This window comes from Actinoplanes sp. NPDC023714, assembly GCF_040639855.1.
In the GTDB taxonomy this organism is placed as follows: domain Bacteria; phylum Actinomycetota; class Actinomycetes; order Mycobacteriales; family Micromonosporaceae; genus Actinoplanes.
Map to the genome: position 1 here is coordinate 1 of NZ_JBFAAR010000002.1, position 57267 is coordinate 57267.

General features: G+C 70.9%; 49 protein-coding genes (1 of these 49 only partly in view). 25 read left to right on the plus strand and 24 right to left on the minus strand.

Annotation, left to right across the window (positions count from 1 at the left end):
• Positions 1 to 209 precede the first annotated feature (209 nt).
• A complete protein-coding gene (locus AB0G10_RS07800; protein WP_360917990.1) occupies positions 210 to 845 on the minus strand; it encodes a TetR family transcriptional regulator in 636 nt (211 codons plus the stop codon).
• Positions 846 to 929: 84 nt separating this feature from the next.
• Between AB0G10_RS07800 and AB0G10_RS07805 the strand changes: the two genes are divergently transcribed.
• From AB0G10_RS07805 to AB0G10_RS07825, 5 genes are all read left to right on the plus strand, one after another.
• Positions 930 to 2078 (plus strand): acyl-CoA dehydrogenase family protein, encoded by a 1149-nt coding sequence (locus AB0G10_RS07805; RefSeq protein ID WP_360917991.1) that lies wholly within the window; start codon positions 930 to 932, stop codon positions 2076 to 2078.
• Positions 2079 to 2088: 10 nt separating this feature from the next.
• Complete coding sequence (gene fabG, locus AB0G10_RS07810) at positions 2089 to 2832, plus strand: 3-oxoacyl-ACP reductase FabG (RefSeq protein ID WP_360917992.1); 744 nt, start codon at positions 2089 to 2091, stop codon at positions 2830 to 2832.
• A 36-nt stretch (positions 2833 to 2868) separates the two neighbouring features.
• Positions 2869 to 4026 carry an acyl-CoA dehydrogenase family protein gene (locus AB0G10_RS07815; protein ID WP_360917993.1) on the plus strand — a complete coding sequence of 386 codons (1158 nt, stop codon included), beginning with the start codon at positions 2869 to 2871 and terminating at the stop codon, positions 4024 to 4026.
• 196 nt (positions 4027 to 4222) lie between these two features.
• The gene (locus AB0G10_RS07820) at positions 4223 to 4939 is read left to right on the plus strand and encodes a trypsin-like serine protease (RefSeq protein WP_360920638.1); all 717 of its coding nucleotides are present in this window, start codon (positions 4223 to 4225) and stop codon (positions 4937 to 4939) included.
• Positions 4940 to 5003: 64 nt separating this feature from the next.
• Positions 5004 to 5618 (plus strand): hypothetical protein, encoded by a 615-nt coding sequence (locus tag AB0G10_RS07825; protein WP_360917994.1) that lies wholly within the window; start codon positions 5004 to 5006, stop codon positions 5616 to 5618.
• Here the strand turns inward: AB0G10_RS07825 and AB0G10_RS07830 are convergent.
• A complete protein-coding gene (locus tag AB0G10_RS07830; protein ID WP_360917995.1) occupies positions 5557 to 6270 on the minus strand; it encodes a response regulator transcription factor in 714 nt (237 codons plus the stop codon). The genes AB0G10_RS07825 and AB0G10_RS07830 overlap by 62 nt on opposite strands.
• Positions 6267 to 7547 (minus strand): histidine kinase, encoded by a 1281-nt coding sequence (locus tag AB0G10_RS07835; protein WP_360917996.1) that lies wholly within the window; start codon positions 7545 to 7547, stop codon positions 6267 to 6269. The genes AB0G10_RS07830 and AB0G10_RS07835 overlap by 4 nt, the downstream gene beginning before the upstream one ends.
• Before the next feature lie 131 nt (positions 7548 to 7678).
• Between AB0G10_RS07835 and AB0G10_RS07840 the strand changes: the two genes are divergently transcribed.
• The gene (locus AB0G10_RS07840) at positions 7679 to 8239 is read left to right on the plus strand and encodes a hypothetical protein (protein WP_360917997.1); all 561 of its coding nucleotides are present in this window, start codon (positions 7679 to 7681) and stop codon (positions 8237 to 8239) included.
• A gap of 10 nt (positions 8240 to 8249) precedes the next feature.
• Here the strand turns inward: AB0G10_RS07840 and fxsT are convergent, their stop codons facing one another.
• Positions 8250 to 10931: an FxSxx-COOH system tetratricopeptide repeat protein gene (gene fxsT, locus AB0G10_RS07845; protein WP_360917998.1), complete on the minus strand. Its 2682-nt coding sequence runs from the start codon at positions 10929 to 10931 to the stop codon at positions 8250 to 8252.
• A gap of 128 nt (positions 10932 to 11059) precedes the next feature.
• The gene (locus AB0G10_RS07850; RefSeq protein WP_360917999.1) at positions 11060 to 12466 is read right to left on the minus strand and encodes an FAD-dependent oxidoreductase; all 1407 of its coding nucleotides are present in this window, start codon (positions 12464 to 12466) and stop codon (positions 11060 to 11062) included.
• 208 nt (positions 12467 to 12674) lie between these two features.
• Between AB0G10_RS07850 and AB0G10_RS07855 the strand changes: the two genes are divergently transcribed.
• From AB0G10_RS07855 to AB0G10_RS07885, 7 genes are all read left to right on the plus strand, one after another.
• Positions 12675 to 15584 carry a glycoside hydrolase family 3 C-terminal domain-containing protein gene (locus tag AB0G10_RS07855; RefSeq protein ID WP_360918000.1) on the plus strand — a complete coding sequence of 970 codons (2910 nt, stop codon included), beginning with the start codon at positions 12675 to 12677 and terminating at the stop codon, positions 15582 to 15584.
• Between the two features lie 289 nt (positions 15585 to 15873).
• Positions 15874 to 16890, plus strand: coding sequence for a LacI family DNA-binding transcriptional regulator (locus AB0G10_RS07860; RefSeq protein WP_360918001.1), 1017 nt, complete (start codon positions 15874 to 15876; stop codon positions 16888 to 16890).
• A gap of 149 nt (positions 16891 to 17039) precedes the next feature.
• Positions 17040 to 18338, plus strand: coding sequence for an extracellular solute-binding protein (locus tag AB0G10_RS07865; protein WP_360918002.1), 1299 nt, complete (start codon positions 17040 to 17042; stop codon positions 18336 to 18338).
• A 51-nt stretch (positions 18339 to 18389) separates the two neighbouring features.
• A complete protein-coding gene (locus AB0G10_RS07870) occupies positions 18390 to 19277 on the plus strand; it encodes a sugar ABC transporter permease (RefSeq protein WP_360918003.1) in 888 nt (295 codons plus the stop codon).
• Positions 19278 to 19315: 38 nt separating this feature from the next.
• Positions 19316 to 20161: a carbohydrate ABC transporter permease gene (locus tag AB0G10_RS07875; RefSeq protein ID WP_360920641.1), complete on the plus strand. Its 846-nt coding sequence runs from the start codon at positions 19316 to 19318 to the stop codon at positions 20159 to 20161.
• Between the two features lie 9 nt (positions 20162 to 20170).
• Positions 20171 to 22420: an alpha-xylosidase gene (gene yicI, locus AB0G10_RS07880; protein WP_360918004.1), complete on the plus strand. Its 2250-nt coding sequence runs from the start codon at positions 20171 to 20173 to the stop codon at positions 22418 to 22420.
• Positions 22421 to 22532: 112 nt separating this feature from the next.
• Positions 22533 to 23201, plus strand: coding sequence for an enoyl-CoA hydratase-related protein (locus tag AB0G10_RS07885; RefSeq protein ID WP_360918005.1), 669 nt, complete (start codon positions 22533 to 22535; stop codon positions 23199 to 23201).
• On the opposite strand, the gene AB0G10_RS07890 is transcribed toward AB0G10_RS07885, so the two are convergent.
• Both AB0G10_RS07890 and AB0G10_RS07895 read right to left on the minus strand, forming a co-directional pair.
• A complete protein-coding gene (locus AB0G10_RS07890; RefSeq protein WP_360918006.1) occupies positions 23137 to 26049 on the minus strand; it encodes a hypothetical protein in 2913 nt (970 codons plus the stop codon). The genes AB0G10_RS07885 and AB0G10_RS07890 overlap by 65 nt on opposite strands.
• Positions 26050 to 26067: 18 nt before the next feature.
• Positions 26068 to 27198, minus strand: a complete 1131-nt coding sequence (locus AB0G10_RS07895; protein ID WP_360918007.1) for an FAD-dependent monooxygenase — start codon at positions 27196 to 27198, stop codon at positions 26068 to 26070.
• 254 nt (positions 27199 to 27452) lie between these two features.
• Between AB0G10_RS07895 and AB0G10_RS07900 the strand changes: the two genes are divergently transcribed.
• The 3 genes from AB0G10_RS07900 to AB0G10_RS07910 all read left to right on the plus strand — a co-directional run bounded on the left by AB0G10_RS07900 (position 27453) and on the right by AB0G10_RS07910 (position 31382).
• The gene (locus tag AB0G10_RS07900) at positions 27453 to 29882 is read left to right on the plus strand and encodes a phosphoketolase family protein (protein WP_360918008.1); all 2430 of its coding nucleotides are present in this window, start codon (positions 27453 to 27455) and stop codon (positions 29880 to 29882) included.
• A gap of 118 nt (positions 29883 to 30000) precedes the next feature.
• Entirely contained in the window at positions 30001 to 30417 is a 417-nt protein-coding gene (locus AB0G10_RS07905) for a peptidoglycan-binding protein (protein ID WP_360918009.1), read from the plus strand.
• Between the two features lie 437 nt (positions 30418 to 30854).
• Positions 30855 to 31382 (plus strand): CAP domain-containing protein, encoded by a 528-nt coding sequence (locus AB0G10_RS07910; protein WP_360918010.1) that lies wholly within the window; start codon positions 30855 to 30857, stop codon positions 31380 to 31382.
• 61 nt (positions 31383 to 31443) lie between these two features.
• On the opposite strand, the gene AB0G10_RS07915 is transcribed toward AB0G10_RS07910, so the two are convergent.
• The 6 genes from AB0G10_RS07915 to AB0G10_RS07940 form a co-directional block, all read right to left on the minus strand.
• Positions 31444 to 32211 carry an ABC transporter ATP-binding protein gene (locus tag AB0G10_RS07915; protein ID WP_360918011.1) on the minus strand — a complete coding sequence of 256 codons (768 nt, stop codon included), beginning with the start codon at positions 32209 to 32211 and terminating at the stop codon, positions 31444 to 31446.
• 5 nt (positions 32212 to 32216) lie between these two features.
• Entirely contained in the window at positions 32217 to 32969 is a 753-nt protein-coding gene (cbiQ, locus tag AB0G10_RS07920) for a cobalt ECF transporter T component CbiQ (RefSeq protein WP_360918012.1), read from the minus strand.
• Positions 32966 to 33307 carry a PDGLE domain-containing protein gene (locus AB0G10_RS07925; protein ID WP_360918013.1) on the minus strand — a complete coding sequence of 114 codons (342 nt, stop codon included), beginning with the start codon at positions 33305 to 33307 and terminating at the stop codon, positions 32966 to 32968. Before AB0G10_RS07925 ends, cbiQ begins: the two co-directional genes overlap by 4 nt.
• On the minus strand, positions 33304 to 33990 hold the full coding sequence (locus AB0G10_RS07930; protein ID WP_360918014.1) for an energy-coupling factor ABC transporter permease: 687 nt from the start codon (positions 33988 to 33990) through the stop codon (positions 33304 to 33306). The genes AB0G10_RS07925 and AB0G10_RS07930 overlap by 4 nt, the downstream gene beginning before the upstream one ends.
• 64 nt (positions 33991 to 34054) lie before the next feature.
• Positions 34055 to 35008 carry a nitroreductase family protein gene (locus AB0G10_RS07935; protein ID WP_360918015.1) on the minus strand — a complete coding sequence of 318 codons (954 nt, stop codon included), beginning with the start codon at positions 35006 to 35008 and terminating at the stop codon, positions 34055 to 34057.
• A gap of 48 nt (positions 35009 to 35056) precedes the next feature.
• Entirely contained in the window at positions 35057 to 36646 is a 1590-nt protein-coding gene (locus AB0G10_RS07940) for a GAF domain-containing sensor histidine kinase (RefSeq protein ID WP_360920643.1), read from the minus strand.
• Between the two features lie 160 nt (positions 36647 to 36806).
• Here AB0G10_RS07940 and AB0G10_RS07945 point away from each other — a divergent pair, with 160 nt between their 5' ends.
• From AB0G10_RS07945 to AB0G10_RS07955, 3 genes are all read left to right on the plus strand, one after another.
• Complete coding sequence (locus AB0G10_RS07945) at positions 36807 to 37451, plus strand: response regulator transcription factor (protein WP_360918016.1); 645 nt, start codon at positions 36807 to 36809, stop codon at positions 37449 to 37451.
• Positions 37452 to 37515: 64 nt separating this feature from the next.
• Positions 37516 to 37917 (plus strand): ATP-binding protein, encoded by a 402-nt coding sequence (locus tag AB0G10_RS07950; RefSeq protein ID WP_360918017.1) that lies wholly within the window; start codon positions 37516 to 37518, stop codon positions 37915 to 37917.
• Positions 37914 to 38264 carry an STAS domain-containing protein gene (locus tag AB0G10_RS07955; protein ID WP_360918018.1) on the plus strand — a complete coding sequence of 117 codons (351 nt, stop codon included), beginning with the start codon at positions 37914 to 37916 and terminating at the stop codon, positions 38262 to 38264. Before AB0G10_RS07950 ends, AB0G10_RS07955 begins: the two co-directional genes overlap by 4 nt.
• On the opposite strand, the gene AB0G10_RS07960 is transcribed toward AB0G10_RS07955, so the two are convergent.
• Positions 38213 to 39817, minus strand: coding sequence for a methyl-accepting chemotaxis protein (locus tag AB0G10_RS07960; RefSeq protein WP_360918019.1), 1605 nt, complete (start codon positions 39815 to 39817; stop codon positions 38213 to 38215). The two genes, AB0G10_RS07955 and AB0G10_RS07960, sit on opposite strands and share 52 nt — an antisense overlap.
• 84 nt (positions 39818 to 39901) lie before the next feature.
• Positions 39902 to 41086: a GAF domain-containing sensor histidine kinase gene (locus AB0G10_RS07965; RefSeq protein WP_360918020.1), complete on the minus strand. Its 1185-nt coding sequence runs from the start codon at positions 41084 to 41086 to the stop codon at positions 39902 to 39904.
• A 173-nt stretch (positions 41087 to 41259) separates the two neighbouring features.
• Between AB0G10_RS07965 and AB0G10_RS07970 the strand changes: the two genes are divergently transcribed.
• Positions 41260 to 42456, plus strand: a complete 1197-nt coding sequence (locus tag AB0G10_RS07970) for a response regulator (protein ID WP_360918021.1) — start codon at positions 41260 to 41262, stop codon at positions 42454 to 42456.
• On the opposite strand, the gene AB0G10_RS07975 is transcribed toward AB0G10_RS07970, so the two are convergent.
• The 6 genes from AB0G10_RS07975 to AB0G10_RS08000 are packed head-to-tail and all read right to left on the minus strand — an operon-like array spanning position 42444 to position 48625.
• A complete protein-coding gene (locus AB0G10_RS07975) occupies positions 42444 to 42839 on the minus strand; it encodes an Hpt domain-containing protein (protein WP_360918022.1) in 396 nt (131 codons plus the stop codon). The genes AB0G10_RS07970 and AB0G10_RS07975 overlap by 13 nt on opposite strands.
• Before the next feature lie 40 nt (positions 42840 to 42879).
• Positions 42880 to 44031, minus strand: coding sequence for an L-rhamnose isomerase (gene rhaI / locus AB0G10_RS07980; RefSeq protein WP_360918023.1), 1152 nt, complete (start codon positions 44029 to 44031; stop codon positions 42880 to 42882).
• On the minus strand, positions 44028 to 45098 hold the full coding sequence (locus tag AB0G10_RS07985; RefSeq protein ID WP_360918024.1) for an ABC transporter permease: 1071 nt from the start codon (positions 45096 to 45098) through the stop codon (positions 44028 to 44030). Before AB0G10_RS07985 ends, rhaI begins: the two co-directional genes overlap by 4 nt.
• Positions 45095 to 46087, minus strand: coding sequence for an ABC transporter permease (locus tag AB0G10_RS07990; RefSeq protein WP_360918025.1), 993 nt, complete (start codon positions 46085 to 46087; stop codon positions 45095 to 45097). Before AB0G10_RS07990 ends, AB0G10_RS07985 begins: the two co-directional genes overlap by 4 nt.
• Positions 46084 to 47589 (minus strand): sugar ABC transporter ATP-binding protein, encoded by a 1506-nt coding sequence (locus AB0G10_RS07995; protein ID WP_360918026.1) that lies wholly within the window; start codon positions 47587 to 47589, stop codon positions 46084 to 46086. Before AB0G10_RS07995 ends, AB0G10_RS07990 begins: the two co-directional genes overlap by 4 nt.
• Before the next feature lie 4 nt (positions 47590 to 47593).
• Entirely contained in the window at positions 47594 to 48625 is a 1032-nt protein-coding gene (locus AB0G10_RS08000; RefSeq protein ID WP_360918027.1) for an autoinducer 2 ABC transporter substrate-binding protein, read from the minus strand.
• A 303-nt stretch (positions 48626 to 48928) separates the two neighbouring features.
• On the opposite strand from AB0G10_RS08000, the gene AB0G10_RS08005 reads away from it, so the two are divergent.
• Positions 48929 to 49348: a phage holin family protein gene (locus AB0G10_RS08005; protein WP_360918028.1), complete on the plus strand. Its 420-nt coding sequence runs from the start codon at positions 48929 to 48931 to the stop codon at positions 49346 to 49348.
• Positions 49349 to 50037: 689 nt separating this feature from the next.
• Positions 50038 to 50637: a DUF3618 domain-containing protein gene (locus AB0G10_RS08010; protein WP_360918029.1), complete on the plus strand. Its 600-nt coding sequence runs from the start codon at positions 50038 to 50040 to the stop codon at positions 50635 to 50637.
• Between the two features lie 132 nt (positions 50638 to 50769).
• On the opposite strand, the gene AB0G10_RS08015 is transcribed toward AB0G10_RS08010, so the two are convergent.
• On the minus strand, positions 50770 to 51570 hold the full coding sequence (locus AB0G10_RS08015; RefSeq protein ID WP_360918030.1) for an inositol monophosphatase family protein: 801 nt from the start codon (positions 51568 to 51570) through the stop codon (positions 50770 to 50772).
• Between the two features lie 148 nt (positions 51571 to 51718).
• Here AB0G10_RS08015 and AB0G10_RS08020 point away from each other — a divergent pair, with 148 nt between their 5' ends.
• The gene (locus AB0G10_RS08020) at positions 51719 to 53332 is read left to right on the plus strand and encodes a serine/threonine-protein kinase (protein WP_360918031.1); all 1614 of its coding nucleotides are present in this window, start codon (positions 51719 to 51721) and stop codon (positions 53330 to 53332) included.
• Between the two features lie 16 nt (positions 53333 to 53348).
• Here AB0G10_RS08020 and AB0G10_RS08025 read toward each other — a convergent pair whose 3' ends face one another.
• A complete protein-coding gene (locus AB0G10_RS08025) occupies positions 53349 to 53915 on the minus strand; it encodes a Uma2 family endonuclease (RefSeq protein ID WP_360918032.1) in 567 nt (188 codons plus the stop codon).
• A 57-nt stretch (positions 53916 to 53972) separates the two neighbouring features.
• Positions 53973 to 55304: an aminotransferase class I/II-fold pyridoxal phosphate-dependent enzyme gene (locus tag AB0G10_RS08030; RefSeq protein ID WP_360918033.1), complete on the minus strand. Its 1332-nt coding sequence runs from the start codon at positions 55302 to 55304 to the stop codon at positions 53973 to 53975.
• 59 nt (positions 55305 to 55363) lie between these two features.
• On the opposite strand from AB0G10_RS08030, the gene AB0G10_RS08035 reads away from it, so the two are divergent.
• Together AB0G10_RS08035 and AB0G10_RS08040 are read left to right on the plus strand one after the other, a co-directional pair.
• Positions 55364 to 56851: a CoA-acylating methylmalonate-semialdehyde dehydrogenase gene (locus AB0G10_RS08035; protein WP_360918034.1), complete on the plus strand. Its 1488-nt coding sequence runs from the start codon at positions 55364 to 55366 to the stop codon at positions 56849 to 56851.
• 11 nt (positions 56852 to 56862) lie between these two features.
• Positions 56863 to 57267: the start of an aspartate aminotransferase family protein gene (locus tag AB0G10_RS08040; protein WP_360918035.1), read on the plus strand. 933 nt of this gene lie beyond the right edge of the window; only the first 405 of its 1338 coding nucleotides appear in the window; its start codon is at positions 56863 to 56865; the stop codon falls past the right edge of the window.

The window sequence follows — 57267 nt, forward strand, 5'->3', positions numbered from 1 at the left end:
CCACCAACCCACCAAGGACTACATCGCCCGCCGCACCGCCGAAGGCCGCACCCCACGCGAGGTCACCCGCAGTCTCAAACGCTACATAACCCGCCAAATCTGGCGCATCCTCGAAGCCACCGCTTGACACCAAACCTCACAGATCTTGTGACTCCGCGCAGGAGTCCGCGATCTTGTGAATTGGGGCGGGGGCGGGTGTGTGCGGATCATCAAGATCGGGGCGGGGTGGAGCTGTGGAGGCGGGCGGCCAGGCCGTCCACGAACATTGTGAGGGCGAACTCGAAGCTGTCGCGGTCGACCGCGTCGGCGTGCTCGCGCAGCCGGTGCGCGTCGCCGAGTGCGGGATAGCGGTCGAGGTAGACCTGCACGTCGTCGACGAAGCCGCGTGAGAACGAGCCCATCGCGGCGCCGACGACCAGGTATTTCGTCGAGGCGCCGATCATCGTGGCCTCGCGGGCCGGCCATCCGGCGGCGACCAGGCCGCCGTGGACCGCGTCGGCCCGGCGCAGCGACGCGTCGCGCTGCCCGGGGCCCTGCGCCAGGAACGGCACGATGTTCGGGTGCTCGGCGAGCGCCGCCCGGTAGGAGCGCGCCCACGCGAGGAGGCCCTCGCGCCAGCCGTCCTGGAAGGCGCTGACATCCACCTTCTCCATGATCTCGCCGGCCACGTCGTCGAGGAGCTGCTCCTTGGTCGGGTAGTGGAAGTACAGCGCCGGCGCGCTCACCCCGAGCGCCGCCGCCAGCTTGCGCATGCTGAACCCGCCGAGCCCGTCCCGATCGATGATCTCCAGCGTGGCGGACCGGATGCCGGCCTGACTCAGCAGCGGGGTGGTCGGCCGTGGCATGGCTCGCTCCTGCCGTTGTTTTATCTAACGCTGTTAAGTTAGCATCCGACGTGAAACCTGACAGCGTTAGTTTTAGGAGTGTCCGTGGATCTCGGCCTGAGCCAGGAGCAGGAACAACTCCGCGACCTCGCCCGTGACTGGGTGGAACGGGAGGTCGTCCCGCACGTGACCGAATGGGATCGCGCCGAGCAGGTCGACCTGAAGATCGTCGGCAAGCTCGCCGAGCTGGGCTTTCTCGGTCTCGGCATCGCCGAGGAGTTCGGCGGCTCGGGCGGCGACTTCCTCTCCTACATCCTGATGATGGAGGAGCTCGGCCGCGGCGACACCTCGGTGCGCGGCATCGTGTCGGTCTCGCTCGGCCTGGTCGCGAAGAGCATTCAGGCGTACGGGACGGACGCGCAGAAGCGGCAGTGGCTGCCCGGCATGTGCGCCGGCGAGACCCTGGGCTGTTTCGGTCTCACCGAGCCGGGGACCGGCTCCGACGCGGGCTCGCTGACCACCCGGGCGGTGCGCGACGGCGACGACTGGCTGATCACCGGCGAGAAGATCTTCATCACCAACGGCACGTGGGCGGGCGTGGTGCTCGTCTTCGCCCGTACCGGAGGCCCGGGTCCGAAAGGGATCACCGCCTTCCTGGTGCCCGCCGACGCGCCGGGCCTCACCCGGCGCGAGATCAAGGGGAAACTCGGGCTGCGTGGTCAGGCGACGGCTGAGATGACCTTCGAGGGTGTACGGGTCAGCGACGCGAACCGTCTCGGCCGGGAGGGCGGCGGCTTCAAGATCGCGATGTCGGCCCTGGACAAGGGGCGGATCGCGGTGGCGTCCGGGTCGGTCGGGCTGGCCCGCGGCTGCCTCGAGGCGGCCGTCGCGTACGCCCAGGAGCGCACCCAGTTCGGCAAGCCGATCGCCTCCTACCAGCTGGTCCAGGAGATGCTCGCGGACATGGCCGTGGAGACCGACGCGGCCCGGCTGCTCGTCTGGCGGGCCGCCGACCTGGTCGACCGGGGCCGGCCGTTCGGCACCGAGGCGTCGATGGCGAAGCTGTTCGCGACCGAGTCCGCCGTTAAGGCCTCCAACCAGGCGATCCAGGTGTTCGGCGGGTACGGCTACGTCGACGAGTTCCCGGTCGGCAAGGCCATGCGCGACGCCCGCGTCACCACGCTCTACGAAGGCACCAGCCAGATCCAGAAATTGCTCATCGGCCGTGCGTTGACCGGGATCAACGCTTTCTGAGGGGGTTCGTGTGAGTCGGGTAGCCATCGTCACCGGCGCCGCGCAGGGAATCGGCGCGGCGACCGCGCTGCAGTTCGCGTCGGAGGGGGCCGCCGTAGCCGCCCTCGACCTCGGCGACTGCTCGTCCGTCGTCGAGCAGATCCGGGCCCGGGGCGGGACCGCCGCCGGTTTCGCCTGCGACGTGTCCGACGAGGCCCAGGTCGACGCCGTGATCGACAAGGTCGCGGCCGAGTTCGGCGGCGTGGACGTGCTCGTCAACAACGCCGGCGTGCTGCGGGACAACCTGCTGCACAAGATGTCCTCGTCGGACTGGGACATCGTCATGAACGTGCACCTGCGCGGCGCCTTCCTGTGCAGCCGGGCGGCCCAGCGCCACATGGTCCCGCGTCGCAGCGGCAAGATCGTCAACACGTCGAGCGTCTCGGCGCTCGGCAATCGGGGCCAGGCCAACTACTCCGCCGCGAAGGCCGGAATCCAGGGTCTCACTCGTACCCTTGCCATGGAACTCGGACCGTTCGGCATCAACGTGAATGCGGTGGCGCCGGGCTTCATCGTCACCGAGATGACCGACGCGACCGCGGCCCGGGTCGGCGTCTCCTCCGCCGACATGCAGGCCAAGGCCGCCGAGATCACGCCGCTGCGCCGGGTCGGCCAGCCGTCGGACATCGCGAACGTGGTCGCGTTCCTGGCCAGTGACGCGGCGTCCTTCATCACCGGCCAGACCATCTACGTCGACGGCGGACGCCGGCTCTAGGTCTCTCCTCCCGATCTCCTTCCGATTGGAACTGAAATGCGTCGCACCGTCTTCACCGAGGACCACGAGGCCTTCCGCCAGACCCTGCGGACCTTCATCGAGGCCGAGGTGGTCCCCTACTACGACGACTGGTTCGTGGCCGGCGAGGTGCCCCGCGAGCTCTACAAGAAGCTGGCCGAGCTGGGCCTGTTCGGCATCGAGGTGCCGGAGGAGTACGGCGGCGCCGGCATCGACTCGTTCAAGTTCGCGGCCATCCAGACCGAGGAGACGACCCGGGCCGGCGTCTCGTTCGGCGCGTCCGGGGCGCACGTCGCGCTCTGCCTGCCGTACCTCATGGACCTCGGTACCGAGGAGCAGAAGCGGCGCTGGCTGCCCGACTTCGTGTCGGGCGACGCCATGTACGCGATCGCGATGACCGAGCCGGGCACCGGCAGCGACCTGGCCGGCATGAGCACGACGGCCAAGCTCTCCGAGGACGGCACCCACTACGTCCTCAACGGCGCGAAGACGTTCATCACCGGTGGCGTGAACGCCGACAAGGTGATCGTCTGTGCCCGTACGTCGCCCGCGAAGCCGGACGACCGCCGCTACGGCATCTCGCTGCTGGTCGTGGACACCAAGGCGCCCGGCTACTCGGTCGGCCGCAAGCTCGACAAGCTCGGCCTGCGCACGTCGGACACCGCGGAGCTGGCCTTCGTCGACGTCCGGGTACCGGTCGAGGACCTGCTCGGCGAGGAGAACAAGGGCTTCTCGTACCTCGGCAAGAACCTGCCGAAGGAGCGCCTGTCGATCGCCTACGGCGCGTACGCCCAGGCCGCCGCCGCGGTCCGGTTCGCCAAGCAGTACGTGCAGGAACGCAAGGTCTTCGGCCAGCCGGTCGCCTCGTTCCAGAACACCAAGTTCGAGCTGGCCGCCTGCCAGGCCGAGGTGGACGCGGCCCAGGCCGTCGCCGACCGGGCGCTGGAAGCCCTCGACGCGGGGGAGCTGACCGCGGCCGAGGCGGCGTCGGCGAAGCTCTTCTGCACCGAGGTGGCGCACCGGGTGATCGACCGCTGCCTGCAGCTGCACGGCGGGTACGGGTTCATCAACGAGTACCCGATCGCCCGCCTCTATGCGGACAACCGGGTCAACCGCATCTACGGCGGCACCTCCGAGGTGATGAAGATGATCATCGCTAAGGACATGGGGTTGTAGGGTCCGCCCAGAACCTTGCTGGTCGTTCTGTGGAGGCGCCGGCCGCCCCGCCCGCGCCGCAGGCGCGGACGTGGCGGCGCCATCCTGCGGGGGTAGGGCACCGAGTGGGATGTATCGACGTTCGTCACTTTCTGTCTAGGGTCGGGGCTACCCCCTGACAGGCAGAAAGGACGAACGCATGCGCTCCGTTCCCCGGATGCTCCTCGCTGTCGCCATCGCCGTGGCCGGCTTCTTCGGCCCGGCAACCGCCGCCTCGGCCGACACCCCCGACGTCGGCCCGCTGGTCGTCGGCGGGCAGCCGGCCAGCGAGAACTACTCGTTCATGGTCTACGTCTCCGGCTGCACCGGCTCGCTGATCAAGGCGAACTGGGCGGTCACCGCCAAGCACTGCCCGACCCCGTCGACCGTGCGGGTCGGCAGCGTCAACCGCACCAGCGGCGGCACCGTGGTCTCGGTGGTCCGGGCCGTCAACCACCCGCGGATCGACGTGAAGCTGCTCCAGCTCGGCTCCTCGGTCTCGTACGCCCCGGCGCCGATCCCCTCGGCGTCCGGCGCCGTCGGCACCGCGACCCGGATCATCGGCTGGGGCCAGACCTGCCCGCAGCGCGGCTGCGGCTCCACCCCGGCCGTCGCGAACGAGCTGAACACCTCGATCGTCGCGGACAGCCGCTGCTCCGGCATCGACGCCGCCTACGAGATCTGCACGAACAACACGAACGGCAACGCCGGTGCCTGCTACGGCGACTCCGGCGGCCCCCAGGTCCGTCAGGTCAGCGGTCGCTGGAACCTGATCGGCGTGACCAGCCGGGCCGGCAACAACAGTTCGACCTGCGCGACGGCGCCGTCCATCTACGGCGACCTGCCGTCCATCCGCGCCTGGGTGAACACCCAGGTGGGCGGGCTGCCCGCATAGAACGTCAGCGCGGCGGGCCGGTGCGGATCAGCGCCGGCCCGCTCCCGCCGATAGGCTGCCGATCATGGCTCTCCTCCACAAGCAGGCAACGATCATCCCGTCCAAGCTGGAGCTGCTCGCGGCCTGGCTGCCCTCGCGCTCCTGGTTCGCCGGCTCCGGCGAGGTCACCCGGGTGGCCGCCGGCCGGTTCGACGACCCGGCCGGTGAGGTGGGGATCGAGACGATGATGGTCCGCGCCGGTGACGGCCCGGTCCTGCACGTGCCGCTCACCTACCGGGCCGCCCCGCTGGAGGGCGCCGAGGCGCACCTGATCGGTACGACCGAGCACTCGGTCCTCGGCAAGCGCTGGGTGTACGACGCCACCGGCGACCCGGTCTACGTCGCGGCGCTGACCGAGGTGATCGGGTCGGCCGGGCACGAGGCGGTCCAGGAGTTCGAGGACGGCGAGTCCCGCGAGTCCGACTTGAAGCTGACCGGCAGCGGCGCCACGGTGCCGGCGGCCGGCGAGGTCACCGGGCACCGGGACGGGGACCCGACCGTGGTGGAGACGGCCGGTCTGACGCTGACCGTGAACCGTGTCCCGCTCATCGCGGTCGACCCGGACGACGCCGGGGTGCTCACCGCGTGCTGGTCCGGTCAGGAGACGCCGGTGGTCCTGGTTCATCTGCATTCGCGCTGAGTCCCGGCGTCACCAGGCCGTGCTCGTACGCATAAACCACGGCCTGGACCCGGTCGCGCAGATCCAGTTTGGTCAGCAACCGGCTCACGTGGGTCTTCACGGTGGCGTCGGAGAGGTGCAGGCGTGCCGCGAGCTCGGCGTTGCTGAGACCTCGCGCGACCAGCCGCAACACCTCCAGCTCGCGCTCGGTGAGCCGGTCGGTGGCCCGCGCCGCCGCGGTGGCCGGCGGCGGCACCCGCAGGAACCGGGTGATCAGCCGGCGGGTCACCGCGGGCGCGAGCAGGGCGTCGCCGGCCGCCACGGTGCGGATCGCCTCGGCGAGCTGGCCGGGCGGCGCGTCCTTGAGCAGGAAGCCGGCGGCTCCGGCGTGCAGCGCCTCGTAGACGTACTCGTCCAGGTCGAACGTGGTCAGCACCAGCACGTGCGGCGCGCCCGGGCCGGCGGTGATGCGCCGGGTCGCCTCGATGCCGTCCATCCGCGGCATCCGGATGTCCATCATGACGACGTCCGGCGCGAGCTCGGCGGTGGCGCGCACGGCCTCCGCCCCGTCGCCGGCCTCGCCCACCACGGTGATGTCGGGCTGGGCGGCGAGCATCCCGGCCAGACCGGATCTGATCAGCGCGTGATCATCCGCTACGAGAACCCTGATCATGTCGTCTCCCGTGGCAGGTGCGCGGTCACCGTGAATCCCTCGCCGTCCGGCCCGGCGGCGAGCGTCCCCCCGTACAATCGTGCCCTCTCCCGCATGCCCACCAGCCCGCGCCCAGGTCCCGGTGCGGTGGCGGGCGGCATGCCGCCCGCGTCGGAGATCTTCAGCTCGATGGCGGCGGCTTCATAAGAAAGACCCACTTCGGTACGGGCGCCGGCCGCGTGCCGCCGGACGTTCGTCAGCGCCTCCTGCACGATCCGGAACCCGGCCAGGTCGACGCCTGGCGGAACCGTGCCGCGCTGACCGGAAATGGTCAGCGTTACGGGTAGGCCGGCCGCGCGCGCCTCGTCCACGAGATCGGCGACGCGCTCGAGGGTCGGCTGCGGCAGCAGATCGGCGCGGGTGTCGTCGTCGCGCAGCACGTCGAGTACGTGCCGCATCTCGGTGAGCGCCTCCCGGGCGGTCGATCGCGCCGCCGCTATGTGCCGGCGGGCGCTCTCCGGATCCAGGGCGATCAGCTCCTCGGCGGCGCCGGCCTGGACCGCCACGATGGACAGCGAGTGGGCCACGACGTCGTGCAGCTCCCGGGCGATCCGGCGGCGCTCGGCAGCGGCGGCCCGTTCCTCGGCGGCCGCGCGTTCGGCGGCGGCTTGCGCTGCCCTCTCCTCGGCGGCGGCGCTCTCGGCTGCTGCTTGCGCTGCTCGCTCGTCGGCGGCGGTCTTCGCTATGGCGGCCTGCTCCGCCGCTGCCTGGGCGGCCTCGGCCTGGCCCACGCGGATGCGGATCAGTCGGCCGGCCACCCAGGCGCCGGTCACGAAGAAGGCGAGGATGAAGACCTGGCCGACGTCCGGCTCGTCGGAGTAGTACCCGAGCGGGAAGAGCGCCAGCATCGCCGCGACCGTGGCGACCCCGCCGAGCACCGCCCACCCGGTCCGGCGCCCGTGCAGCGCCACCGAGAACGTGGCGACCAGCAGGCTCGGGAACGGGAACGTGCTGTCCTCCGGCCCCGCGACGGTCAGCACCCGGGCGATCAGCACCGCGATGATCACACCGAGCACCGCGAACGGCACCCGGCGGCGCAGCACGAGCGGCGCGGTCACCGCGACGGCGAAGACCACGCGCTGCCAGAGCTGACCGATTCCGATCTGGTCGGGCCCGAGCTCGACTCCCGGCGCCAGCACCGCCTCGATCAGCGCCCAAGCGCCGAGCAGCCCGGCGAGCATGACGTCGGCGCGCGGCGGCCGCCGGGGCACCCGGGAGAGGGTGATCAATGCGTCCACGGCGGAACCATAACCACCCGCGCGGCGCGCGGGCGTCATCCTCCGGGTGCGTGCGAATCATCATTCCGGGGTACGAGCGGACGACCGCAGCCCGACGTGCCGGCCGGTCCCGGATACCTAATTTGATCGGCATGACTACGACCTCGACGAATCCCGTGTCCGTATCGGTTCAGCCCGCCGTCGCCGGGGCCGCGGCGGCCGGCGCGGCCCTCTCCGCGGTGGGCGGCGCGATCCAGGCGGTCCGCTCCGACGACGGCAATCCCCTGGTGGGCACCTCCGAGCACGTGCTGCTCGCGTTGATCGCGGTGGCGCTGGTGCTGTGGATACCCGGCTACCTCGCGCTCGGACGGCTCACCGGCACCCGCACCGGCCGGATCGGCGCCTGGCTCGCGGTGATCGGAAGCGGACTCCTGGCGGCCGGGATGACAAGCACCAACCTGCACGATCAGGACTACTCCTGGTTCCCGGTCGTGGCCGCCCCGGCGAACCTGCTCTGGCTGGCCGGCTCGATCCTGCTGGCGGTGGCGACCTGGCGTACCGGCGTGCTGCCCCGCCCGGCCGCCGCGGCCCTGGTCCTGGTCTGGCTCAGCTCGATCATCCTGTCCCAGCTGGGCGGCAACCTGATCGCGGGGGCTGTCTGGGCCTTCCTCGCCTGGACCCTCCTGGCCGCGAGCCGCCGCCCCACCCCCTGATCCGATCCGGTCAGCACAGCGGAAGCTCCACCGGGCACTCCGCCCACTCCCGGCGGTGCAGCGCGGCCATCGGCGTGGGATCGCCGTCCCGCTCGCCGGACAGCCGGGTCTCCAGGTCGGTGCGCAGGGCCCGCGCCTCCTGTGGCCGGCCGGCCCGCCGGAGAGCCTTGGCCAGATCGGCACCAACCCTCAGCGTGTACGGATGATCGGCCCCCCGGACGGCTACCGAGGTGTCGTAGGTCTGCCGGAGCAGGCGGCAGGACGCGACGTGTTCGCCGGCGATGGACAGGTCGATCCCGCGTCCGGCCGCGGCGCAGAGGGTCACCCAGTGGTCGTCGCCGAAGACGCCGGCCACGAGCGGTGCGGTCTGCTCGTCGTGCCGCGCGGCGGCCGCGTGCTCGTCGTTGCTCCGTTCGGCCACCGCGGTGTTGACGAGCGCCGCGATGGTCGCCGGGTGATCGGGGCCGTACATCCGCCGATGGTGTTCCACCGTGGTCCGGGCGAGAGCGAGCGACTCGCGCGGATACCCGGCGCGGAGCGCGTTGGCCGTGGTCATCGCCATGGCGAGGGTGTCGGGATGGCCGGGCCCGAAAACCGTCCGGTACCTGTCCAGCAGCTGCCGGCTCACGACCGCGGCCCGCTCGTGCTCGCCGATCCCGGTCAGGATGAGCGCCCGCGCACGGAGCGGCGGCGACAGGTACCTGTTCGGCGTCAATCCGTGCTGCTCGATGCGGGACTGGACGGAGTCCACGATGGCGAGCGACCGCCGATAGAGGCCGAGGTAGTAGAGGTCGGTCGCGCAGGCCATCTGCGAGAAGAGCGTCATCACGTGGTCGGGCCCCAGGGTCCGCCGGCGCAGCGCGAAGGCCTCCTCGTTCAGCGCGAGCGCCTCCCGGAAGCGGCCCAGGAAACGCAGATCGATCGCCAGGTTGTTGCTGACCGCCGACGTCCAGAAGCCGTCCGGCCCGTACGTGGCGCGGCAGCGTTCGAGGTTGAGCAGGTCCGACTGGTAGGCCCGCCGGTAGTCGCCGGCGAGGCGCAGGTTCGCGCCGTAGCTGTTCGCGGCGCGCAGGGTGACCGGATGGCCGTTGCCGAGGGCCCGCCGGGATCTGCCGAGCACCTCCTCCAGGAGCACCTTGGAGAGTGGCACATCGCCGAGATCACGGGCGGCGCTCGCCACCCAGAACGCCGCGTACAGCGTGTTCACGTCGCTCGGCCCGGACTTCGCGGCCCACTGGCGCCAGGCCTCCTCGGCGAAATCCCGGCAGCTCTCGGCGTCACCCCGGTTGAACAGGTAGGTCAACTGGCGGAGCACCAGCTCCTGGATCCGCCGATCACCGCTGCCGAGGCAACCGGCCGAGCGCAGATGAGGGGTGATACCGGCGTGGGCGGACCACGACTCCGGGTCGGCGGCGTCACCGGCCGCCTCGCCGGCGGCCGCGAGCAGGGTCTGTGCCGCGAGCCGGAGCTCCTCCCGCCGTTCCGCGCCGACCCGGGCGCGGACGACGGCTTGCACGAGGCGGTGCAGCTGGATCGTCCCCCGAACCGGATCGAGCTTGGCGAGGGACAGCTTCCCGATGTGGGTCAGTGCCTGGTCCAGCCGGAGCGGGTCGTCGAGCACCGCCTTCAACATGGCGGGCACGTCGTCGCTGAGCCGGAAAATCCGGCGGTCGATCGGCTCCGGCCCGAGGAACGCGGTCAGTTCGAGCAGTGCGACCGCCGCGCTGTCCGTGGTGGCGAGGCGATCCAGCGCGACACCCCAGGTGGCGGCGACCGACATCGGGTAGTCGGTGGGCCGGTTGGCGTCCAGCAGATCCCGGGTACGCGCCGACAGCAGGCCGAGGTACTGGGGGACCGCGGTTCCGGAAGCGTCGATCCAGGCCGACGCCTGTTCCAGGGCCAGCGGCAGGTCACCGAGCTGCCCGGCGAGCTGTTCGGCGTCCGCCTCGCTGACGCCGGGGTTGCGCCGGCGCAGCAGGGCCACGCTCTCGTCGCGCTCCAGCACCTCCACCTCGATCGTGTCGCCCACGCTGGACCAGCCCCGGTCCCGCGAGGTGATGAGCACCCGGCCGGTGGAGTGCGGTGGCGCAGCCTCGGGCAGGTGCCGCTGAATCGACGACGGCTCCTCCGCGTTGTCGAAGATGATCAGCCAGCGCCGGAACGGGACGCCGCGCCGGAGCGCGTCCCGGACCAGATCGAGGGTCCGCTCGGTGTCCTCGGACTCGGGGAGGCCCATCGCCTCCGCGATGCGCAGGTACGCGGTCCGGAGTGAGGCGGGCTGCTCGGCCGGGATCCAGGCCACCAGGTCGAATCGGTTCTGGTGGCGGTGGGCGTACTCGATGGCGAGGTGGGTCTTACCCACGCCGCCGAGGCCGTACAGCGCGTGCGGGACCAGGGCGGTGACGCCCTGACTCTCCCCGGGGCGGCGATCGAGCAGGGCGAGGAGCTCCTCCCGCCCGGTGAAGTGCCGGCTCCGTGGCGGAACGTCGAGCCAGACCGGCGGACCGGCCGGCTGCTCCGGTCGACGCGGGGGAGCCGCCGGGGACGGCCGGCCCCGCTCCACCGCGATGCTCAGCGCCGACGAGGCCACCACCACGCCGGCGAGCGCGGCGAAGAGCCACGGATTCCACCCGGAAGTGAGCACGTTGGTGAGCCATCCACCGGCGGCGACCACGACGGGGACGGTGCCCACGAGCAGTGCGGTACGGATACGGCGAGGGTCGCGGGCTTCCACCAAGCGGCGCCACCTCCAGTCGAACTGGCGGTGGTCAATCTACTACGGTGAGTCACCCGGAGGGCATCCCCTGGTCAGCCGAATGCTCAGATCAGCTCGTCGGCCTTGCGGGCGGCTATCAGCACCGGGTCCCAGACCGGGGCGAAGGGTGGGGCGTAGCCCAGATCCAGGGCGGTCATCTCGGTGACCGTCATGCGATTCCAGATGGCGATCGCGAAGGCGTCGATGCGCTTGGCGGCCTCGGTCCTGCCGACGATCTGGGCGCCGAGGAGCAGGCCGGTGTCCTTCTCGGCGATCAGTTTGACGGTCATCGGCACGGCGCCGGGCATGTAGCCGGCCCGGTTCGTCGACTCGACCTTCGCGGTCACGAAGCGGTAGCCGGCCGCCTCCGCCTCCTTCGACGACAGGCCGGTGCGGGCCACCTCCAGGTCGCAGATCTTGGTGATGCCGGTGCCGACGATGCCGGGGAACGTCGCGTACCCGCCGCCCAGGTTGATGCCCGCCACCCGGCCCTGCTTGTTCGCGTGGGTGCCGAGCGGCACGTGCATCTGGCGGCCGCTGACCCGGTTGAGCACCTGCGTGCAGTCGCCGGCGGCCCACACGCCCTCGACGATGCCGTCCGGGCCGGTGACCCGCTGGCGCAGATCGGTGGCGAGCCCGCCCGTCGCACCGAGCGGAATCCCGGCGTCGGCGGCCAGCTTCGTGTTCGGCCGGACCCCCAGCCCGAGAACGACGATGTCCGCCGGAATCGTCCCGGAATCGGTCACCACGGCACGCACCCGCCCGGAGCCGCCGCGGGTAGAGGAGCCGCCGCCGGCAGAGGAGGCGGAGGTCTCGAGGGCGGAGACCGTGGCGTTCATGCGCAGCGAAATGCCCAATTTGTCGATGGACTGCGCGATCAGCTCGCCCATGTCCGGGTCGACGGTCGCCATCGGCTGCGGCGCCCGCTCCACCAGGGTGACGTCGAGGCCGCGCACCATCAGCGCCTCGGCCATCTCCACCCCGATGTACCCGGCGCCGATCACCACGGCCGTCTTGGCGCCGACCGACGAGATCCAGGCGTCGACGGCCGCGCCGTCGCCGAGGGTCTGCACCCCGAAGACGCCGTCGATGTCGCCGGACGCCCACTCCGGGCGCACCGGCACGGCGCCGGCCGCGTAGACCAGCTCGTCGAAGCCCTCGCTGAACTCGCGCGAGCCGTCCCGGACCGTCACCGTCCGGGCCGAGAGATCGATTCCGGTCACCTCGTGGCCGGTGCGTGCGTCGATCCCGTGCTCGCGGAAGGTCGCCGGATCGCGGGCGATCAGCGCCTCCGGGCCCTCGACGAAACCGCCGATCCAGTACGGGATCCCGCACGCCGAGTAGGACGTGAAGTCGCCCCGCTCGAACGCGAGGATCTCCAGGTCGCCTGCCTTGCGCCGCTTGCGGGCCTGCGCGGCCGCCGACATCCCGGCCGCGTCACCACCGATGACGATCAGTCGCACCCGGTCCATTCTGCCGTAAGCGTCCAATTCTGTTACGGCCGTATTTCCGGAAAGCTGCCGGGGATCGTTGCCTTTCACATCAGCCGAGATCTATGGTGACCGCACCGCGTCCGAACCCACCACCCCTGCACCACACCCCGTCATCGAAGCGCTTCGACAGCGACAGGCGAAGCGCGATCTCGTGATGCCCGGATCCACACCAGCCATGGAGACGATCATGCGAAAACGCGGTCTGGCCCTCTTCGCCGCCGCCCTGCTGGCAGTGCCCCTCGCGCCCGGCGCCGCCAGCGCTGCCGACCCCGGATATCCCTTCCGCGATCCGAGCCTGCCCCTCGAGACCCGCCTCGACGACCTGCTCGGCCGGCTCACGCTGGACGAGAAGATCTCGCTGCTGCACCAGTACCAGCCGGCCATTCCTCGGCTCGGCATCGGCGTCGCCAAGTCGGGCACCGAGGCGCTGCACGGCGTCGCCTGGTCGAACAGCTACGCCCAGAACGGCGCGAAGATCGACGCCACCGCCACGGTCTTCCCGCAGGCCGTCGGCCTCGCCAGCACCTGGGATCCGGAGCTGCTGCGCCGGGTCGGCTCGGCGGTCGGCGACGAGCTGCGCGGATTCCACGCGCAGGACCCCGTCGTGTGGGGGCTCAACACCTGGGCGCCGGTCGTCAACCTGCTCCGCGACCCGCGATGGGGCCGCAACGAGGAGGGTTACTCGGAGGACCCGCTGCTCAGCGGCGCTGTCGCTACGGCGTACGGAAAGGGTCTTCAAGGTGTTGATCCTGACCACCTGAAGACGGCGCCGACGCTGAAGCACTACGCGGCCTACAACAACGAGACGAAGCGGGACGTGACCTCGTCGAACGTGCCGCAGCGGGTGCTCAACGAATATGACCGAGAGCCCTTCCGGATCGCGCTCGAGAACGACGCCGCCACCGGCGTGATGGCCTCATACAACCTGATCAACGGGCGGCCCGCGACCGTGGATCCGGACCTGCGGGGGATCATCCGTCGATGGACGGAGCGGCGGCTCTTCAACGTGAGCGACGCCTGGGCGCCGACCAACCTGACCGGCTCGCAGGCCTACTTCGCGACCCAGGCCGAGGCGAACGCCGCGATCCTGAAGGCCGGCCTGGACAGCTTCACGGTCAACGACACGAACGCCGTCCCGACCGTCACCGCGATCAACGAGGCGCTCGACCGGGGCCTGCTCACCGAGGCGGAGATCGACGAGTCGGCCGGCAACGCGCTGAGCATCCGTTTCCGGCTCGGCGAGTTCGACCCGGACGGCGGTCCCTACGCCAAGATCGGCCCCGAGGTGATCGACAGCCCGGCGCATCGGGCGCTGGCCCGGGAGACCGCGGCCGAGGCCGCGGTGCTCCTCAAGAACGACAGGGGCGCGCTGCCGCTCAAGCCGGGCGGTGACGTCGCGGTGGTCGGCCCTCTCGCCGACAAGCTCTACACCGATTGGTACGGGGGACAGCTGCCCTATGAGGTGACGGCCCTCGACGGCATCACGGAGCGGGCCGGTCGCGTCACGACCAGCTTCGGCGCCGACCGGATCGCCCTCAAGGAGGTCACCACCGGCCGCTATCTGAACGCCACCGACGGCCCGGCCGGCCTCGGCTCTTCGACGGCGACCACCGCGGCGCAGTTCGACACGGTGGACTGGGGCGACGGCGTCTCCACCCTGCGCAGCGTCGCGAACGGCAAGCTCCTCGGGTACAACTGGGGGCCGTTCGTCACCGCCGAGACCCACCCGACCGGCTGGTACGTCCAGCAGCAGTTCAAGGTCGAGGAGCAGGCCGACGGCACGGTCGTGCTGCATTACGCGGGCTACGAGACGCAGGAGTCGTGGTTCGGCGCGAACACCTATGTCACCGTGGGCGCCGACGGCAACCTCGCCCTGGGCGCCCCGACCGCCGCGGGCGCCGCGAAGTTCAGCAGGGAGCTGCTGGTCGACGGGGTCGCGCAGGCCGCCGCCACCGCGGGAAAGGCGGAGAACGCCGTGGTCGTCGTGGGCACCGACCCCTTCGTGGCGGGCCGCGAGGTGCACGACCGCACGTCGCTGGCCCTCGGCGCCCGCCAGGAGGCGCTGATCAAGGCGGTCCGCGCGGCGAACCCGGACACCGTGGTCGTCCTGCAGAGCAGTTATCCGCAGTCGATCACCTGGGCGCAGAAGCACGTGCCCGGCATCGTCTGGACCACGCACGCCGGCGCCGAGACCGGGCACGCGATCGCCGACGTGCTTTACGGCAGCGTCAACCCGTCGGGCAAGCTCACCCAGACCTGGCCGCGCTCGGAGGATCAGCTGCCGGCCGACCTCAACGAGTACGACATCATCAAGACCGGTCAGACCTACCTTTACAGCGACGAGAAGCCGCTCTACTCCTTCGGGCACGGCCTGTCCTACACGTCGTTCCGCTACGGCCGGCCGGTCGTGAAGGACGGCCGGGTCAGTGTGACGGTCACGAACACCGGCCGGCGTGCCGGTGACGAGGTCGTCCAGCTTTACACCCACCAGCGCACCTCCCGCGACGTCACCCCGGCGAAGCAGCTGCGCGATTTCCGCAAGGTGCACCTCGCCGCCGGGAAGTCGGCGACCGTCACCTTCGCGCTGGACAGGCGGGACCTGGCGCGCTGGGACGTCACCCGGCAGCGCTGGGTGGTGGAGACCTCGGTGCACGACATCCTCCTCGGCTCGTCGTCGAGCGACATCCGGCAGCGGGCGGCCCTCGCCGTGAAGGGCGAGACCATTCCCGCAAGGGACCTCACCAAGAAGACGCGGGCGGAGGCCTTCGACGTGTACGAGGGCGTGCGACTTCTCGACGAGACGAAGGAGAGTGGCACGGTCGTGGGCGCCACCGGCGCCGGTGGCTGGATCGGCTTCCGCGACGCCGCCCTGCGCGGCGGCAGGAGGTTCGAGGTCCGTGCGTCGGGCGCCGGGTCCGTGCAGGTCAGGCTGGGATCACCGACCGGACGCCTGATCGGCACGGCCACGGTCCCCGACACGGGAAGCCCCTATGTGTACGCGTCGGCGACCGCCGCCCTCACTTCGGTGACCGGCCGGCACGACGTCTATCTGGTGCCCGGTCCCGGCCTGAGGCTCGCCACTTTCAGCATCGCCTGACGCTCCCGGGTGGACGCCGCCCGCGTGTTGAGTCGGGGCGCGATCCGGACCTCAACTCAACACGCGGAGGGCGTTCACCGGTTGCGTGTTGAGTGGGGGCGCGATCCGGACCTCAACTCAACACGTGGAGGGCGTTCACCGGTTGCGTGTTGAGTGGGGGCGCGATCCGCACCCGAACTCAACACGCGGGAATGGCGTCCCTCCGGCCGAATGACGTGATCAGCGAAGTCAGTAGGATTCGACGAGGGGAGCGGTCTTGGTGAAGGACCGGGCGACATGGGGAGGCACTGTGCCGACGATCAACGACGTCGCCCGGGCGGCCGGGGTGTCGCCCAGCACGGTGTCCTACGTTCTGAGTGGCCGCCGCCCGATCTCGGCCGAGACGCGGGCCCGGGTGCAGGCCGCGATCGCCGAGCTCGGCTTCCATCCGCACGCCGGGGCCCGCGCCCTGGCCAGCAGCAAGACCAATGTGATCGCGCTGGTCGCGCCGCTGCGGGTGGACGTCAACGTGCCGGTCATCATGCAGTTCGCGACGGCCGTGGTGACCGCGGCCCGGTCGCACAACCACGACGTGCTGCTGCTGACCAAGGACGAGGGCACGGCCGGCCTGGAGCGCGTCGCGCACAGCACCATGGTGGACGCGTTGATAGTGATGGACCTGGAGCGCGACGACGTCCGCATCCCGGCGCTGCGCCGGCTCAAGCAGCCGTCGGTGCTGATCGGCCTGCCCGCCGACCACACCGGGATCGCCTGCGTCGACCTCGACTTCGGCGCCGCCGCGAAACTGGCCCTCGAACACCTGCACGGGCACGGTCACCGGCGGATCGGCCTGGTCGGGCCGTCGCCGGCCGTCTATCGGCGGCAGACGACGTACGCGGACCGGTTCCTCAGCGGCTTCCTGGAGACCTCGGCCGAGCTCGGCCTGCGGACGGTCACGCACCCGTGCGAGCCGGGCGCCGCGGGCGTACGCGACTGCATGGCCGACATCGACGCCCAGCTCGACGGCCTGACCGCGCTGGTCGTGCACAACGAGGAGGCCCTGCGCCCGCTGCTCGACCTGCTGCAGGCGAGCGGCCGCCGGGTCCCCGACGACATCTCGATCGTCGCGATCTGCCCGCGGGACGTGGCGACGAGCATGCCGGTCGATCTCACCTCGATCGACATCCCGGCTCACGACGTCGGCACGCTGGCGGTGGAGACCGCGATGCGGCTGCTCGACAACCGCAGGGTGGACTACACGATGCTCCTCGCGCCGAGCCTGGTCGAGCGGAACAGCTGCAAGGAAATCTCCCCGTCACACCGTTGACATGAACGGCGCTCGTTCCCTAGCGTCTCCGGCAAGGCCATCGTCGAAGCGTTTCGACGCGGAGTCGTCGAAGCGCTTCGACGATGCGCCAACCTGCCTCTCACCGCGAAATCCCGAAATCCCGAAACCCAGTCCCCCTGGGAGGACCTGTGTTCAAATCCCGAGCTGTAGCCGCCGTGCTGCTGGCGACATCCCTGGTTCTCGGCGCCTGCGGCGGTGGCGACGACGCCGACGAGGGCGCCGACGCGAAGACGCTGACCCTCTGGCACTACGAGGGCCCGAACAGCGCCATGGGCATCGCCTGGAACAAGGCGATCGAGCTGTTCAAGTCGAGCCACCCCGGCGTCGAGGTGAAGTTCGAGGAGAAGGGCTTCGAGCAGATCCAGCAGAACGCCCAGATGATCCTCAACTCGGACAGCGCGCCGGACATCATGGAGTACAACAAGGGCAACGCGACCGCCGGCCTGCTCTCCAAGCAGGGCCTGCTCACCGACCTGACCGAGCAGGCGGCCGCGCGCGGCTGGGACTCCAAGCTGAGCCCCAGCCTGCAGACCACCGCCAAGTACGACGAAGACGGCATCATGGGCAGCGGCAAGTTCTACGGCGTGCCCAACTACGGCGAATACGTCATGGTCTATTACAACAAGGACCTGTTCGAGAAGTACAAGATCGCCGTGCCGACCACGTTCGACGAGTTCACCAAGGCGATGGACACCTTCGTCCAGAACAAGATCACCCCGCTCGCCGTGGGCGGCGCCGAGTACCCGGCCCAGCAGATCTTCTACGAGCTGGCGCTCTCCAAGGGCGATCGCGCGTTCGTCGACGACTACCAGCTCTACAAGAACAAGGTCGACTTCAAGGGTCCGCAGCTCACGTACGGCGCCCAGACGTTCGCCGACTGGGTGGGCAAGGGCTACATCTCCAAGGACTCGGCCGGCATCAAGGCCGAGGACATGGGCGTCTCGTTCACTCAGGGCAAGTTCCCCATCCTGTTCTCCGGAAGCTGGTGGTACGGCCGCTTCGCCGAGGAGGTCAAGGACTTCGAGTGGGGCACCTTCCTCTTCCCCGGCAACACGCTGCACCCGGGCTCGAGCGGCAACCTCTGGGTGGTCCCGGAGAAGAGCAAGGCCAAGGCGCTTGCGTACGACTTCATCGACATCACCATGTCGCCCGAGGTGCAGGCGCTGCTCGGCAACAGCGGCGGCGTGCCCGTGGCGGCCGACGTCGCGCAGATCACCGACCCGAAGAACAAGGAGCTGATCGAGAACTTCAACAAGCTCTCGAGCAGTGACGGCCTCGCGTTCTACCCGGACTGGCCGGCCCCCGGCTACTACGACGTACTGGTCGCCGGCGTGCAGGGCCTGATCAACGGCTCGAAGACGCCCGACGCGTTCCTCGACGAGATCGCCAAGCCGTACGACGAGAACCTGGCCGACCTCGGCAAGTAGGTGAGTCGCGGGCGGTGGGCGACCACCGCCCGCCTCGCGGAAGGAACGGCCATGCAACGGAACCGCGGGTACGCGATCTACCTGATCCCCGGCGTCATCGCCTCGCTGGCGGTGATCGTCGTGCCGCTCGTCATGACGGTCTACGTCAGCTTCACCAAGTGGACCGGCGTGGGCAGCCCTCGCTGGGTCGGCTTCGACAACTACACCAGGCTGTTCCAGGACACCCTGTTCTGGCAGTCGTTCGGGCACATCGCGCTGCTCATCCTCGCCATGGCCGTGGTGCCCACGCTGCTCGGCCTCTTCCTCGCGGCGGTGCTCTTCGACTACGTAGCCAAGCACTTCGGCGACCGCTGGGCCGGCGCGCTGCGGTCCGGCTACTACCTGCCGCAGGTGCTGCCGGTCGCGGTGACCGGCATCGTCTGGGGCTGGATCCTGCACCCGGACTACGGCGCGCTCAACAAGATCATGGAGTCGATCGGCCTCGGCGCGCTCACCCGGAACTGGCTCGGCGACCCGGACTACGCGCTCTACAGCGTGATGGCCGTGATGATCTGGTTCCAGCTCGGCTACCCGATCGTCATGTTCATGTCCGGCCTCTCCCGGATCAACCCGGAGCTCTACGAGGCGGCCGACCTCGACGGCGCGAGCTGGTGGCAGCGGTTCCGCAAGATCACCGTCTACATGATCCGTCCCGAGTTCTACGTCGTCATGATCACGACGACGATCGCGGCCCTGAAGATCTTCGGGCAGGTCTTCGTGCTCACCCGGGGCGGTCCCAGCAACGCGACCCTGGTGCCGTCCTACTTCGCCTACAAGAACTTCTTCGAGAAAGCCCAGGTCGGGTACGGGTCGGCGATCTCCACGGTGCTGACCGTGCTGATCATCGTGCTCGCGTTCGTGTTCCTGAGGCTCCAGCACAGGGCGGAGGAGTCGAAGTGACGGTCGTAGCCACGCCGGCTGACACTCGTACGAAAGAAATGGGGTCGCCGAAGGCCGCCAAACACCGCAACCCGGTGAAATTCGGGGTGCTCGCCGCCCTGGTGGTCCTTCTCCTGCTCATGGTGGGACCGCTGCTCGTGGTCGCGGTCAACGCGGTGAAGAGCCCGGCCGAATACGCCGGAAGCGGGCCGCTGTCGATTCCGACCCACCTCTACTGGGACGGCATCGTCGACTTCTGGAACCGGGTCAATTTCGGTCAGAAGCTCTGGAACAGCTTCATCACGAGCCTCACCGTCGCGGTCCTCGGCGTCGTGCTGAGCATCCTGAACGCCTACGCGCTCGGCATCGGCCGGGTGAAGGGCCGCGTCTGGTTCCTGGTGTTCTTCCTGGTCGCGAACCTGCTGCCGCAGGAGGTGCTGGTCTACCCGCTGTACTACATCGGCAAGGAGATCGGCCTCTACGACAACCTCATCTCGATCATCATCATCTTCACGGTGATCCAGAGCGCGTTCGGGACCTACCTGCTCACCTCGGTCTACTCGGAGTTCCCGCGCGAGCTGCTCGAGGCCTCCGCCATCGACGGCGCCGGTAGGTGGCGGACGCTGTGGCGGGTCGTCGTGCCGGTCAGCCGGCCGACCCTCGCGGTGCTCTTCACGTTCTTCTTCATCTGGACGTGGAACGAGTTCTTCCTGCCGTTGATCTTCCTGATCTCGAACGACAACCAGACCGTCCCGGTCGCGCTCGGCGTCCTCCAGGGCGATCGCATGATGGACGCCACCACGACCAGCGCCTCGGCCCTGATCGGCATCCTCCCCGCGATGCTCTTCTTCCTCCTCTTCCAGCGGACCCTCACGCGCGGCATCGCCGCCGGTGCCATCAAGTAAAGGATCTCCATGAAGTTCACCGACGGCTATTGGCGCAAGCGGGACGGGCTGACCGTGCTGCACCCCGCGCACCTGCTGGACAGCTCGGTCACGCCGGACTCGCTCACCGTCTACGCCGCCGTGAAGCCGGTCCGGGGCCGCGGCGACACGCTGAACGCGCCGCTCATCACGGTCACCGCCACGGCGCCGGCGCCGGACGTCATCCGGATCACGATCGACCACTTCCAGGGACCGGTCGCGAAATTTCCGAATTTTTCGCTTACGTCATCGCCGGTCGAGCCCACGGTCGACGGCGTCTCGATCACCTCGGGCGCGCTGACCGCCCGCTTCTCCGACGGCGAGCACTGGGGCCTCGACTTCCTGGTCGACGGCGAGCGGATCACCGGCAGCGGCTGGAAGGGGATGGGCGTCGTCGACACGGCCGACGGCCGGTCCTACGTCCACGAGCAGCTCGACCTCGGCGTGGGGGAGACCGTCTACGGTCTCGGCGAGCGCTTCGGCCCGCTGGTCAAGAACGGCCAGAGCATCGACGTCTGGAACGAGGACGGCGGCACCAGCAGCGAGCAGGCCTACAAGAACGTCCCGTTCTACTTCACCACCGGCGGGTACGGCGTCCTGGTCGACCACCCGGGCAAGGTGTCCTTCGAGGTCGCCTCCGAGATGGTGTCCCGCACCCAGTTCAGCGTGGCCGGGCAGAGCCTGTCCTACCTGGTGATCCACGGGCCCACGCCGGCCGACGTGATCCGCAAGTACACCGCGCTGACCGGGCGCCCCGCGCTGCCGCCGGCCTGGTCGTTCGGCCTCTGGCTGACCACCTCGTTCACCACCTCGTACGACGAGGACACGGTCAACAAGTTCATCGACGGGATGGCCGAACGCGACCTGCCGCTGTCGGTGTTCCACTTCGACACGTTCTGGATGCGCGAGTTCTCCTGGTGCGACTTCGAGTGGGACACCCGGACCTTCCCGGACCCGCCGGGCATGCTGAAGCGGCTGGCCGGCCGGGGGCTCAAGGTGTGCCTCTGGATCAACCCATACATCGCGCAGCGGTCCCCGCTCTTCGCCGAGGGCAAGGAGAAGGGCTACCTGGTCCGGCGCGCCAACGGCGACGTGTTCCAGTGGGACCTGTGGCAGGCCGGGATGGGTCTCGTCGACTTCACCAATCCCGAGGCGCGGCAGTGGTACGCGGACAAGCTGCGCCACCTGGTGGACATGGGCGTCGACGCGTTCAAGTCCGACTTCGGCGAGCGCGTGCCCACCGACGTGGTCTGGCACGACGGCTCCGACCCGGAGCGGATGCACAACTACTACACGCAGATCTACAACCAGGTCGTCTTCGACGTGCTGCGCTCATCGAAAGGCGAAGGCGAAGCCGTCCTCTTCGCCCGTTCCGCGACCGTCGGCGGTCAGCAGTTCCCGGTGCACTGGGGCGGCGACAACTCCAGCACGTACGAGTCGATGGCGGAGAGCCTGCGCGGCGGGCTGTCGCTCATGTCGTCCGGCTTCGGCTTCTGGAGCCACGACATCGGCGGCTTCGAGGGGATGCCCGACCCGGCGGTGTTCAAGCGGTGGATCGCGTTCGGCCTGCTGTCGTCGCACAGCCGGCTGCACGGCAGCACGTCGTACCGGGTGCCGTGGAACTTCGACGAGGAGTCCTCGGACATCCTGCGGAGCTTCACGCACCTGAAGTACCGCCTCATGCCGTACCTCTTCGGCGTCGCCCGGGAGGCGCACGACACCGGCCTGCCGGTGATGCGCCCGATGGTCGTCGGCTTCCCGGACGACCCGGCGGCCGCCTACCTCGACCGGCAGTACCTGCTCGGCGAGGACCTGCTGGTGGCGCCGGTCTTCAGCGAATCCGGCGACGTGCGCTACTACGTCCCGGCCGGCCGCTGGACGCACTACCTGACCGGCGAGGTCGTCGAGGGCCCGGGCTGGGTGCGCGAGACCCACGGCTTCGACAGCGTGCCACTGCTGGTCCGGCCGGGCGCCGTCATCCCGGTCGGCGCCCGCACCGACCGTCCCGACTACGACTACCGCGACGGCGTCACCCTCCGCCTCTTCGAGAACCCCGCCCCGGGTACGACGATCCGCGTGCCCGGTCCCGCAGGCGAGACCACGACCTTCACCGTCGCCCGCGACGACGCCACGCTGACCGTCACCCGCTCCGGCGACGCCCTGCCGTGGAAGGTCCAGCGCGGCGCCGAGGTGACCGAGATGGCCGCCGACCAGGAAAGCTGCACCCTGACCCTCGGGTAGGCAGCCGCGGAGACCGGCGGCGTCCACAAGGCGCCGCCGGTCACTCCTCGACACCCCGTTCTGGCGGGGCTCTGCTAAGTTACCTGCTGGTAACTTCAAGAGGGGATCGACCATGACCACACTCGAACGCCACGGCGACGTCTTCGTGCTCGACATCGGCGACACCGAGAACCGCTTCCACCCGGACTGGATCGTCGCGGTGAACGGCGCGCTCGACGAGGTCGTCAAGGCCTCCCCGGCGGCGCTGGTGACGACCGCGACCGGCAAGTTCTTCTCGAACGGGCTCGATCTGGAGTGGCTCGGCGCCAACCCGGACCGCTTCCAGGAGTACGTCGTGTCGGTGCACGACCTCTTCGCCCGGGTGCTCTCCCTCCCGCTGATCACCGTGGCGGCGCTGCAGGGTCACACGTTCGCGGCGGGAGCGATGCTGTCGCTGGCGCACGACTTCCGGGTGATGCGCGCCGACCGCGGCTTCTGGTGCCTGCCGGAGGTGGACATCGAGATCCCGTTCAGCCGGGGCATGTCCGCGCTGATCCAGTCCCGGCTCACGCCGCAGACCGCGCACGAGGCGATGACGACGGGCCGGCGCTACGGCGGCGAGGACGCGGTGCGGGCCGGCATCGTGGATCGCGCGGTCGCCGAGGACCAGGTCAGGAGCACGGCGATGGAGATCGCCGCGGCAAGCGCGGGCAAGGCGGGACCCACCCTTTCCACGATCAAGGAGCGGATGTACGCGTCAGCGCTGGCCACCCTCCGCGACGGGCGGGATCCCCTCGGCTGAGATGATCGATCGTTTCGCGGCCCGGAGGATGGTGTAGACCTCGGGGACCGTTCCGGGTTCCGCCTCGGAGTCCGAGTGCAGCCGGTCCAGCAGCAGCCTCGTGTAACGCTGGTAGTCGGTGTCGCTCCAGGTCGGGAAGTCCGAGGCGGCGACCTCGGCCGCGGCCCGGTACGCCTCGCGCGAGGGAGCCAGCCACACCCGCATCAACAGGTGCGCCGGTGAGGGGAACCGGTCCTCCCACCAGCCGGTGAACGTGTTGACGCTGACGCCGATCCGCTCGGAGAGCGGCTCCAGGGCGTGCTGCGCCATGTCGTCGAGCATGCTGGCCTGGAACCAGGCCTTCCGGCGCAGCTGGTCCGGGTGCAGGTTGTGGTAGGTCCAGTTGCACCGTGCCGACCAGGCCGGTCCAGCCGTCGGTGCTCAGCTGGGAGCGCCAGAGCAGCGCCTGGTCGTGCCAGGACTCGACCACGTCCGGGCTGCCGTCGAACAGCTCGCTCGCCAGGACGGCCGGCGACACGCTGAGCAGCAGCAGGAGCAGGTTGGCGGCGTAGGCGGCGTAGCGGGCCGGCTCGCTCGGGGAGGCCGGGCGGTAGTCGGCGTAGTGGTGGGTGGGCCGGGTGTGGTTCACCCCGCGGAACAGGTGCAGCAGCATGCCGCGCAGCGTGGACCGTTCCTCCGGCGTGGCGGCCGACGCCAGGTCGGACAGGAAGCCGGTGACCGGCCCTCGTACGCAGAGCGGCTGGAAGGACAGCAGGGCGCGGAGCAGGTCGTCGTCGGCGGTGGGGACGGCGGTGAGGGACAGCGCGGTGGCGCGGCTGCGGGCCGCCATGTCGCGCACGACCTGCCACGTCATCCGGGCCACGAGGTATTCGCCGAAGGTGGCGTGCAGGAACTCGTACGTCTGAAGGAAGGCCTCGTCCCGGGAAGCCCGCGCCCGATGGATGAAGAAGAACCTGCCGAGCGTCAGCTCGGCGTGCCGCAGCTGCGCGCGCAGGCCGGCCGCGGACGGCCGCGCGGGGCCGAACAGCGCGGCCAGGTCGGTCTCCAGATCGGCCTCGGTCACCCAGAGGGCGGCCCGGTTGAACATCGCGAACGCCACCACCGAGAGCCGGCGCAGCTCCTCCTCGGCGGCGACGGCGAGGTCGTGCCCGGGCAGGCCGGGGCGGTGCTTGGTGATCTCCCGGACCGCGAACGTGCGGAGCAGCCGCTCGTAGAGCTCGTGGGTGCGCAGGTCGTCGCCGGCGCGCTGCAGGGCGTTGCCGTCGGCGTCGTAGAGGGCCAGCATGAGCAGCAGCAACGGCTGCCCGGCCAGGTCACGGTGCGCCAGGACGGTGGACGGCGACAGCGGCGACAGACCGCGGTCGGCGAGGTGCCGGGTGTTCGCGCGGTTCCAGACGCCGAGCCAGGTCGTGATCCGCTCGTCGTCGAAGGGCTCCAGGCGCAGTGCCACCGTCCCCTCGGGTGCGCCGGCCCGGTCCGCCACCGCGGTCCGGGTGGTCACCACGACCGCCACCGGGCGGCCCTGATCGGCCTCGCGGTGCTGGAAACGGGCCACCCGCCGCAGGTAGTCGGTCCGGCTCACCCCGGCCGCCTGCAGCAGCTCGTCGAAGCCGTCGAGCAGGATCACCGGCAGGGCGTCGCCGGAGCTGCGGGACAGGGCCGGCCAGTCGACGCGTTCACCGGTGGCGCTGCGGACCGCGTACTCGATCTGATCCTGAAGGTCGTCGGTCGCGGGCGTCTCCCGCAGCACGACCCGCACCGGCAGGAAGTCGGCGGCCGGCAGCCGGGCGGCGAGAACCTTGGTGAGCACCGACTTGCCGGCGCCCGGCTGACCCAGCACGAGCAGCGGCGCCCGGGTCGCTTGCGGGCTGGTCAGGTGCCCGACCAGGAACTCCTCCAGATCGTCCCGGACCGGCAGCTCCGCCCACCAGCCCTCGTCGCCGACCCGCGAGGCCGGCGGCGCGTCCGCGGCCCGGAACCGGGGTGCGAGGTAGGCCTCGCCGAGCTTCGGCACCTCGATGCCGCCCGGCACGTCGCTGGAATCGACCACGTTCTCCCGCAGTGCCGCACGGTACGCGCGGGCCAGCCCTTCCCGGCGCTCGTCCGGGGCCCGGCCGGTGGAGATGTCCTGCAGCCGGTCCTTCAGGCCGGCGAGCGCGGCCCGGGTGGAGCGGTGCTCCTGCTGGCTCGCCCAGCAGGCCATCTCCGGGAAGTCGGCGACCAGCTGGCGGAACAGGTCCTGATAGCGGGCGACCGCCCGGTCCGGCAGCGCCTCCAGGCCGTCGTGTATTCGCCGCAGGCCCGGCTCGCCGAGGTCGGTGGCGAGGGCCAGATCCTCGAACAGCTCCGTCATGGCGTTCGCGAGCCTGGCGTACTCGTCGCGCAGATCGGCGGCGAAGGACTCGGGTGACTGCTGCGGGGTGGGGCGCGGCGAGCCGGCCGACTGCATCAGCTCGACCAGGTACCCGGCCCGCCGGTCCGCGGTGACCCGCCGCTCGCCGCCGTCCAGCCCGGCGAAGGCGACCTGGTCGAACCGGGTCTCGTGCAGCTCGGCGAGCTCGCGGGGCAGCGACTCGAAGAACGCGACCAGGACGATCACGTTGCGGGCGGCGTCCAGCCGCTCGGTGCGGCCGTAGCGGGACAGCCGCCTGCCGTACAGGCCGCGGACCAGCTCGTGGCTGAGCCGCACGAACTCGGCCTTGGCGTCGAACCAGCCGAGCAGTTCGGTCACGCCCGGCGCGGCGATCAGGAGGACGCCGCCCGCGAGCTTCTCGATGGCGCCCACGACGGCGCTGTCCTGACCGCCGAGCAGCCGCACGGCGTCGGTGTAGCTGAGAGTCCGGCCCATCCCTCCATCCTGGAGTGGTCAGGCGGGCGGCGAAACCAGCTGTGCCACCTTCGTGTGCAGGCCGGGGATGTCGCCGCGCTCGCCGTCGAGCAGCCACTGGCAGAGCTGCAGCGACGCACCGAGGACGGTGCGGACGCGGTCGAAGCGGCGCTCGGTGAACTCGGCCCACAGGTCGTCGGTGACCGCGTCGTGGGTGAGCAGCAGCTCGGTGAGGACCGTGGCGTCCTCCAGGGACTGGGCGGCGCCCTGGGCCAGGGTGGGTGGGAACGCGTGCGCCGCGTCGCCGATCACGACGACGCGGCCGCGGTTCCAGGGCGGGTCGAGCAGGTGGGTCTGGAACGTGGTGAAGTTGACCGATCCGGCGTCGGCGAGCGCGTCCCGGATCGCGTCCCACGGGCCGTGGTAGGCGGCGGCCAGTTCGCGGACCACCGCCAGCTGCTCGCCGAGGGTGAGATCACCGCGATTCCGCGGCGGCTCGACGAGGTACGCGTAGAGCGACTTCTCGCCGGTCGGGCAGTACCCCGCGATGTAGAGCGGGCCGCCCAGGAACAGGTCGGTGCGGGTCACCGACGCCGGCCGCGGGGCGACCACCCGCCAGATCTCCATGCCGAGGTCCCGGGTGGTCAGCTCGATGCCGGCCGCCGCCCGGGTGCGGGAGCGGATCCCGTCGGCGCCGACGACCAGGTCGTAGCGGTCCGTCGTACCGTCCGCGAAGGTGACCGCGACCGAGGAGCCGTCCTGGTCGAGCGCGACCAGCTCGGTGCCGAACCGGACCTTGGCGCCGGCCGCGGCCGCACGGTCGAGCAGGATGCGGGCCAGTACCGGGCGGTAGGTGCCGAACGTGGCCGGCAGGTCCGGGCCGCCGGTGCGGATGTCGGTGACCTCGGCCAGCACGGTCCCGGCCGGGTCCGGGGCCCGGATGCCGAGCGTGTCGAACCCGTACCCGTGCTGTTGAAGGCGTCCCCAGACGCCCAGCTCGCGCAGGACGCGCAGCGCATTGCCCTGCAGCGTGATCCCCGACCCGACCGCGGGCGGCGACGGGCGCGCGTCGATCAGGTCGACCGTGACACCGCCCTCGGCGAGCCGGATGGCGGTGGCCGCGCCGGAGATGCCGGCGCCGACGACGAGGACTCTATCGACAGCTGTCACATCGACGAGCTTAACGATTTTCAGCGCCGGAAGATGTCCGGGACCCCGTCGCGCGCGACCGGATCCCATTCGTCCGGGATGACCCGGAAGGCCGCCGGTCCCTGGTAGAAGTCTTTCACGGGACCTTCATGTCCGGGCTCACGCGTCGGGTCCGGATTCGTGGGTAACGTGCCCCTCGGGGCCGGGACCAAAGACCCATGCCCTGTGGATCTTCCATCGATACGTTGAACACGACCCGATCGAGAGGAATCACCGTGACCGCCGTTTCGGAGAACCAGGCCGGCGCGCCGCACCACGACGAGCTCGTGCGCACGCTGGCGGAGCCCGACGAGAACGAGGTCGCGGGCCTCGACGCCTGGTGGCGGGCGAACAACTATCTGACCATCGGCCAGATCTACCTCCAGGGCAATCCGCTGCTGAAGGAGCCGCTCGCCACCGAGCACATCAAGCCCCGCCTGCTCGGGCACTGGGGCACCAGCCCCGGGCTCTCGTTCATCTACGCCCACGTCTCGCGCCTGATCAAGAAGACCGGGCAGCAGACGATCTATCTGGCCGGACCCGGCCACGGCGGGCCCGCGCTGGTCGCCGCCGGATATCTGGAGGGCACCTACTCGGAGATCTACCCGAAGGTCGGCCAGGACGAGGCCGGCGTGCTGCGCCTGTTCCGCCAGTTCTCCAGCCCCGGCGGCATCCCGTCGCACGTCTCGGTGACCACGCCCGGTTCGATCCACGAGGGCGGCGAGCTGGGCTACGTGCTGGTGCACGCGTTCGGCTCGGTGATGGACAACCCCGACCTGCTCACCGTCGCGGTGGTCGGGGACGGCGAGGCCGAGACCGGCCCGCTCGAGGGTTCATGGAAGGGCATCTCGTTCATCAACCCGGCGCACGACGGCGCTGTGCTGCCGATCCTGCACCTGAACGGCGCGAAGATCGCCGGCCCGACCGTGCTCGCCCGCAAGGACCCGGCCGAGGTGCGCAAACTTCTCGAAGGCCATGGGTACGAGATCATCGAGGTCTCCGGCGAGGACCTGCCCGGCATGCACCACCGGTTCGCCAAGGCGCTCGCTGAGGCGTGGAACAGGATCCGTACGATCCAGGACGCGGCCCGCGGCGGCGACTGGGACGGCAAGCGCCCGCACTGGCCGCTCATCATCCTGCGCTCGCCGAAGGGCTGGACCGGCCCCGAGAAGATCGACGGCGTCACCGTGACCGGCACCTGGCGGTCGCACCAGGTCCCGCTCTCCGGCGTCCGGGACAACCCGGACCACCTGCGCGAGCTGGAGAAGTGGCTCAGGTCGTACCGTCCGGAAGAGCTTTTCGATCCCCATGGTGCTCCTGTCCAGCTCATCAAGGATCAAGCGCCCGACGGCGACCTGCGGATGAGCGCCAGCCCGCACGCGAACGGCGGTGTCCTCACCCGCGACCTGGACCTGCCGGACTTCCGGGACTACGCCGTCGAGGTGAAACGGCCGGCGCAGGGCCGGGCCGAGTCGACCCGCAAGCTCGGCGAGATGATGCGCGACATCTACACGCGCAACAGCGACCGGTTCCGGTTGTTCTGCCCGGACGAGACGAACAGCAACCGGCTCGGCGCCGTCTTCGAGGTCTCCGACCGCGGCTTCATGGAGTCCGTCACCGGCGACGACGTGAAGATCAGCAAGGACGGCCGGGTCATGGAGGTGCTCTCCGAGCACAACTGCCACGGCTGGCTGGAGGGCTACAACCTCACCGGCCGGCACGGCATGTTCGCCACGTACGAGGCGTTCGCCATGGTCAGCGCGTCGCAGACGATCCAGCACGGCAAGTGGTTGCAGGAGGCATCCCACCTGCCGTGGCGGGCGAAGGTTCCGAGCCTGAACATCCTGCTCACCTCGACGGCCTGGCGCAACGACCACAACGGCTTCTCACACCAGGGCCCCGGCCTGATCCAGAACGTGCTGACCCAGCGCGGCGACGTGGCCCGGGTCTACCTGCCGCCGGACGCCAACACGCTGCTCTCGGTCGCCGACCACTGCTTCCGGTCGCGGTCGTACATCAACCTGATCGTCATTGACAAGCAGCCGCAGCTGCAGTGGCTCGACATGGACTCCGCGATCGAGCACGCCCGGCAGGGCGCCGGCGTCTGGGAGTGGGCCGGCACCGACGACGGCACCTCCGACCCGGACATCGTCCTCGCCTGCGCCGGCGACGTGGTCACCATGGAGACCGTGGCGGCCGCGCAGATCCTCAAGGAGAAGCTGCCCCATCTGCGGGTGCGCGTGGTCAACGTCGTCGACCTGATGACGCTGCCGCGGCCGAAGGACCACCCGCACGGGATGAGCGAGACCCGGTTCCGGGAACTGTTCACCGACCAGGTGGACGTGGTGTTCTCCTTCCACGGATACCCGGGCGCCATCCACCAGCTGGTGCACGGCCGGCCCGACGCCGACCGGTTCCGGGTGCGCGGCTTCATCGAGCAGGGCACCACGACCACGCCGTTCGACATGACGGTCCGCAACCGGGCGTCGCGCTACCACCTGGTGATGGACGCGATCAACAACGCGCGCCGGCTGCCGACCGGGGCCAGCGAGCTGAAGGCCTGGTGCGAGTCCCAGCTCGAGCGGCACGAGCAGTACATCGTCGAGCACCTCGAGGACATGCCCGAGGTCCGGGACTGGTCGTTGGGGGACTGGGCCGAGAGCTGATGTCTCTCTTAAGAATCTTCTGCGGAGACGTGTCTCACCCTTTCAATCAACGGCCGGATTAAGCGAAGGTGAAGGGAGCACAACACCCGTCGCTCGATGATGAGGAAGGGGACCCTCTATGAACCCGTGGCCGACGACCCGGCAGGGCGCCAAGGATCACTCGGTTACCACCCTGCAGTTCCTGTTGCTCGCACACGGCCAGACCGTGACCGTCGACGGCGTCTTCGGCGCGCAGACCGGTGACGCGGTGCGCGCCTTCCAGTGGGCCAAGAACCTTCCCGACAACGGCGTGGTCTGCCCGGCGACATGGGAGGCGCTGATCGTCGAGGTGCGGCCCGGCGCCCGGGGCAACGCGGTCCGCGGCGTGCAGCAGGAGTTCCCGACCGAGGTCGACGGGGTCTACGGGCCGGAGACCGAGCGGGCGGTGCGTGCCTTCCAGCAGGACGCGGCCATCCTGGTCGACGGGGTCGTCGGCCGGACCACCTGGCAGGCGTTGGTGGGCGGGGTGGAGGCGCCGCTGCAGCAGGCCGCCTGAACCCATCGTCTCGTCGAACGGCCGGCCTTCGAGGCCGGCCGTTTTGTCGCTCTCCGGTACAGCCAGGGTGGCCTGGCTGTACGTGAGGGCTGGGTTGGCGCCCGAATTGTCGCTCTCTCGTTCAGCCCGGGTGGCCCGGCTGTACGCCACGGCTGGGTTGATGCTCGATTTGTCGCCCTCCGGTACAGCCAACCCCACCTGGCTGTACGCCACGGCTGGGTCGGCGCCCGATTTGTCGCTCTCCCGTACAGCCAACACCGCCTGGCTGTACGCCACGGCTGAGTCCGCGCCCGAAATGTCGCCCTCCCGTACAGCCGGGAACGCCGTGGGCCGGCAACCGTCCCGCCACGCACGCGCACCAGGACGGAGATCCAACCAGCCGGATGCGGGCCGAACAGAACAGCGCAACCGCGAAACACCGACGAAAGGGACCGCTCTTGCGCAACGTTCTTCGCCGCTTCGCCCTGGCCGCCGCCCTCATCGCCCCGGCCACCCTCGGCCTCGCCACGATGACCGCCGGCACCGCCCAGGCCGCCACCCCGGCGAAGACCACCGCCACCCAGGCCAGCACCGCCAAGGCCGGCGAGGCCACCCTGCAGAACGAGATCAACCGCCTGATCAACGTCCAGCGCACCTCGCACGGCTGCGCGGCCCTCAAGGTCGACGCCAAGCTGACCACCGCGGCCCGGGGTCACAGCGCGTGGATGGCGCAGACCGGCACCTTCTCCCACACCGGCCGCTCCAACTCCAACTTCGTCGCCCGGTCGAAGGCCGCCGGCTACGCCAAGCCGTCCGCCGAGAACATCGCCTGGGGCTACCGCACCGCCGCGCAGGTCGTCAACGGCTGGATGAAGAGCCCGGGCCACCGCACCAACATCCTCAACTGCAAGTCCAAGACCGTCGGCGTCGGCGCGGTGTTCTCCGCGAACGGCACGCCGTACTACACCCAGGACTTCGGTTACTGAAGGAACTGAAAAGCCAGCGATGCCCCAGCCGATCCCCCTGCGGCTGGGGCATCGCCCTGTTCTACGGCCGGGTACGGCGGGAGGCGAGAGCGACCGCCGGGTCGAAGCCGAACGGCAGCTCCAGCCGGTGGGCGGCCATCAGGTCGCGGTCGGCGAGCAGGTCGGCGGTCGGGCCGTCGGCCACGATCGCGCCGTCGTCGAGGATGACCGCGCGCGGGCACAGCTCCAGCGCGTACGGCAGGTCGTGGGTCACCATCAGCACGGTGACCGGCAGCGACTCGAGGATCTCGGCGAGTTCACGGCGGCACGCCGGGTCGAGGTTCGAGGACGGCTCGTCCAGCACCAGGATCTCCGGCCGCATCGCCAGGACCGTCGCGACCGCGACCCGGCGGCGCTGCCCGAAGGAGAGGTGGTGCGGCACCTTGTCCCGGTGCTCGCTCATGCCGACCGCGGCCAGCGCCTCGTCGACGCGCTGGGCCAGTTCGGCGCCGCGGACGCCCATGTTGGCCGGGCCGAACGCGACGTCCTCGGCGACCGTGGGCATGAAGAGCTGGTCGTCCGGGTCCTGGAAGACGATCCCGACCCGGCGGCGGATCTCGGCGATCGCCTGCCGGTCGCCCGGTGTCACCGGCAGGCCGGAGATCTCCACCCGGCCCGGGCCGCCGTGCAGGATGCCGTTGAGGTGCAGCACCAGGGTGGTCTTGCCGGCGCCGTTCGGGCCGAGCAGGGCGACGCGCTCGCCGTTCCGCAGCGAAAGATCAACCCCGCGGAGCGCTTCGCGCCCGTCAGGGTACGAGAAACGCAGTCCCGTGATCCGCAGAGCGTCCATGTCGATCATGCTAGGGCCAGCCCGGCGACGGCTATCCCGGCGGCCGCCACCGGGAGGGCCGCGCTGACCGCCCACTCCCGCAGCGGCGCCGGGCCGCCGGCGGTCTGCGGCAGCCGGCCGGCGTACCCGCGGGACAGCATCGCGAGGTAGACCCGCTCGCCGCGCTCGTAGGAGCGCAGGAACAGCGCCCCGACGCCGACCGCGAACGCCTTCACCTGCCAGAGGAACCGCGGGTCGTAGCCGCGGGAGAGCCGGGCGATCCGCATCCGGCGGGCGTCGTCGGCGAGCACGTCGATGTACCGCAGCATGAACGTCATGATCTGGGTGAACACCTGCGGGCAGCGCAGCCGGTCCAGGCCGAGGACCAGGTCCCGTGTCGTCGTGGTGGCGGCGAGCAGCAGCGACGCGAGGACGCCGAGGGTGCCCTTCGCGAAGATGTTCCACGCGCCGTAGAGGCCGTCGACCGAGAGCGACAGGCCGTGCCAGTCGATGCGCTCGCCGTGCCCGGCGAACGGCAGCGCCACGGCCAGCAGCACGAACGGCAGCTCGATGGTGGCCCGCTTGGCGAGCCAGAGTGCCGGGACCCGGGCCAGTACCGCGACCAGGGCGATCAGCAGCGCGTAGCCGCCGAACGCCGCGAACTCGGTCCGCGGCGTGATCACCACGACGACGGTGAACAGCACCACCGCGACGATCTTCACCTCGGGGGAGAGGCGGTGCAGCGGGCTGTCCCGGTCGAGGTGGAGGGTGGCGTTCACGAGGACGAGGACTGGCGGCGCCGGAGCACCCAGAACAGCCCGCCGCCGATACCGAAGGTGATCAGCACCCCGAGGACGCCGGAGAGGCCGGTCGACAGGAAGGAGTTGTCGATGCCCTTGATGCCGTAGTCGGCCAGCGGGCTGTCGCCGAGCTGGTGCTCGCCCTCCTGCTGGGCCATGCAGGTGCCGCCGGTGATCTCGCCCTGGGCGTCGAAGGTGCACCCCTCGCGGGCCGCGTAGTCGAGGCCGTCCGGGCTGCCGGAGGCGAAGCTCGAGACCACGCCGGCCAGGAGCAGGGCGACGAGGAGCCCGGCGGCGATGAAGAGCTTCTTGTTCATGCCGTCACCTTTTCCCGGGTACGGAAGTGCCGGAGGGCGTAGACCAGGTCGGGGCGCACCCGGGCCACCGTCATCACGGTGGTCGCGGCGATCAGGCCCTCGCCGATGCCGATCAGCGTGTGCACGCCGGCCATCGTGCCGGCGATCGCGCCGATCGAGAGCTCGGTGGTGCCGCCGAGCGCGTACTCCAGGACGAAGCCCATCGAGGCCACCACGACGCCGACGATGGAGGCGATGAAGGCCGTCGCGCCGAGTCCGCGGACCGTGCGGGGGAGCACCCGCAGCAGCGCGGCGACCAGGACGTACGCGGCCGCGGTGCCGATCAGGGCCATGTTCGTGACGTTCAGCCCGAGGGCGGTGAGCCCGCCGTCGGCGAAGAGCAGGCACTGCACGATCAGCACGGTGGCGACGCAGAGCGCACCGACCCACGGGCCGACCAGGATCACCGCGAGGGTGCCGCCCAGCAGGTGACCGGAGACACCCGGCAGCACCTGGAAGTTGAGCATCTGCACGGCGAAGATGAAGGCGGCGACGAGCCCGGCCATCGGGGCGAGCCGGTCGTCGAGGTCGGTCTTGGCCCGGGCGACGCAGAGCGCCAGGCCTGCGACCGCGATGGCCAGGAAGGCCGCCGAGACGGGACCGTTGATGATCCCGTTGGCGATGTGCATCGCCTGAGTGTCCATGCGGGCAGCATATTGGCCGTCCTCGGTTGTTGCATATCCCTTGCAACTGCCAAAGTGGCGACTTTCACCCCATGATCACGTCGGCGACGTCGCGTCGCGGCGACGGGTGGCCGGGGTGGCCGTACCCGACCCGGACCGCCATCTGCGGGAACCCGGTCCGGCCCAGCGAGCGGCGCAGCTGGTCGCGGGCCGGCGGCACCTCGATCGGCTGGGAGATCAGCGACGCGGCCAGGCCGGCGTCGGTGAGCGTCAGCAGCACGTTCTGCAGCGCCTGGCCGGCCACCACCTGGTCGAGCCGGCGGTCGCCGGGGGTGCCGAGGATGCCGATCAGCGGCTCCGGCTCGTAGTCGCGGCCCGGCCCGCGCCGGCGCTGCGCGAACGCGCGCTGCGGTACCAGGTCCTGCGGCTCGCCGACCGGGGCGCCGACCGCGACCGGCATGCCGTCCGGCGCGTCGTCGGTGCCGGTCCAGGTGATCAGCTCGGCCTGGTAGTGCTCGTCGCGGCGCAGCACCCGGTCGGCGCTGTGCGCGATCTCCGAGAACCCGGTCAGCGCGGTCATCCCGACCAGCAGGTCGAGCCAGGCGTTCTCGGCCCGGGCCGCCTCGATGAGCCGGATCCGCACGTCGGCCGGGACCGGGTCGGGCCAGAACGGGTCGCGGTTGCTGTGCCGGCGCTCGATCGCCGCGTACCGGTCGCGCTCGGCGTAGGTGGGCGGCCGGCGCCGGCCCGGGGTGAGGCGGGCGATCACCTCGGGAGCGTCCGGCGGGAGCAGCCGCACCTCCGCCGGGGTGCCCGCCCAGGCCAGCGCGAGGCGGGCGTTGAAGGTGGCCGCCCCGCAGGCCAGGCGCAGCGCCCAGCCGCTCCGGTCGGCGACCTCCAGCCGCCGCCGGCCGTCGGCGAGCACTTCGATGGCGCCGTCGCGCAGACGGAACGCCCAGGGCTGGGTGTTGTGCATCGAGGGTGCGTAGATCGCCGCGGCGGCTGCTCGCCGCAGGTCCGACTGGTCGTAGCGGGTCATCCTCCTACGGTGGCCCGCCGGACCACCTCCGGTTAAGGGGCGAAAGTCCTAAAGAGGAACGCGCCAGGTGACCAGGGTCCCGCCGCCCTGCGGCCGGGGTCCCGCCTCGAAGGAGCCGCCGAGGTCGTGGGCCCGCTCGCCCATGTTCACGACGCCACCGCGGGCCAGCGCCGGGTCCATCCCGACGCCGTCGTCCTCCACCTGGAGGATCAGCTCGCCGTCCGCGACGCGCACCGACACGCGTACGGCGGTGGCCCCCGCATGCCGGGCCACGTTGGAGAGCGCCTCCCGCAGCACGGCCGTGAGCTCCGGCACCACGTCGTCCGGAATCGCGCTCTCCACCGGCCCGGACGTCTCCAGGCCGGGCCGGAAGCCGAGGGTGGCGGCCGCGTCGTCGACGGTGTCGCGCAGCTCGTTGCGGAAGGTCGCACCGATCGGGGCGCGCAGCTCGAAGATCGACCGGCGGATGTCGCGGATCGTGGCGTCCAGGTCGTCGACGGCCGCGTTGATCCGCTTGGCGACGTCCGGCCGGACCGAGGGGCCGGCCGCGGCCTGGAGCTGCATGCCGGTCGCGAAGAGCCGCTGGATCACCACGTCGTGCAGGTCCCGGGCGATCCGCTCGCGGTCCTCCAGGACGGCGAGCAGCTCGCGCTCCTCCTGGGCACGGGCGCGTTCCAGGGCGAGGGCGGCCTGCCCGGCGAACGTGGAGAGCAGGACCGCGTCCTCCGGGCCGGTCCGGCTGACGATCAGCACGCCCTGGGGCATGTCACGGCCGGCGAGGGGCGCGGCGAGCGCCGGGCCGGCCGGGACCGGTCCGGGCCATTCGGCCGCCGCCCGCAGGTCGTCCAGGAAACCGCCGGGGAAGCTGTCGAGGTCGCCGGCGACGATCTTGCCGGTCAGGCCCGCGCAGGCCGGGTCGGCGCCGTCGGCCGCCTCGATGGTGAACCGCGCGTTCTCCTCGTCGTAGAGCAGGACCAGCACGAGCTCGGCGCCGGCCACCTCCCGGGCCCGGCGGGCGATCAGCCGCAGCGCCTCGGTACGCCGGACCGTCCCGAGCAGAACCCCGGTGATCTCGGAGGCCGCCTCGAGCCACCGCTGCCGCCGCTGGGCGAGCTCGTAGAGCCGGGCGTTGTCGATCGCGACGCCGGCCGCCGCGGCGAGCGCTACCACGATCTCCTCGTCGTCCTCGCTGAACTCGGCGGCGCCCCGCTTCTCGGCGAGGTAGAGGTTGCCGAAGATCCGCTCACGGGTCCGGACCGGGACGCCGAGGAAGCTGTGCATCGGCGGGTGGTGCGGCGGAAATCCGTACGAATCGGGGTGTTGGGTGATGTCCGGAAGCCGCACCGGGTGCGGATCGGTGATCAGGAGGCCGAGCACCCCGCGGCCGTGCGGCAGGTCACCGATCTTCGCGTGGGCCTCGGGCGGGATGCCGTGCGTGACGAAGTCGGACAGGTGATCGCGCTCGGGCGCGAGCACGCCGAGCGCGCCATAACGAGCGTCGGCCAGGGCACACGCCGCCTCGACGATCCGCTGCAGGGTGCTGCGCAGATCGAGGTCGGTGCCGATGCCGACGACCGCGTCGAGCAGGGCACGCAGGCGCTCCCGGCTGGTCACGATGTCGCCGACCCGGTTCTGCATCTCCTGCAGCAACGCGTCGAGGCGGACCCGGGAGAGGGGGCTCAGGCCGAGCGAGGGAGCCGATGCGTCGGACACGCGTCGAGGCTACCGGGACCGGGGTCCGGTGGCGCGGGACCTATGGCCCTAGGTGTCCGGGCCACCCGGGGACTAGAAAGGAGACATGATCCGAGTCTTCCTCCTCGACGACCACGAAGTCGTCCGCCGCGGCCTCGTCGACCTGCTCGAAGCGGGCGGCGGCATCGAGGTGATCGGCGAGTCCGGCTCCGCGCGCGAGGCCGCCGCACGGATCCCGGCGCTGCGCCCCGACGTGGCGGTCCTCGACGCCCGGCTGCCGGACGGCAACGGCATCGACGTCTGCCGGGACGTCCGGGCGATCGACTCGTCGATCAAGGGCCTGATCCTGACGTCGTACGAGGACGACGAGGCGCTCTTCGCCGCGATCATGGCGGGCGCGTCCGGCTACGTGCTGAAGCAGATTCGCGGCACCGACCTGGTCGACGCGGTCCGCCGGGTCGCGGCCGGCCAGTCCCTGCTCGACCCGCAGGTCACCCAGCGGGTCCTGGAGCGGATCCGGAACGGCGTCGAGCAGCCGCGCGAGCTGGCCTCGCTGACCGACCAGGAGCGCCGGATCCTCGAGCACGTGGCCGAGGGGCTGACCAACCGGGAGATCGCGGCGCGGATGTTCCTGGCCGAGAAGACCGTGAAGAACTACGTGTCCAGCCTGCTCGCGAAGCTCGGCCTGGAGCGCCGTACGCAGGCCGCCGTGCTCGCCACGAAACTGCTGGGGGAGCACCCCCACTCGTAAGGTTTCGCCGACCGTGTCCCCGGGGTACTGTCCGGCCGCACATCGGCGACTCTGGGGTTTGTGTATGAGCGCGTTGACCGCCCACTTGGACGTTCCGCTGGACCGTGGCGCACCCGGCGCGGCCCGGCGGGCCGTCGTAGCGGTGCTGGCCGGCTGGGGCTTCCGCGATCCGGACTGGGTCGACGGCGCCGCCGTCGTGGTGAGCGAACTGGTGACCAACGCGGTGCGGCACGGCGGCGGCCTGGTCGCGCTGCAGCTCGAGGCCCACGAGGACAGGGTGGTGGTGTCGGTCGCGGACGGCTCGTCCGTGGTGCCGCGCCGCCGCGACCCGGACGGCGGGGGCGGCCGGGGGATCGCGCTGATCGAGGCGCTCGCGGTCGGCTGGTCGGTGCAGAACTACCGGGGTGGGAAGCGCGTGCTCGTCGAGCTGCACCCGTGCCCCGGCGTGGCCGGGTGGGAGTCGTGAGGATCGTGCGGATCGACGACGGGCCGGTGGTCCGTCTCCAGCTGCGCGGCGAGCTCGACCTGGCCACCGCCGACCAGGTCGAGGAGCAGGTGAACCGCGCCCTCGACGACGGGGCGCGCCGGCTCGTGCTCGACGTGGCCGGCCTGACGTTCTGCGACTCGTCCGGGATCGACATGTTCCTGAACGCGCACGCCGGGGCGGCGGCGCGCGGGGCCGAGCTCCGGGTGTCCCGCCCCCGCGGCATCGTCCGCCGGTCGCTCGACGTGACCGGCGTGCTGCCGCTGCTGACCCGGGGTCAGACCGTGAACCGGTTGGCCGCGTCGCGCAGCCGGTCCGCCAGTTCCTGAACGTCCTCGGCGGTCCGGGCCGCGAGGCCGACCGCCTCCCGGCTCGTCGCGGTGCTGTGCGCCACGCTCGCGATGTTGTTCGCGATGTCGGTGACGCCGGCCGCGGCCTCGCCGACGCCCCGGTTCATCTCCGCGGTGGTGGCGCTCTGCTCCTCGACCGCCGAGGCGATCGTGGTCTGGTAGTCGCTGATCTGCGAGATGATCCGGCTGATCTCGTCGATCGCGGTGACCGCCTGCCCGGTGCCGGTCTGGATCGCCTCGACCCGGCGGGCGATGTCCTCGGTGGCCCGCGCGGTCTCCTGGGCCAGGTCCTTCACCTCGCTCGCCACCACGGCGAAGCCCTTGCCCGCCTCGCCGGCCCGGGCCGCCTCGATGGTGGCGTTCAGGGCGAGCAGGTTGGTCTGCTCGGCGATCGCGGTGATCGTCTTGATGACGTCGCCGATCTGCGCGGACGACTCGCCGAGCCGGTTGATGGTCTCGCTGGTGGTCCGGGCCGCGCCGACCGCGTCCGAGGCGACCTGGGCCGCGTCGGCGGCGTTGCGGGAAATCTCGCCGATCGCCGAGCCCATCTCGGTGGAGCCGGCCGCGACCGTGTTGACGTTGCCGGATACCCCGGCGGCGCTGGAGGCGGCGAGCCCGGCCTGCTGGTCGGCCTCCGCGATGGCCGTGTCGATCTGCGCGCTGACCTGGCGCATCGTCTGCGAGGCCGCGGTCAGCCGGCCGCCGTTCTCGAGGATCTCGACGACCGTGGCGCGGACGCCGGCCACCGCCTCGCCGACGGCCCTGCCCATCTCGGCCACCTCGTCGTTCCCGGAGGTGTCGACGCGCACCGTGAGATCGCCGGCGGCCACCCCGCGCATCGCCGCGACCAGCCGGCCCACCGGGACCACCACGCTGCGGGTCACCGCGATCGAGAAGATCACCGCGGCGGCGATCGCCAGGATCGAGACCACGATCATCACCGTACGAAGGGAGGACGCCTCCGACCGCGCGTCCTGCGCCGCCGCGGCGGCCCGGCCGCTGACCGAGTCGACCAGCGCGTCGGTGTCCTCGACGATCTTGAAGTAGATCTCGTAGCCGTCGCCCAGGATCATGGCGTTGCCCTGCTCGATCTCGCCGGCCTGGTAGAGCGCCATCATCTGGGTGTCGTTCGCGAAGTACCTCTCCCACTGCTCGTTGATCGAGTCGAAGTAGTCCTGCTCGTCGGCGGTCATGGCGGCCGTGTTCGTGTCGCCGAGCAGCTTCTCCAGCACGTCCTTGCTCGCCAGGAACCCGGCCCGGTTCTCGCTGGCGGGATCGACCGCCTTCCGGTTGCCGATCCGGTACACGTCCCAGGCGACCGCGAGCTGCCAGCCGGAGATGTCGGCGTTGAGGAACTTCTGCTCGTCGACCTGCCGCACCAGACCCTGCAGGGTGTGCAGCTCCTCGGTCGCTGCCTGCTGCCGGGTCAGCCCGATCGCGCCGACCCCGACAGCCACGCCGAGCAGCACCAGCACCACTGCGAAGGCGGCGCCGAGCCTGCCGGCCAGCCGGAGACGCCGCAAGATCGCCATAGCCCCACCCTCGCCTCGAACCGGCCGTCGTACTCCGATTCGGCAGGATCGGGGCGGGACTGAGCGACTACGGGCACCGGGGGATCAGCCGGGCAGAACCATCCGGACCGTCGTGCCCCGGTCCACACCGGGCGAGGTGATCGCGAGCGTGCCGTCGTGCGCCCGCATGATCCGGTCGACGATGGCGAGACCCAGGCCGACCCCGGGGACGGCCTGCTCCCGGGCGTGCCGGCCGCGGTAGAAGCGCTCGGTCACGTACGGCAGCTCCTCCTCCGGGATGCCGGCGCCCTCGTCGGAGACCTCCAGGCCGTCCGCGATCACCCGCACCGTGACGGTCGTGCCGGTCACGCTGAACAGGATCGCGTTGCGGATCAGCTGCTCGGCCGCCTGGCTGAGCCGGGTGAAGTCGCCGGACACCCGTACCTGCTCGCCGGCCGCCTCGACGACGATGCGCACGTCGCGCTGCGCCGCCTGCGCCCGGCAGGCGGCCGCGCCCGCCTCGGCGATCGCGATCAGATCGGTGCCGCCGCGCAGCAGCGGCAGCGGCGCCCCGGCCGGCCGGGTGCCCGCCAGCAGGTGGTCGACCATCCGGACCAGGCGCTCGCCGTTGCGCTGGATCGGGTCGATCAGCCGGCGGTACGGCGCGAGCTCCTCGTTCTCGACCAGCAGCTCGAGGTAGCCCTGGATGGTGGTGACCGGGGTGCGCAGCTCGTGCGAGACGGTCGCGACGAAGTCCTCCTCGCGGCTGATCGCCCGGGACAGCTCGTCGCCGATCTCGGTGAGCAGCATCCGGCTGCGGATGGCGGCGAGGTGGCCGGCCGCCTGCCCGGCCATCGTGGTGAGCATGTCCAGCCGGCGGTCGCCGGCCGGGCGCGGGCGGTCGTCGAGCACGCACATGGTGCCGAGCATGTGGCCGTCCTCGTCGACGAGCGGGACGCCGGCGTAGAAGCGGATGTTCGGCGCGCCGACGACGTTGCCCCAGGTCCGGTAGACCGGGTGGTCGAGGGCGTCCTGGACGATCAGCGAGAGCCGGCGGTCCACCACCCGGGCGCAGAACGAGGTGGACAGCGGTCCGCCGCCGTCCGGCATGCCGGTGGCGCCGGCGAACCACTGGCGGTCGGCGTCGACGAGCGTGACGGTGGACATCGAGGTCTCGAAGACCGAGCCGGCGAGGCGGGTGAGCTCGTCGAGAACGATCGGACGCGGGGCGTCGAGCAGCCGGTAGCTGTGCACCGCCGCGAGACGGGCGGCTTCCCCTGGAGCGCTCACGTTTGTCATCCGTTTCCTCGGGTCTCGGTGGCGGCACGTCGCCGGGACGTTGCATCTACTTCGACGCCGGAGGGCAGCGGTCTGAGGAGATCGGGGCGGGAAAATCGCTCAACCGCCGACCGGGGAGGGCGATAAGCCTCACGTAACCACATCACCACCGAGTGAGGGACCAGATGGGGACCGAGCTGTTCCGGTCGGCCGTTGCCGACGAGGGCAAGCCCGTCGTGCTTCTCGTCGACGACGAGGAGACCGTGCTGCAGACGCTCGCTCTGCAACTGGGCCGCGACCACAAGCTGCTCACCGCGTCCGACGGCGTCGAGGCGCTCCAGGTGCTGGCCGAGCACGGCCCGGTCGCGGCCGTGGTCAGCGACATGCGGATGCCGAACATGGACGGCATCGAGCTGATGCGCCGGATCTCCGTCGAGTACCCGGACACCACCCGGGTGCTGCACACCGGGCACGGCGACATCGAGACGGCGATCGCCGCGATCAACTCCGGTGGCGTCTACCGCTACCTGCCGAAGCCCGCCGGCACCGACGAGCTGCGCAGCATCGTCGGCGACGCGGTGGCCCGGCACGGCGAGGCCATGCACGACCGGGAGCTGCTCGACACCACCCTGCGCGCCAGCGTGCAGGCCCTCTTCGGCTGTCTCGAGCTGGCCAGCCCGGTGGCGTTCGCCCGGGCCGGCCGGATCCGCACCCTGGTCGCCGAGCTCTGCCGGCAGCTCCAGCTGGAGGCGCTCTGGGAGATCGAGGTGGCGGCCATGGCGTCCCAGCTCGGCGCCGTGACCGTGCCGCCGGCCGTGCTCAAGAAGCTGGACCGCGGGCAGCAGCTCGGCCCGGACGAGCAGGCCATGGTCAACGCGATGCCGCGGGCCGCGGTCCGGCTGCTGCGCGACATCCCGATGCTGCACGACGTCGTCGCGATCGTGCAGGGGCTGGCCGGCGACCCGGCGCCCGAGGCCGGGCGCTCGGCGCTGGTCGAGGCGGGCATCAACGTGGTCCGCACCGCGATCGACTTCGAGGTCATCGAGTCCCGCTCGTCGAACGACGCGACCGCGATCGGCGCCCTCGAGGAGCGCGGGGACGGCGCGCCGCACGTGCTGGCCGCGCTGCGCAAGGTCAAGGGCGTCCGGGCCCACCAGGAGATCGTGAAGTCCGTCCGGATCATGGAGCTCCAGGTCGGGATGCGCCTGGCCGAGGACGTCGTGGCGGTCAACGGCCTGGTCCTGATCGGCCGCGGCACCGTGGCGACCGAGGTGATGCTGGACCGGCTCAGCAACTTCGCCCGGGTCGTCGACATCGTCGAGCCGGTCCTCGCGGCCGTCCCCGACTACCAGAAGTACCTGGTCCGCGGTCAGCGCTCGTAGCTCTCCGCCACCTCGGTGACCGCCCGCACCACCCCGGCGACCTCGTCCCGGAGGTGCTGCGCGGTGGTCGCCGGGTCGGGGCGGAGGCCGGCCCGGGCCTCGGTCTCGACGACCGCGCAGAGCGCCGAGAGCGCTGTCGCGCCGATGTTCGCCGACGAGCCCTTGAGCGCGTGCGCCCGCTCCCGGAGCGCGGTGGTCGCGCCGTCGCCGAGCAGGTCGATCAGCTCGCCGGCGGCGGCCGGCGCCTTCGCGGCGAACGAGCGCAGCAGCCGGGCCAGCAGGGCGCGCTCGGCCGGGCCCGGATCACCGTCGGCGATGTCGGCCAGGCGTTTGCGGATCGCCGCCACCCGTTCGCCGTGACTCGGTGGCGCGACGATTCCCATGCGACCATGGTGCGCCGCGCCACCGTGCCGTGTGCGCGTTTCAGGCGCCCCATCCCGCCTGAGTGCCGCCGACGCGCTCGCTCGCGGTCTTCTCCCCGTACCCGGAGGCGAGGTAGGCCGCCACCGGATCCCTCGGCAGGCCCCGCGCCTCGCGGCGGTCCGCCAGGACCCCGCGGACATCGGTCTCGTAGGCGTCCATCAGGATCGCGTTGGCGGCCAGCACGTCACCGGCGCGCTGGGCTTCGGCGAGCGCCTCCTGGTCGATGAGCAGCGCCTTCGCCAGGGCCTGCTCGACGTTGAGGACCGAGCGGATCTGGCCGGGGATCTTGTCCTCGATGTTGTGGCACTGGTCCAGCATGAAGTTGATGCCGGACTCCGGCCGGTGCGCGCCGGCCGCCACGATCTCGGACAGGATCCGGAAGAGCTGGAACGGGTCGGCCGCGCCCACGATCAGGTCGTCGTCGGCGTAGAAGCGCGAGTTGAAGTCGAACGCGCCCAGCCGGTTCTGCCGCAGCAGCTGCATCACGATGAACTCGATGTTCGTGCCCGGCGCGTGGTGACCGGTGTCGAGCACGACGGTGGCCTGCTCGCCGAGCGCCAGGCAGTGCAGCAGCGAGGTGCCCCAGTCCGGGATGTCCATGCTGTAGAACGCCGGCTCGAACAGCTTGTACTCGAGCAGCATCCGCTGGTCCGGGTCCATCGCGTCGTAGATCGCCCGGAGCGACTCGGCGAGCCGCTCCTGCCGGCCGCGCAGCGAGTCCTGACCGGGATAGTTCAGGCCGTCCGGCAGCCAGACCTTGAGGTCGGTCGAGCCGGTCGCGCGCATCACGTCGAGGCACTGCAGGTGGTGGTCGACGGCCTTGCGGCGGATCGCCGGGTCCGGGTTGCAGAGCGAGCCGAGGCGGTACTCGTCCTCCTGGAAGAGGTTCGAGTTGATCGCGCCGATCGCGACCCCGTTGTCCTCGGCGTGCCTGCGCAGATCGGCCCAGTCGTCGACCACGTCCCACGGGATGTGCAGGGATACCCGGTTCGCCAGCCCGGTGAGTTTGTTGACCTGCGCGGCGTCCGAGATCTTCTCGTACGGATTCCGCGGCACCCCCCTGGTCGTGAAGACCTTGAACCGGGTGCCCGAGTTGCCGTACGCCCAGCTGGGAACCTCGATGCTGAAGCCGTCGAGTCCGTCGAGGTTCATGATGATGCGCCTCCATACTTGCGATTGGTGAGCCCGTTCAGCAGCGCCGCGAAGACGAGGACCGCGCCGAGGGCGAGGAGCTGGTACTGCGAGCCCTCGTTGCCGACGAAGGCGAGCAGGATGCCGGCGTTGAGCCAGACGATGAGCAGGGTGGCGAGCACGACGCCGGCGACCCGGCCGATGCCACCGGTGATGGCCACGCCGCCGAGGACCGCGATGGTGATCGCGGGCAGCGCCATGCCGTTGCCCGAGACACCCGCGTCGGGGCGGGCCGAGGCGAACTGGGCCACCGTCACGACGGCGACGAGACCCGAGATCAACCCCGCATAGACGTACGCCTTGAAGCGCGTGTCCCGGACCGGGAGGCCGGCCCAGCGCGCGGCCACGTCGTTGGTGCCGATGCCGTAGAGGCGCCGGCCGTACGCGGTCCGCGCCAGCAGCAGCCACACCGCCACGACCGTGGGCAGCAGGAACGTGAAGATGCCGAGCGGCACGTCCGGGATGTACTGGCCGATGATCGGCAGCTCGACCGACTTGCTCAGCGAGAAGAGCTGCTGGATCGGCTCGGTGCTGATCGGCTGCTGGTTGTTGATCACGATGGCGATCGACTTGTAGGCGTAGAACGTCGCGAGCGTCGCGATCAGCGCCGGGAATCCGATGTAGGAGACCAGGAAGCCGTTGACCGCGCCGAGCAGCGCCCCGAACCCGGCGGTCGCGATGATCGCCAGCCAGAGCGGCCAGCCCCACTCGCCGTACGCGAATCCGAAGATCATGCCGGCCAGGCTCACGATGGCGCCGACGCTCAGGTCGATGCCGCCGCGGCCGGAGAGGATCACCAGCATCTCGGCGAGGCCGAGCATCGCGAGGGGGACCGCGTTGATCAGCGCTGCCGACATGTAGTCGAAGTCGTAGGGTGCGGTCAGGTAGCCGCCGGCGTCGTTGATGAAGAAGGTGACGACGACGATGACGATGAGTACGGCGAGCAGTGGGATGCGTTGCGTCAGAAAAAGTCGTACGAAATCGGTTTTTTCGCCTTTATCCTGTTTTTCCAGGGTGGTCGTCGTCATCGGGACCTCCGTGCGCGAGCCCGCAGCAGGTCGGCGCCGACCGCCACGATGATGAAGATGCCGACGAACAGGTCGGACAGCTGCGAGCGCCAGCCGAGCTGGGTCACGCCGGACGACACGGTCTGCACCAGGAGCGCGCCGAGCAGGGTGCCGAGCACCGAGCCCCGGCCGCCCATGATCGACGTTCCGCCGATGACGACGGCCGCGATCACCGCCAGCTCCTTGCCGGAGCCGACCGACTGGTCCAGCGTGGACGTGCCCTGCGCGATCACGAAGCAGGACGCGAGACCGACCAGCACGCCGGTGAGCACGTAGGCGAGGAGCACCCGCCGCTGCACCCGGACACCGGCCAGCCGTGCCGCCTGCGCGTCGCCGCCGATCGCGAAGAAGTGCCGGCCGCCCGCGGTGTGCCGCAGGTACCACCAGGCCGCCGCGGTGATCAGGATGGTCACCAGGAACGCGTGCGGGATGCCGAGCGTGCGCCCGTCCGGTCCGCGCCCGAAGAACGCGAGCGTCGCGGGGATTCCGTTCACCGTGCCCGAGCCGAAGATCTGCAGGCCGAGGAACATGAAGATGTTCGCCGTGCCGAACGTGATGATGATGGCGTGCACCCGGCCGTAGGCGATCAGCACACCGTTGACCAGGCCGAGCGCCGCGCCGGACAGCAGCGAGATCAGCACCGCGACGCCGAGGCTCACCTCCGCCTCGACCAGCACCTTCGCGGTGATCACCGAGCACACCATGATGGCGCCGCCGACCGAGACGTCGATGCCGCCCGTGATGATCACGATGGTCATGCCGACGCCGACCAGGGCGATCGGGGCGGTCGCCACCAGCAGCGGCTGGATCGAGCCGGCCGTGAGGAACGCCGGGGTGCTGACCGCGAGGGCCGCCCAGAGCACCGCGATGACGCCGACCAGGACGATCTCCTGGCCGGTCACCGGGCTCTGCAGGACCCGTTGCCCGGGCTTGACAGCCAGCGTGGTCATTCGCTTCCTCCCGCGGCCGCGGCCAGCAGGTCGACCTGCTTGGCGTCCGGGCCGAACTCCTCGGTCGTGGTGCCGCCGCGCACCACCTGGATGCGGTCCGCGATGCGCAGCGCCTCCGGCAGGTCCGAGGTCACCACGAGCACCGCGGTGCCCTCCTCGGCGAGCTCGGTGATCAGCCGGTGGATCTCCTCCTTGGCGCCCACGTCGACGCCCTGGGTGGGCTCGGCGAGGATCAGCACCTTCGGGCGTTCCACGAGCTGACGGGCCAGCACGACCTTCTGGGCGTTGCCGCCGGACATCGCGCTGATCGGCTGCCGCTCGTGCGGGGTGCGCACGGCCAGCCGCTTGATCATGTCGAGGGCGACGGCCTTCTCCCGGGCGCGGTCGACGAACACGCCGAGCTTGGAGAGGAGCCGGAGGTGGCCGGCCGAGATGTTGAAGGCGATCGACTGGAAGCCGAACATGCCCTCGACCTTGCGGTTCGCCGGCAGCAGGGCGATGCCCAGCTTCTGCGCGTGCTCCGGGCTTCTCGGACTTTCCGGTTTCCCGGCGATCTCCAGGGTGCCGCTCGTGGCACGCTCGATGCCGTAGCAGGAAGCCGCGATCTCCGAGACGCCGGAACCCACCAGGCCGTAGAGGGCGACGATCTCGCCGGCTCTCACCCGTACATTGACGTCTTTGAACTTGTTCTCTCTGGTGAGGCCCTTGAGCTCGAGCACGGCCGGCCCGTCCGGGACCTCCCGGTGCGGGCGGTCGTCGGAGAGCTCCTCACCCACCATCAGGTGGGCGATCTCGCGCACGCTCAGATCCTTGATCGGGTACGTGCCGATGGTGCGCCCGTCGCGCATGACCGTCACCTCGTCGGCGATGCGGAACAGCTCGTCCAGCCGGTGCGAGATGTAGATGACGCTCACGCCGGAGGCGGTCAGCCGCCGGACCACGTCGAAGAGCACCTCGATCTCGGCGTCGGTGAGGATCGCCGACGGCTCGTCGAGGATCAGCACCTTCGCGTCGCCGGAGAGCGCCTTCGCGATCGAGACCTGCTGCTGCTCGGCGATCGAGAGGTCGCCGACCGTGGCGGTCGCGTACTTCGCCGGGAGGCCGAGCAGTTCGAGGAGCTCGACCACCTTCGCGTTCTGCCCGGCCCAGTCGACCCTTCCCCGCTTCTTGATCTCCTTGCCGAGGAAGATGTTCTCCGCGACGGTCAGCTCCGGGAAGAGCTGCGGCTCCTGGTAGACGGTCGCGATGCCGAGGGCGATCGCGTCCGTCGTGGAGCCGATCCTCACCGGGCTCCCGTCCCACTCGATCTCGCCCGTGTCGGACGTCTCCGCCCCGGCGACGATCTTGATCATCGTGGACTTGCCGGCGCCGTTCTCACCGACCAGGGCGTGCACCTGGCCCGCCCGGACGGTGAGGTCGGCGTGCTGAATGGCCCGGACCGCGCCGAACCGCTTGGAGACAGCGGTCAGGCGCAGCCGGGGCTGTTCTTTCTCCTGGGTCATCGGCTCAGTAGTTGAACTGGTCGACGTTCTGGTCGGTGATCTGCAGCGCCGGGCCGAGCAGCAGCATCTTGTCGGCCTCGGTGTAGGCGACCGCGGACAGGTCGCTGGAGACGTTGTTGGTGGCCGCGAACGGCTTGTCCTGCGCGAGCTGCGCGCCGGCCCAGGCGGTCAGGTAGCCCAGGTTCTCCACGTCCCAGAGGATCGCGGCGGTCGACGACTTGTCGGTGAGGTACGGCTTCATCGCCTGCGGCGTGCCGAGGCCCACCGTGAAGACCTTGCCGATCTTGCCGGCGTCCTTGACGGCCTGCGCCACGCCCGGAGCGGAGCTCGTGCACTCGCCGACCAGGCCGGTCAGATCCGGGTGGGCGTTCATCAGGTCGGTCGCCATCTGGGTGGCCTTGGCCTGGTCCTCGCCGGCGTAGACGATGTCCACGATCTCGGCCTCCGGGTACTTCTCCTTGGTGTACGCCTTCTGCACCTCGATCCAGGAGTTCAGGTTCTCGGCGGTCTGGCCGCAGGAGACGATGGCGTACTTGCCCTTGCCGCCCATCGCGGTGAGCAGCGAGTCGGTGAGGCCCTGGCCGATGCCCTCGGCGGTCGCCTGGTTCACGAACACCTCCCGCACGCTGGTCGGCGCGTCGGTGTCGGCGGTCGCCACGTGGATGCCGGCGTCCTTGGCCTGCTGCAGCAGGGGAGCCATGCTGTCGGGGTCGTTCGGCGCCACGATCAGCGCGTCGACCTTCTGCTGGATGTAGGAGCGGACGATGTCGGCCTGCGCGGCCGCGTCCGCCTGGGTCGGACCCTGGTAGAGCCACTCGACGTTGCCGAGCGCGGCGGCGGCCTCCTTGCCGCCCGCGTTCATCGCCTCGAAGTAGGGGACTCCCTGAAGCTTCGGGACGAACGCGACCTTGTATGTCTTGTCTCCGCTCGCCGCGGATCCGGTGCCGGTGTCGCTGTCGTTCTTCTTCGTGCACCCGGTGAGAGCCAGCGCGGCCGTCGCGGTGAGAGCGACGGCGGCAGTGAACCGAGGACGCATGACGCCTCCAGATAAGGACATTCTTGAAACGTTCTAGCGGGGGTGTGACTCACGTTACGATCCTGTTAGCGCTGGGTCAAGAGTTGAGCATGCATGCACTTAACGAGTACGTGGGGAGAGCGCGGTCCCGTTCTCGGTGAGCAGGGTGAGACGTTTCAAAGGAGCGGTACATCTCGGCTCGATCCCGATGGCGTCCCGAATCCGCACCACCTTGTCGCCCGCTGACCTTTGCCGGTGGGGCGATTAGTCGGGATTCGCAGGGGTACGTGAACTGCCTGAAGAACGTGCAGGACGGAGGGGACGATGACCCACATTGATGCACGAACCGAACAGGCTTCCACGGCTGAACTCGTCAGCCGGCTCAGTGAGCAGGTGAGCACCCTGGTGCGGGACGAGCTGGCGCTCGCCCGGATCGAGATGATGGAGAAGGGCAAGAGGGCCGGCAAGGGCGCCGGGCTGCTCGGCGGGGCCGGGGTGATCGCCTCGTACGGGCTGGGCGCCCTGTTCGTCACGGCCGGCGCCGCACTGGCCCTGGTCATGCCGGTATGGGCGGCCGCCCTCATCGTGACGGTGGTGCTCTTCGCGGCGGCCGGGGTGGCCGCCCTCATCGGCAAGAAGGAAGTACAGGGCGCCGTGCCACCCACCCCCGAGGCGGCCATGGCGAGCGGCCGCCGTGACGTCGACACGCTGATGACGGCGGCTCGTCAGGGGAGGCAGTCGTGACGTCGTCCGGCGGTTCCGGGTCCGGCCGGGGCGGTTCGCGGGGGTCCTCCTTCGGCTCGGGCGGGGAGGGTTCGGCGCGGCCGGGCTCTTCCGGCGGGGTTGCGGGCGCTCCCGCGAACGGCTCTTCGGGAGCCTCCTCGGGTTCGCCCACGGGCGCCGCGGCCGGCGCTACCTCACGTCCGATGGATTCGCCGTCGGGAGCCGCCGCGGGTTCTTCCGGGGGTTCCGGGTCTTCTGCGGGCTCGGGCTCCTCGGGCTCGTCCGCGGGCTCGGGTTCGGGCGGTCAGCGCGGGGTGAGCGTCAACGCCACGGCTCGGACTTCGCAGGGCCGCTCGGGGAAGCAGCACGGCTCGAAGCCGGGCGGTCCCAAGCCGGCGCCACCGCCCAGCCACAATCGGACCGGTCCCGGGCCTGCCAAGCCGGCACGCGGGGAGGCGCCACCGGCCGCGGGCCGCAAGCCGAGTCCGGGCGGATCCACCAAGGGCCAGGCTGCGGGCAGCGGTTCGGGCGGGGCGTCCTCCGGCTCGCCACGCCCGTCCTCCGCATCCTCGGCCGCGGCTCCTGCGCCGTCGGGTGCGGCTTCGGGCCCGTCCACGGCGATGGCCGCGCCCTCGTCGGTGGCGAAATCGGGTGAGAGCGCCGGCTCGGCAGCTGAGCCGCATGTGCCGGAGACCGTCGGCGAGGCTCTGGTGGCTTCGCTCCGGGCCGAGGCCGCGCAATCCGGGACGCGCTCCCCGGCGACCGGGTCGGGGGCGGTGCCGCCGGGTGCCGGGAAGCCCGCCCCCGCGGCCAAGCCCGAGAGTGTGGGCGAGGCCGCCAAGGGCGGGGCGATCCCCTCAGGAAGTTCCGCCGGGGTCGCTGATGAGCCGGCCAAGACGGGCACTACCGGGACCGTGCCGATTCCGGGGACCGCGGAGGCGAAGGCTTCAGCGTCCACCGGCGCCGGCTCAGCCGAGGACTCGTCCTCCGGCTCCCGGTCGGAGGATGCGGGTGGTGGCTCCGGCCGTACCGGAGAACTGAAGGCCGAGATCGCACGGACCCGGACCGAAATGGGGGAGACCGCCGCGGCCCTGGCCGCGAAAGCCGACGTTGCGGGGCGGGTGCGGCAGGCGACGACGGAGACCGGTACGCATGTCGCGGAGGCCGCCGCCGAGACCGCGGAACAGGCTCGGGCCGCGATCGGGGCGGTGCCCCGGCGGGTGATCGAGGAGCCTCGGAAGTACGCGGTGCTCGGGGCCGCCGTCGCCGCGGCCGCCATCGGGGTGGTGTTGATCCGGAAGGCTCGCTGAGGCGGAGCTTCGCGGTGTGGGCCCTGGCCGGGTGGTTCGGCCGGGGCCACAGCCGTGCCGCCGCAGGCTAGGTTCCTAGGATGCCTGGTGGCACTTCGAGTCGCGCCTTGGCGGTGGCGTCGGGCTAGGTTCCTAGGACGCCTGAGGGGCTTGTCCGAGCGGCGCCCACGACTCGTTGACCAGCTCCACCAGACGCTCGTGTGTCTCCCGGTCGGCGGCTACCAGCAAACCGCCCGCGCCGGTGTGCAGCGGCTGCCCCTGGACGCCGGTGACCACACAGCCGGCCGCCTCGCAGATCGCCATTCCGGCCGTGAAGTGGACGCTGTCGCGGACCGGGCCGTAGGTGACGTACGCGGCCCGGCGACCCGCCGCCACCCACACCAGCGCCAGCGTCGTCGACAGGACCCGGGGGCGGAACCGGCCGGTGAAGCCGGGGGCGGACAGCAGGAGGGCCGGGTGGCTGCGGAAGGGCGGATCCAGGTTCACGTCGACCAGGGTGGAGTCCGCGGACGGGCGGAGGCGGTGGTCGCGGCCGTCCGACCGTACCCATGAGGCTTTCCCGTCGGTCCAGAAGACCTCGCCGCTGAACGGGTCGGCCGAGGCCGCGGCGCCGGAGGGGGAGAGGGCGACGTTGACGGCTACGAGGGGATTGCGGACGGCGTAGTTGAGGGTTCCGCAGAGCGGGTCGACGAGCCAGCGGCGGGAGGCCGTGGACGGGCCGGTGGCGCCGGATTCCTCGCCGGTGATCGCGTCGGCCGGGCGGTGGGTGCGCAACACCTGGAGGACCGCCTGTTCGGCGGCGATGTCGGCCTCGGTCGCGAAGTCGCCGCCGGACTTGTCGACGCGGGTCAGGTCGGTGCCGTAGTGGTCACCGACGACTGCTGCTCCGGCCTGCGCCGCTGCGATGGCGACCTCATGATCGTTGAGTGGCACGACGGCCACCGTAGGCCCGGCCGTCAAGCGCTGGACGGGCCTGCGGAGAATGGGCACCGCCGGGAAGGGCCCGGACGACCTACTTGCGACACGCGTGGCGGCCACGGCCTACGTTGGGGACGCTCGCGGAAAGGGTATGACGGAACCTATGCCCGATGCGCCGACGATCCTTGCCGGGCGGTACCAGCTCGGTGAGCTGCTGGGCCGCGGCGGGATGGGTGCTGTGCACCTGGCCCGCGACGAGACGCTCCAGCGCGATGTCGCGATCAAGGAGATCGATCAGCCACCGGGCGAGGAGGGCGGCGCCGCGGCACGGCGCACGCTGCGGGAGGCACGCGCGGCGGCCCGGCTCAGCCATCCGGGCGTGGTTCAGGTGTACGACGTGCTGCAGCTGGACGGCCGGACCTGGATCGTCATGGAATACGTGCCGTCCCGCTCGCTCAAACAGGTCATCGCCGACGACGGGCCGCTCGACCCGGCCCGCGCCGCGCGGATCGGGCTGGAGCTGCTCGGCGCGCTGCGGGCCGCGCACCGCAACGGCGTCGAGCACCGCGACGTGAAACCGGCGAACGTGCTGCTCGCCGACGACGGGCGGGTGCTGCTCACCGACTTCGGCATCGCCGCCATGGACGACGACTCGGTGATCAGCCGGTCCGACGTGGTGGTCGGTTCGCCGCACTTCATGGCGCCGGAGCGGGCCCGGTCCGGCAAGAGCGGGCCGGAGGCCGACCTGTGGTCGCTGGGCGCGACCCTGTACGCCGCCGTCGAGGGGCATTCGCCGTACGAGCGGTCGTCGACGATGGCCACGCTGACCGCGCTCGCCACCGAGGAGCCGGAGCCGGCCACCCACGCCGGGCCGCTCGGGCCGGTGCTGGAGGGCCTGCTCCGCAAGGACCCGGCGCGGCGGCTCGGCATCGAGGACGCGGAGCAGCTGATGCGCGCCGCGGCCGAGGGGACGGCCGTCCTGCCCGTACCCCCGCAGGAGGAGCGACCGGCGGCGGCGCCGCACATACCCGCCCAGCGCACCATGTTCGACGTCGCGGGGGAGGCCCGCCGGCGCAACCCCCGGCTGCTGGCGGCGCTCGCCGCGGTGGTGCTCCTCGTCGCCGGCGTGACCGGGTTCGTGCTGACCCGGCCGGACGACCAGACCGGTGCGCAGCAGGAGCCGTCGCCGGCCGGCACCGCCGCGAGCACGCCCGCGGCCCAGCCGCCCGCCGCCGCCACGACGGCCACGCAGGCGCCGAGCAGCGCGGCCCCGTCGTCGGCGGCGCCCTCCTCGCCCGCTCCGTCGTCGCCGGCCCCGTCGTCCGCGGGCGGGCGCCCGGCGATCCCGGCGGGCTGGAAGGACTACAAGGATCCGACCGGCTTCTCGGTCTACGTGCCGGAGGGCTGGGCGAAGTCGCAGCGCGGGACGATGGTCTACTTCCGCGGCGACGGCCGGGTGCTCGGCATCGACCAGACCGACCGGCCGAAGTCGAATCCGGTCAAGGACTGGCAGTCGCAGTCCGAGTACCGGGTGTCGCGCGGGGACTTCCCGAAGTACGACGAGATCAAGATCGAGTCGGTGAAGTACTTCCGCAAGGCCGCCGACTGGGAGTTCACGTTCAACCGGGGCGGCACGCGGGTGCACGTCAACAACCGCGGCACGGTGGTCGCCGACGACAAGGCGTACGGCTTCTACTGGGAGACCAGGGACTCGGAGTGGGACGCGGCCCGCAAGGACCTGCAGCTGGTCTTCGACAGCTTCGTCCCGGAGAGGTAGCCGGCGAAGCGACGGCTCAGAGGTCCAGCAGGTCGTCGACGTCGATCGTGACGGCGAAGGGATCATTCAGGGTCAGGGTGGTCCCGCTCGCCGCCACCGCGTGCTCGACGTATGCGGCGCCTTCCAGCCGGAACAGCCTCAGGGTGAGCGACTCGTAGTCGGGCATGTCCGGCTCGACCAGCAGGTACCACTTGATTCCGGCGGCGGCGTAGAGCTGCTTCTTGAGAAGGCGGTCGGTGGTCGCGTTGCCGGGCGAGATCACCTCGCTGACCAGCAGGACGTCGGCGACCTCGGTCGTGTTCACCACCCGGGGCCCTGTGACCACGATGAGGTCGGGCCGGAGGATCGTGCCCGGCTGCAGGCGGACGTCCAGGTCCAGCCGCACCCGGAGCCCGAGCGCTCGTGCGCCGGGTCGCAGCGCTTCGCGTAGTTGGCCGCTGATGTCTTGATGTGGTCCGTTGGGTGAGGGGCTCATCCAGAGGCTCCCGTCGACGAGTTCGATCTTGCTCCGGGTCTCCCCGAGCGCGAAGAAGTCCTCCTCGGTCCACGGTTCGGGCCGGATCGGCAGCGTTTCCTCAGCCATGGACGAAGTGTCGCATGTACTCATGCCGTCCATGGTCTCACGCCTAGTAGGTGTGAGTCAACGGGGGATCGACGGTCTCGCGGCCCGGGCAGCCCTCGCGAGCTGCGCGGACACCTCGTCGTGGCCGGTGGCGATCAGGCCCACCGTCACCCGGAGGTGGGGGGCCGTGCCGGGGCCTGCGGCGAACGCCGTGCCCGCCGCCGCGCCGATGCCGGCCGCGGCGAGGCTGAGGAGGGCGGCCTGCTCGTCCTCGACCGGCAGCCAGATGTTGAGGCCCTCGCCGGGCGGCAGGACGATGCCGGCCGCGGCCAGGCCGGACGTGACGAGCCGGCGGCGGCGGGCGTACTCGTCGCGGGCCGCGCGGACCGCCGCGACCGAGGCCGGGTCGGTCAGCAGGGCGAGCAGCAGGTGCTGGAGCAGGCGGCTGGTCCAGCCCTGGCCGAGCAGGCGGCGCTCGAGGATCGGGTCGAGGACGGTCGCCGGGCCGCTCACCGCGGCGAGCCGCAGGTCCGGGCCGTGCGACTTGGAGAAGCTGCGCACGTGCACGACCTGGCGTGGCAGGTGCTCCCCGAGCGAGCAGAGCGGCCCGGCGCTGAGGTCACCGGCGGAGTCGTCCTCCACGACGTACACATGCGGGTGTTGCGCGAGCACCGCGGCGAGGGCGGTGGCCCGCGAGGGTGACCACGACGCGCCCGTGGGGTTGAGGGCGCGCGGCTGCAGGAAGACGGCGGCGGGCCGGCGGGCCAGGGCCGCGGCGAGCTGGTCCGGAAGCATGCCGGAGGCGTCCGTGCCGACGCCGATCACCGAGACGCCGAGGACCTCCAGGAGGTCGAGCAGCGGCGGGAAGCAGGGGTTCTCCACCACCGCGAGGTCGCCGAGACGCAGCAGCGCCGACGCCACCTGGTCGACCGCGTCCATGGCCCCGTCGAAGATCGCGAGACGGTCCGGCGGGTAGGGCCAGCGATCCCGCAGCAGCGCTCCCAGCGCGGGCAGCACCGGCTCGTCGAGATACGACGACGGCGCGGGGGAGAGGCCGTGCAGCACCGGGATGGGCGGGAGCAGCGCCGGATCCGGCACGCCGGTTGAAAGATCAAGACCAAAGCCCGGGGTACGCCGGAGCGCCGCGCGGTAGCGGCCGGGACCGCCGGCGCCGGCCGTCGCCACGATCGTCCCTCGCCGGCCGTCCGTCCGGATGGTTCCGGCCCGGCGCAGCAGCTGCCAGGCCGCGTTGACCGTGCTGGGGGAGAGGTGCAGCTCGCCGGCGACGGTGCGGACCGGCGGCAGTTTCGCGCCGGGGGCGAGCGCGCCGTCGCCGACCGCGCGGCTCACCGCCTCGGCGAGGCCGCGGGCGCTGGGGTCGCTGAGTCGTTCCATGACCGCGTCGAGCATTTTTGTGACAGTACATTTCAAGGATTGTTCGGTCCATGGTCGTCACATAATCTCCCCCCATGAATCGCATCTCGCACTGGGTTTCCGGCGCTGTCCACGAAGGCACGTCCGGCCGGGTCGGCCCGGTCTTCAACCCCGCCACGGGCTCGCAGATCGCCGAGGTCGACCTGGCGTCCAAGGAGGAGCTCGACGCCGTCGTCGCGGTGGCCGCGGAGGCCGCCGGGGAGTGGCGCAAGGCCTCGCTGTCGAAGCGCTCGGCGGTTCTGTTCCGCTTCCGGGAGCTGCTCGCCGAGCGGTCCGGCGAACTCGCCGAGATCGTGACCCGCGAGCACGGCAAGGTGCTCGCCGACGCGGCCGGCGAGATCGCCCGGGGCCTGGAGAACGTCGAGTTCGCCACCGGCATCCCGAACCTGATGAAGGGCGGCTTCTCGGAGCAGGCCGCCACCGGCGTCGACGTCTACTCGATCAAGCAGCCGCTCGGCGTGGTCGCCGGTATCACCCCGTTCAACTTCCCGGCGATGGTGCCGCTCTGGATGTGCGCCACCGCGATCGCCGCGGGCAACGCGTTCGTGCTCAAGCCGAGCGAGAAGGACCCGTCGGCCTCGCTCTTCCTGGCCCGGCTCTGGAAGGAGGCCGGCCTGCCGGACGGCGTGTTCAACGTGGTGCACGGCGACAAGGAGGCGGTCGACGCCATCCTGGTGAACCCGCACATCGCCGCGGTGAGCTTCGTCGGCTCGACGCCGATCGCGAAGTACATCTACGAGACCGGCACGGCCCACGGCAAGCGCGTGCAGGCCCTCGGCGGCGCGAAGAACCACATGATCGTCCTCCCGGACGCCGAACTCGACGCGGCGGCGGACGCGGCGATCAGCGCGGGCTACGGCGCGGCCGGCGAGCGGTGCATGGCGATCTCGGTGGTGGTGGCCGTCGGCGACATCGCCGACCCGCTGGTGGAGGCGATCGCGGCGCGCCTTCCCAAGATCAAGATCGGCGACGGTACGGATCCCGGCTCCGAGATGGGCCCGCTGATCAGCGCACAGCACCGGGACAGGGTGGCGGGTTACATCGAGGCCGGTGCCCGGCAGGGCGCCACCGTGGTCGCCGACGGCCGCTCCGACGCGCTTCCGGAGAACGGCTTCTTCCTGGGCGCCACCCTGCTCGACAACGTCAAGCCGGACATGACCGTCTACACCGACGAGATCTTCGGGCCGGTGCTGAGCGTCGTCCGGGTGGACACCTACGCCGAGGCGGTCCGGCTCGTCAACGAGAACGAGTACGGCAACGGCACCGCGATCTTCACGCGGGACGGCGGGGCGGCCCGGCAGTTCCAGTTCGACGTGAACGCCGGCATGGTCGGCGTGAACGTGCCGATCCCGGTCCCGGTCGCCTACTACTCGTTCGGCGGGTGGAAGGCCTCGCTCTTCGGCGACACCCACATGTACGGCCCGGACGGCATCCACTTCTTCACCCGCAGCAAGGTCGTCACGTCCCGCTGGCCCGATCCGGGGACTTCGTCGATCGACCTCGGCTTCCCGCAGACTCGTTGAGGATGGTTTCCATGTCGTCTGAGGCTCAGGTGCGCGCGGATGACCGCGCCCACGTCTTCCACTCCTGGTCCGCGCAGGGCCTGATCGACCCCCTGCCGGTCAAAGGGGCTCTCGGCAGCTACTTCTGGGACTACGATGACCGGAGGTATCTGGACTTCTCGTCCCAGCTCGTCAACATCAACATCGGTCACCAGCACCCGCGGCTCGTCGCGGCGATCCAGGAGCAGGCCGCGAAGCTCTGCACCATCCAGCCGGCCTTCGCCAACGACAAGCGCGGCGAGGCGGCCCGGATGATCGCCGAGGTCGCGCCGGAGGGCCTGAACAAGGTCTTCTTCACCAACGGCGGCGCCGAGGCCAACGAGAACGCCATCCGGATGGCCCGCCTGCACACCGGCCGGCACAAGGTGCTCTCCACG

What these genes read in the sequence shown, in the direction of transcription:
- AB0G10_RS07800 (WP_360917990.1), bottom strand. Translation starts at nt 845, where the DNA reads ATGCCACGGCCGACCACCCCGCTGCTGAGTCAGGCCGGCATCCGGTCC.
- AB0G10_RS07815 (WP_360917993.1), top strand. Translation starts at nt 2,869, where the DNA reads ATGCGTCGCACCGTCTTCACCGAGGACCACGAGGCCTTCCGCCAGACC.
- AB0G10_RS07820 (WP_360920638.1), top strand. Translation starts at nt 4,223, where the DNA reads ATGCTCCTCGCTGTCGCCATCGCCGTGGCCGGCTTCTTCGGCCCGGCA.
- AB0G10_RS07825 (WP_360917994.1), top strand. Translation starts at nt 5,004, where the DNA reads ATGGCTCTCCTCCACAAGCAGGCAACGATCATCCCGTCCAAGCTGGAG.
- AB0G10_RS07830 (WP_360917995.1), bottom strand. Translation starts at nt 6,270, where the DNA reads ATGATCAGGGTTCTCGTAGCGGATGATCACGCGCTGATCAGATCCGGT.
- AB0G10_RS07840 (WP_360917997.1), top strand. Translation starts at nt 7,679, where the DNA reads ATGACTACGACCTCGACGAATCCCGTGTCCGTATCGGTTCAGCCCGCC.
- AB0G10_RS07850 (WP_360917999.1), bottom strand. Translation starts at nt 12,466, where the DNA reads ATGGACCGGGTGCGACTGATCGTCATCGGTGGTGACGCGGCCGGGATG.
- AB0G10_RS07855 (WP_360918000.1), top strand. Translation starts at nt 12,675, where the DNA reads ATGCGAAAACGCGGTCTGGCCCTCTTCGCCGCCGCCCTGCTGGCAGTG.
- AB0G10_RS07870 (WP_360918003.1), top strand. Translation starts at nt 18,390, where the DNA reads ATGCAACGGAACCGCGGGTACGCGATCTACCTGATCCCCGGCGTCATC.
- AB0G10_RS07875 (WP_360920641.1), top strand. Translation starts at nt 19,316, where the DNA reads ATGGGGTCGCCGAAGGCCGCCAAACACCGCAACCCGGTGAAATTCGGG.
- yicI (WP_360918004.1), top strand. Translation starts at nt 20,171, where the DNA reads ATGAAGTTCACCGACGGCTATTGGCGCAAGCGGGACGGGCTGACCGTG.
- AB0G10_RS07885 (WP_360918005.1), top strand. Translation starts at nt 22,533, where the DNA reads ATGACCACACTCGAACGCCACGGCGACGTCTTCGTGCTCGACATCGGC.
- AB0G10_RS07890 (WP_360918006.1), bottom strand. Translation starts at nt 26,049, where the DNA reads ATGGGCCGGACTCTCAGCTACACCGACGCCGTGCGGCTGCTCGGCGGT.
- AB0G10_RS07905 (WP_360918009.1), top strand. Translation starts at nt 30,001, where the DNA reads ATGAACCCGTGGCCGACGACCCGGCAGGGCGCCAAGGATCACTCGGTT.
- AB0G10_RS07915 (WP_360918011.1), bottom strand. Translation starts at nt 32,211, where the DNA reads ATGGACGCTCTGCGGATCACGGGACTGCGTTTCTCGTACCCTGACGGG.
- AB0G10_RS07925 (WP_360918013.1), bottom strand. Translation starts at nt 33,307, where the DNA reads ATGAACAAGAAGCTCTTCATCGCCGCCGGGCTCCTCGTCGCCCTGCTC.
- AB0G10_RS07930 (WP_360918014.1), bottom strand. Translation starts at nt 33,990, where the DNA reads ATGGACACTCAGGCGATGCACATCGCCAACGGGATCATCAACGGTCCC.
- AB0G10_RS07935 (WP_360918015.1), bottom strand. Translation starts at nt 35,008, where the DNA reads ATGACCCGCTACGACCAGTCGGACCTGCGGCGAGCAGCCGCCGCGGCG.
- AB0G10_RS07940 (WP_360920643.1), bottom strand. Translation starts at nt 36,646, where the DNA reads ATGCAGAACCGGGTCGGCGACATCGTGACCAGCCGGGAGCGCCTGCGT.
- AB0G10_RS07945 (WP_360918016.1), top strand. Translation starts at nt 36,807, where the DNA reads ATGATCCGAGTCTTCCTCCTCGACGACCACGAAGTCGTCCGCCGCGGC.
- AB0G10_RS07950 (WP_360918017.1), top strand. Translation starts at nt 37,516, where the DNA reads ATGAGCGCGTTGACCGCCCACTTGGACGTTCCGCTGGACCGTGGCGCA.
- AB0G10_RS07960 (WP_360918019.1), bottom strand. Translation starts at nt 39,817, where the DNA reads ATGGCGATCTTGCGGCGTCTCCGGCTGGCCGGCAGGCTCGGCGCCGCC.
- AB0G10_RS07970 (WP_360918021.1), top strand. Translation starts at nt 41,260, where the DNA reads ATGGGGACCGAGCTGTTCCGGTCGGCCGTTGCCGACGAGGGCAAGCCC.
- AB0G10_RS07975 (WP_360918022.1), bottom strand. Translation starts at nt 42,839, where the DNA reads ATGGGAATCGTCGCGCCACCGAGTCACGGCGAACGGGTGGCGGCGATC.
- rhaI (WP_360918023.1), bottom strand. Translation starts at nt 44,031, where the DNA reads ATGAACCTCGACGGACTCGACGGCTTCAGCATCGAGGTTCCCAGCTGG.
- AB0G10_RS07985 (WP_360918024.1), bottom strand. Translation starts at nt 45,098, where the DNA reads ATGACGACGACCACCCTGGAAAAACAGGATAAAGGCGAAAAAACCGAT.
- AB0G10_RS07990 (WP_360918025.1), bottom strand. Translation starts at nt 46,087, where the DNA reads ATGACCACGCTGGCTGTCAAGCCCGGGCAACGGGTCCTGCAGAGCCCG.
- AB0G10_RS07995 (WP_360918026.1), bottom strand. Translation starts at nt 47,589, where the DNA reads ATGACCCAGGAGAAAGAACAGCCCCGGCTGCGCCTGACCGCTGTCTCC.
- AB0G10_RS08000 (WP_360918027.1), bottom strand. Translation starts at nt 48,625, where the DNA reads ATGCGTCCTCGGTTCACTGCCGCCGTCGCTCTCACCGCGACGGCCGCG.
- AB0G10_RS08005 (WP_360918028.1), top strand. Translation starts at nt 48,929, where the DNA reads ATGACCCACATTGATGCACGAACCGAACAGGCTTCCACGGCTGAACTC.
- AB0G10_RS08020 (WP_360918031.1), top strand. Translation starts at nt 51,719, where the DNA reads ATGCCCGATGCGCCGACGATCCTTGCCGGGCGGTACCAGCTCGGTGAG.
- AB0G10_RS08025 (WP_360918032.1), bottom strand. Translation starts at nt 53,915, where the DNA reads ATGGCTGAGGAAACGCTGCCGATCCGGCCCGAACCGTGGACCGAGGAG.
- AB0G10_RS08030 (WP_360918033.1), bottom strand. Translation starts at nt 55,304, where the DNA reads ATGCTCGACGCGGTCATGGAACGACTCAGCGACCCCAGCGCCCGCGGC.
- AB0G10_RS08035 (WP_360918034.1), top strand. Translation starts at nt 55,364, where the DNA reads ATGAATCGCATCTCGCACTGGGTTTCCGGCGCTGTCCACGAAGGCACG.